General features: G+C 58.0%; 44 protein-coding genes and 1 tRNA gene (1 of these 45 running past the window's edge). 21 read left to right on the top strand and 24 right to left on the bottom strand.

Annotation, left to right across the window (positions count from 1 at the left end; genetic code table 11):
* Nucleotides 1–46, top strand: the 3' end of a protein-coding gene (locus HUU60_05575; protein ID NUL82181.1) for a DUF2142 domain-containing protein. It extends 1,262 nt beyond the left edge of the window; the window shows 46 of its 1,308 coding nt (coding positions 1,263–1,308); the start codon falls outside the window, past its left edge; its stop codon occupies nucleotides 44–46.
* Here the strand turns inward: HUU60_05575 and HUU60_05570 are convergent.
* From HUU60_05570 to HUU60_05560, 3 genes are all read right to left on the bottom strand, one after another.
* The gene (locus tag HUU60_05570; protein NUL82180.1) at nucleotides 43–1,839 is read right to left on the bottom strand and encodes a thioredoxin fold domain-containing protein; all 1,797 of its coding nucleotides are present in this window, start codon (nucleotides 1,837–1,839) and stop codon (nucleotides 43–45) included. The two genes, HUU60_05575 and HUU60_05570, sit on opposite strands and share 4 nt — an antisense overlap.
* 83 nt (nucleotides 1,840–1,922) lie before the next feature.
* Nucleotides 1,923–2,510: a PEP-CTERM sorting domain-containing protein gene (locus tag HUU60_05565; protein NUL82179.1), complete on the bottom strand. Its 588-nt coding sequence runs from the start codon at nucleotides 2,508–2,510 to the stop codon at nucleotides 1,923–1,925.
* Nucleotides 2,507–3,115 carry a PEP-CTERM sorting domain-containing protein gene (locus HUU60_05560; GenBank protein NUL82178.1) on the bottom strand — a complete coding sequence of 203 codons (609 nt, stop codon included), beginning with the start codon at nucleotides 3,113–3,115 and terminating at the stop codon, nucleotides 2,507–2,509. Before HUU60_05560 ends, HUU60_05565 begins: the two co-directional genes overlap by 4 nt.
* Before the next feature lie 126 nt (nucleotides 3,116–3,241).
* On the opposite strand from HUU60_05560, the gene HUU60_05555 reads away from it, so the two are divergent.
* The 5 genes from HUU60_05555 (at nucleotide 3,242) to HUU60_05535 (ending at nucleotide 8,536) form a co-directional block, all read left to right on the top strand.
* Complete coding sequence (locus HUU60_05555; protein ID NUL82177.1) at nucleotides 3,242–5,020, top strand: glutamate mutase L; 1,779 nt, start codon at nucleotides 3,242–3,244, stop codon at nucleotides 5,018–5,020.
* A 214-nt stretch (nucleotides 5,021–5,234) separates the two neighbouring features.
* Nucleotides 5,235–5,804, top strand: a complete 570-nt coding sequence (locus HUU60_05550) for a hypothetical protein (GenBank protein NUL82176.1) — start codon at nucleotides 5,235–5,237, stop codon at nucleotides 5,802–5,804.
* Nucleotides 5,801–6,028, top strand: a complete 228-nt coding sequence (locus HUU60_05545; protein ID NUL82175.1) for a hypothetical protein — start codon at nucleotides 5,801–5,803, stop codon at nucleotides 6,026–6,028. Before HUU60_05550 ends, HUU60_05545 begins: the two co-directional genes overlap by 4 nt.
* Before the next feature lie 40 nt (nucleotides 6,029–6,068).
* On the top strand, nucleotides 6,069–6,767 hold the full coding sequence (locus tag HUU60_05540; protein NUL82174.1) for a hypothetical protein: 699 nt from the start codon (nucleotides 6,069–6,071) through the stop codon (nucleotides 6,765–6,767).
* A 47-nt stretch (nucleotides 6,768–6,814) separates the two neighbouring features.
* Nucleotides 6,815–8,536 carry a hypothetical protein gene (locus tag HUU60_05535; protein NUL82173.1) on the top strand — a complete coding sequence of 574 codons (1,722 nt, stop codon included), beginning with the start codon at nucleotides 6,815–6,817 and terminating at the stop codon, nucleotides 8,534–8,536.
* 130 nt (nucleotides 8,537–8,666) lie between these two features.
* Here HUU60_05535 and HUU60_05530 read toward each other — a convergent pair whose 3' ends face one another.
* Genes HUU60_05530 through HUU60_05520 form a run of 3 tightly spaced genes read right to left on the bottom strand, consistent with a single transcriptional unit; the run spans nucleotide 8,667 to nucleotide 14,011 of the window.
* Nucleotides 8,667–10,805: a hypothetical protein gene (locus HUU60_05530; protein ID NUL82172.1), complete on the bottom strand. Its 2,139-nt coding sequence runs from the start codon at nucleotides 10,803–10,805 to the stop codon at nucleotides 8,667–8,669.
* 29 nt (nucleotides 10,806–10,834) lie between these two features.
* A complete protein-coding gene (locus HUU60_05525; GenBank protein ID NUL82171.1) occupies nucleotides 10,835–11,896 on the bottom strand; it encodes a hypothetical protein in 1,062 nt (353 codons plus the stop codon).
* Nucleotides 11,897–11,923: 27 nt separating this feature from the next.
* Complete coding sequence (locus HUU60_05520) at nucleotides 11,924–14,011, bottom strand: DPP IV N-terminal domain-containing protein (GenBank protein ID NUL82170.1); 2,088 nt, start codon at nucleotides 14,009–14,011, stop codon at nucleotides 11,924–11,926.
* A gap of 61 nt (nucleotides 14,012–14,072) precedes the next feature.
* On the opposite strand from HUU60_05520, the gene HUU60_05515 reads away from it, so the two are divergent.
* The 11 genes from HUU60_05515 (at nucleotide 14,073) to HUU60_05465 (ending at nucleotide 24,154) form a co-directional block, all read left to right on the top strand.
* A complete protein-coding gene (locus HUU60_05515) occupies nucleotides 14,073–15,095 on the top strand; it encodes a phosphoribosylformylglycinamidine cyclo-ligase (protein ID NUL82169.1) in 1,023 nt (340 codons plus the stop codon).
* Nucleotides 15,092–15,841 carry a glycosyltransferase family 2 protein gene (locus HUU60_05510; protein NUL82168.1) on the top strand — a complete coding sequence of 250 codons (750 nt, stop codon included), beginning with the start codon at nucleotides 15,092–15,094 and terminating at the stop codon, nucleotides 15,839–15,841. Before HUU60_05515 ends, HUU60_05510 begins: the two co-directional genes overlap by 4 nt.
* 91 nt (nucleotides 15,842–15,932) lie before the next feature.
* A complete protein-coding gene (locus tag HUU60_05505; GenBank protein ID NUL82167.1) occupies nucleotides 15,933–16,835 on the top strand; it encodes a hypothetical protein in 903 nt (300 codons plus the stop codon).
* 82 nt (nucleotides 16,836–16,917) lie between these two features.
* A complete protein-coding gene (locus HUU60_05500) occupies nucleotides 16,918–17,298 on the top strand; it encodes a DUF2089 domain-containing protein (GenBank protein ID NUL82166.1) in 381 nt (126 codons plus the stop codon).
* Nucleotides 17,299–17,313: 15 nt separating this feature from the next.
* Nucleotides 17,314–18,540: a DUF4097 family beta strand repeat protein gene (locus HUU60_05495; protein ID NUL82165.1), complete on the top strand. Its 1,227-nt coding sequence runs from the start codon at nucleotides 17,314–17,316 to the stop codon at nucleotides 18,538–18,540.
* Between the two features lie 38 nt (nucleotides 18,541–18,578).
* Complete coding sequence (locus HUU60_05490) at nucleotides 18,579–19,244, top strand: HD domain-containing protein (protein NUL82164.1); 666 nt, start codon at nucleotides 18,579–18,581, stop codon at nucleotides 19,242–19,244.
* A 102-nt stretch (nucleotides 19,245–19,346) separates the two neighbouring features.
* Nucleotides 19,347–20,627 carry a TolC family protein gene (locus HUU60_05485; GenBank protein NUL82163.1) on the top strand — a complete coding sequence of 427 codons (1,281 nt, stop codon included), beginning with the start codon at nucleotides 19,347–19,349 and terminating at the stop codon, nucleotides 20,625–20,627.
* Complete coding sequence (locus HUU60_05480; GenBank protein NUL82162.1) at nucleotides 20,624–22,309, top strand: efflux RND transporter periplasmic adaptor subunit; 1,686 nt, start codon at nucleotides 20,624–20,626, stop codon at nucleotides 22,307–22,309. The genes HUU60_05485 and HUU60_05480 overlap by 4 nt, the downstream gene beginning before the upstream one ends.
* Before the next feature lies 1 nt (nucleotide 22,310).
* The gene (locus HUU60_05475) at nucleotides 22,311–23,444 is read left to right on the top strand and encodes an exo-alpha-sialidase (GenBank protein NUL82161.1); all 1,134 of its coding nucleotides are present in this window, start codon (nucleotides 22,311–22,313) and stop codon (nucleotides 23,442–23,444) included.
* 103 nt (nucleotides 23,445–23,547) lie between these two features.
* Nucleotides 23,548–23,955 (top strand): response regulator, encoded by a 408-nt coding sequence (locus HUU60_05470; GenBank protein ID NUL82160.1) that lies wholly within the window; start codon nucleotides 23,548–23,550, stop codon nucleotides 23,953–23,955.
* Complete coding sequence (locus HUU60_05465; GenBank protein ID NUL82159.1) at nucleotides 23,930–24,154, top strand: hypothetical protein; 225 nt, start codon at nucleotides 23,930–23,932, stop codon at nucleotides 24,152–24,154. The genes HUU60_05470 and HUU60_05465 overlap by 26 nt, the downstream gene beginning before the upstream one ends.
* 65 nt (nucleotides 24,155–24,219) lie before the next feature.
* Here the strand turns inward: HUU60_05465 and HUU60_05460 are convergent, their stop codons facing one another.
* From HUU60_05460 to nagA, 17 genes are all read right to left on the bottom strand, one after another.
* On the bottom strand, nucleotides 24,220–26,535 hold the full coding sequence (locus HUU60_05460) for a prolyl oligopeptidase family serine peptidase (GenBank protein NUL82158.1): 2,316 nt from the start codon (nucleotides 26,533–26,535) through the stop codon (nucleotides 24,220–24,222).
* The gene (locus HUU60_05455; GenBank protein ID NUL82157.1) at nucleotides 26,535–27,509 is read right to left on the bottom strand and encodes a Gfo/Idh/MocA family oxidoreductase; all 975 of its coding nucleotides are present in this window, start codon (nucleotides 27,507–27,509) and stop codon (nucleotides 26,535–26,537) included. Before HUU60_05455 ends, HUU60_05460 begins: the two co-directional genes overlap by 1 nt.
* The gene (locus HUU60_05450; GenBank protein ID NUL82156.1) at nucleotides 27,506–28,453 is read right to left on the bottom strand and encodes a Gfo/Idh/MocA family oxidoreductase; all 948 of its coding nucleotides are present in this window, start codon (nucleotides 28,451–28,453) and stop codon (nucleotides 27,506–27,508) included. The genes HUU60_05455 and HUU60_05450 overlap by 4 nt, the downstream gene beginning before the upstream one ends.
* 66 nt (nucleotides 28,454–28,519) lie before the next feature.
* Entirely contained in the window at nucleotides 28,520–30,580 is a 2,061-nt protein-coding gene (locus HUU60_05445; GenBank protein ID NUL82155.1) for a S9 family peptidase, read from the bottom strand.
* A gap of 35 nt (nucleotides 30,581–30,615) precedes the next feature.
* Nucleotides 30,616–31,071, bottom strand: a complete 456-nt coding sequence (locus HUU60_05440) for a TlpA family protein disulfide reductase (GenBank protein ID NUL82154.1) — start codon at nucleotides 31,069–31,071, stop codon at nucleotides 30,616–30,618.
* A 19-nt stretch (nucleotides 31,072–31,090) separates the two neighbouring features.
* Entirely contained in the window at nucleotides 31,091–31,999 is a 909-nt protein-coding gene (locus HUU60_05435; protein NUL82153.1) for a CapA family protein, read from the bottom strand.
* The gene (locus tag HUU60_05430) at nucleotides 31,996–32,340 is read right to left on the bottom strand and encodes a hypothetical protein (protein ID NUL82152.1); all 345 of its coding nucleotides are present in this window, start codon (nucleotides 32,338–32,340) and stop codon (nucleotides 31,996–31,998) included. Before HUU60_05430 ends, HUU60_05435 begins: the two co-directional genes overlap by 4 nt.
* Nucleotides 32,341–32,354: 14 nt before the next feature.
* On the bottom strand, nucleotides 32,355–34,307 hold the full coding sequence (locus HUU60_05425) for a hypothetical protein (GenBank protein ID NUL82151.1): 1,953 nt from the start codon (nucleotides 34,305–34,307) through the stop codon (nucleotides 32,355–32,357).
* Nucleotides 34,308–34,320: 13 nt separating this feature from the next.
* The gene (locus HUU60_05420; protein NUL82150.1) at nucleotides 34,321–35,010 is read right to left on the bottom strand and encodes a hypothetical protein; all 690 of its coding nucleotides are present in this window, start codon (nucleotides 35,008–35,010) and stop codon (nucleotides 34,321–34,323) included.
* Nucleotides 35,011–35,099: 89 nt separating this feature from the next.
* Nucleotides 35,100–37,793, bottom strand: a complete 2,694-nt coding sequence (locus tag HUU60_05415; GenBank protein NUL82149.1) for a hypothetical protein — start codon at nucleotides 37,791–37,793, stop codon at nucleotides 35,100–35,102.
* A 28-nt stretch (nucleotides 37,794–37,821) separates the two neighbouring features.
* Nucleotides 37,822–40,758: a S8 family serine peptidase gene (locus HUU60_05410; protein NUL82148.1), complete on the bottom strand. Its 2,937-nt coding sequence runs from the start codon at nucleotides 40,756–40,758 to the stop codon at nucleotides 37,822–37,824.
* 48 nt (nucleotides 40,759–40,806) lie between these two features.
* A complete protein-coding gene (locus tag HUU60_05405) occupies nucleotides 40,807–42,594 on the bottom strand; it encodes a hypothetical protein (GenBank protein NUL82147.1) in 1,788 nt (595 codons plus the stop codon).
* Nucleotides 42,595–42,638: 44 nt separating this feature from the next.
* Nucleotides 42,639–47,978: a carboxypeptidase regulatory-like domain-containing protein gene (locus tag HUU60_05400; protein NUL82146.1), complete on the bottom strand. Its 5,340-nt coding sequence runs from the start codon at nucleotides 47,976–47,978 to the stop codon at nucleotides 42,639–42,641.
* 111 nt (nucleotides 47,979–48,089) lie between these two features.
* Entirely contained in the window at nucleotides 48,090–48,686 is a 597-nt protein-coding gene (locus tag HUU60_05395; GenBank protein NUL82145.1) for a dephospho-CoA kinase, read from the bottom strand.
* Nucleotides 48,658–50,244: a S1 RNA-binding domain-containing protein gene (locus tag HUU60_05390; GenBank protein NUL82144.1), complete on the bottom strand. Its 1,587-nt coding sequence runs from the start codon at nucleotides 50,242–50,244 to the stop codon at nucleotides 48,658–48,660. Before HUU60_05390 ends, HUU60_05395 begins: the two co-directional genes overlap by 29 nt.
* Nucleotides 50,245–50,376: 132 nt before the next feature.
* Nucleotides 50,377–51,921: a PQQ-like beta-propeller repeat protein gene (locus HUU60_05385; protein NUL82143.1), complete on the bottom strand. Its 1,545-nt coding sequence runs from the start codon at nucleotides 51,919–51,921 to the stop codon at nucleotides 50,377–50,379.
* A 60-nt stretch (nucleotides 51,922–51,981) separates the two neighbouring features.
* Nucleotides 51,982–53,139, bottom strand: coding sequence for an N-acetylglucosamine-6-phosphate deacetylase (gene nagA, locus HUU60_05380; protein ID NUL82142.1), 1,158 nt, complete (start codon nucleotides 53,137–53,139; stop codon nucleotides 51,982–51,984).
* 45 nt (nucleotides 53,140–53,184) lie between these two features.
* Here nagA and pheA point away from each other — a divergent pair, with 45 nt between their 5' ends.
* The 3 genes from pheA (at nucleotide 53,185) to HUU60_05365 (ending at nucleotide 55,691) form a co-directional block, all read left to right on the top strand.
* A complete protein-coding gene (gene pheA / locus HUU60_05375) occupies nucleotides 53,185–54,258 on the top strand; it encodes a prephenate dehydratase (GenBank protein NUL82141.1) in 1,074 nt (357 codons plus the stop codon).
* 11 nt (nucleotides 54,259–54,269) lie between these two features.
* Nucleotides 54,270–54,364: transfer RNA gene (locus HUU60_05370), tRNA-Ser, on the top strand.
* Nucleotides 54,365–54,386: 22 nt separating this feature from the next.
* A complete protein-coding gene (locus tag HUU60_05365) occupies nucleotides 54,387–55,691 on the top strand; it encodes a CPBP family intramembrane metalloprotease (protein NUL82140.1) in 1,305 nt (434 codons plus the stop codon).
* Here the strand turns inward: HUU60_05365 and ychF are convergent, their stop codons facing one another.
* The gene (ychF, locus tag HUU60_05360; protein NUL82139.1) at nucleotides 55,692–56,750 is read right to left on the bottom strand and encodes a redox-regulated ATPase YchF; all 1,059 of its coding nucleotides are present in this window, start codon (nucleotides 56,748–56,750) and stop codon (nucleotides 55,692–55,694) included. It abuts the gene before it with no gap.
* Between the two features lie 235 nt (nucleotides 56,751–56,985).
* Here ychF and HUU60_05355 point away from each other — a divergent pair.
* Nucleotides 56,986–57,671: hypothetical protein (locus HUU60_05355; GenBank protein ID NUL82138.1), on the top strand; the 686-nt coding region annotated here is incomplete at its 3' end.

Here is a 57,671-nt window from a genome sequence, read left to right as displayed (position 1 = left end):
GGCTTGGGCGTTCTTTCATGCGCCGCGGTTCTATTTTGGGGTTTAAGAATTAGGCACTTGTCTTAGCCGCTCTAGGAACGCGCTGGCCGGCTCGTAGCCGGTCAGCCTTAACTGTTCGAGCTCTTTTCCGTCCGGGCCGATGAAGATGACTGTGGGCAACCCTTGCACCTTGAATCTCTCTGCCGCTTCGGTGTATTCGGGCGTGGTAACGCTACCATCCATTTTGAGTTTGACGAAGCGGCTTGCTTCAGTCATGACTTGATTGTCGGTGTAGGTGAACTTTTCCAACTCTCTGCAGGCCAAGCACCAGCTGGCGTCAAAGTCGATCAAGACCGGCTTTCCCTCTTGCATCGCTTTTTCGATCTTGGCCGAGTCGTATTTGTCCCACACGATGCCGGGCGCCTCGCTCATTGCCGAATAGCCGACGTAGACGGCGAAGGCCGCCAAAATCATTGATAAACTTTGCTTCGCCCGCAAGACTCCTCGGTTTCGATGCTCGCTGCGATCGGCGACCAAGAAGTAGACGGCAAACGCTGCTGCAAACGCGAACCAGGTCCAGGTTACGAAATCGGCTCCAAACTTCACCCTTAACAAGCCTTGCAGAAAGAAGATCGCGACGCCGATCATCATGACGCCAAAGATGCGCTCGATCACCAGCATCCAGCCGCCCGACTTGGGCAGTTTGCCTTGAAGCTTCTCAAAGTACAGCCCCATGATGAAGAACGGCAGGCCCAGACCCAGGCCCAACGCCAAGAAAGTAAAGAAACTGAAAACCGCGTTGTTCGACGCGGCAATGATCGCCAAGAGCGCGACGACGACCGGGCCGACGCAAGGCGCCGCCGCGATCCCGGCCACGCTGCCCATGGCGACCGCGCCGAACAAGCCGGACTTGGCGCCCACTTTCTGCATTAGAAACTGGGGCGGCTGAAATCGATAGAGACCAAACATTGAAAGCGCCAGCGCGACGATAATCGCGCAGAGCACGATGGTTACGATCGGGTTTTGAAGCTGGAATCCGAACGCTTTGCCGGCCAATCCTGCAACGGCGCCCAACACGGCATAAACCATGGCCATGGTCAAGGCATAGGTCGCCGCCAGCCCGAACCGCAAGGACCGACTGCCGTGCGATTGCGAACTGAAGAAGCCGACCGTGATTGGGATGAGCGGAAACACGCAGGGCGTGAGGTTGAGGCCGAGCCCCATGAGCAAAATCACACCAAAGTAGAGCGGCCATTGACCCGACTCGTACAGCTCTTGGACGGTGCGGACCAAACCCGCCTCTTTCTGCTTGCCGGTCGGTTCGGACATGGGCGCCTTTTGTACGGGCACGGCAAAGACGGGGTCTTTAGACATGACCGCGCCTTTAGGATCGGCCACCAGCTTCAGTTTTGCCGTAACGGTTTCGTTGTTAGGCGGAAAGCAGACGGAGTCGTTGCAAGCCTGAAAGCCCAACTTGCCGGAGACCTTTAGATCCCCCAACTTGGCCTTTGGATCCAAGACCACTTGAAAGCGAACTGCAACCTTGCCCTCGTAGACGTTGATCTGTTCGCCCGAAGTGAACGAAAACGACATCAGTTTGCCGGGCGGGAAAGTGATTTTGTCGAACTTATAGGCGTTCGACTTTTCGGCTTCCCAAGTAGTGGGGATTAAGTCCTCGCTAGAGGGCGGCACAGCGTTGATGTGCAACGGGTGTTTGATGTCTAACAGCAGTGCCGCTTCGACGGTCGAGCCCGGCTTCGCACGATCGACTTGGAGCAGGAGCTTCGGGCTTAGATCGATTTTGGGCGGTTGGGCAAACGCGACTGCGCCGCACAGAAGTACAAGCAGTATCCCCTTCATGATGTCTCAGGATACCATACGAACGAGGGAGAAAAAGGTTTGCGCCTAGCGGACTAGTTTCCGCCAGGCGCAAGGTTTATAGACTACCGTCGGCGTCGGATGAGCGCCGCGGCGCCCAGAGCCAGACCGATGATCGAGGCGGGCTCGGGCACGACTTGGAAGGTGTGGTCCGTCAGCGTCAGCGCGGCTATGTCCAGTCCGCTCGGATCGGTCTGATCGGGCGCAGACAGCGTGATCGCATGAGTAATTCGGATCACGGTGGTCGGCGCTATGGCAACGTGTCGAGTACTGGGCAGCTCCGAATGGTCCAGAACCGAGAAATCGAACGCTCCGATCTGGATCGGATTGTTCGAGTCGGTAAAGTCCTCAATGGTGCCCCGCATGTGGAACGAGCCAAGCCCTTCTAACGCGCCCATCCATGTCAGCGAGACCATCGTGATGCCCGAAGGGTCGGACGCGACGAACTTCACGTCGATGTCGCCCTGACGGGTCGGAGAGAGGTCGCCCGCAAACGCCTCGGGGTAGAAGAGCGTCAGATCGATGGGCGAAAAGACCAGCGACCATCCATCGGCCAATTGCCCGTCGACGGACAACTGGCTGTAGGTTACAGCCGAGGCACTCATGGTTAGGGCGCAAGCGCCCGCCAATGCCAGCAGAGATTTGCGAATCATCGCTTGACCCCCTTTCGTAGTCGTCGAGCCATCAGTGCGCCGCCCATCAGGAGCGCCGCAATGCTGGTTGGCTCAGGAACCTGTTCGAACCGACCGTTCAACTGGCCAAAACCGGAGTAGTCGTCCTCGGGCGTATCGGGCGCGGCCAAGACAAACGACTTGCGCACCTTGATGGCCGTCGAAGGCTGGCTGAACGTCAGCAGATGAGAAAACGGCAGCGTGTTGGCCGAAGTCAGCACCGCGCTGAAGCTCGCGATCTCGACCGGGTTAAACGGGTCTGAAATATCAACGACCGTCTGGTTGAAGTAGAGAATGCCGCTGCCCCGCAGTTGGCCGGTCGAAAAGAGCGTGATCTCCTCGCTCATCAGCGCAACGTCCGAGTAGGCGTTGAAGCCCAATACGAGATTCCCGATTCGCGTCGGAAGCGGCGGATCGCCCACCTGGGCGTTCTGCAAGAAAAAGTCGATATCGAATGCGCCTGAACTGATCGAAGCGCCCGCAGCCAGCGAACCAGTAGCAAACGGCTGATCAAAAAAGACATCGGCCTTTGCACCGCTAAAGATCGCTAACGCGGCGGCCGCAATAGGCAAGATGCGCCGGGTCATATCTAGACCTCCTTTACCATCCAAACTGGGATGTCCACAGATTGTACCGCAGTTTTTGGCAATTTGGGAGCCAAAAGGGTGCTAAAATTACAGGACATCTCGCGATCATGCACGGAGGCTCTCCCTATGTCCGATAACGTTCGATCCATCTTGGCTACCGATTGCGGCAGCACCACCACAAAAGCCATCTTAATCGAGAAGTTGGGCGATGAGTATCGCCTGAGGTTTCGAGGAGAAGCGCCGACCACCGTCGAGGCGCCCTTTGACGATGTGACGATAGGCGTGCTGAACGCCGTCAGCGAAGTCGAGGAGCTGTCGGGCCGGACTCTGGTCGATAGCGGACGCATCATCGTTCCACAGCAGGACGAGAAGACAGGCGTAGACCTCTATCTTTCGACATCCAGCGCGGGCGGCGGGCTACAGATGATGGTGATGGGCGTGGTGCGCCAAATGTCTGCCGAAAGCGGCCAGCGCGCGGCGCTGGGCGCGGGCGCGATCATTATGGACACGATCGCCATCGACGACGGACGCAAAGATTATCAAAAGATCGAGCGATTGCGAGCGCTTCGACCCGACATTGTGCTGATGTCGGGCGGTACGGACGGCGGCACGGTAACGCACTTGGTCGATCTGGCCGAGCTTTTGCTGTCGGCCGACCCTCGGCCGAGGTTCGGCACGATGAACCTTCCCGTGATCTATGCAGGCAACAAGGACGCAGTGGAGCCCGTTACGGAGATCTCCGAGAAGCGATTTGACGTGCGCGTGGTCAACAATCTTCGACCGACGCTGGACAAAGAGGACCTTGGGCCGGCCAGAGAGGCCGTGCACGAACTCTTTTTGGAGCACGTGATGCAGCAGGCGCCGGGCTATGGCAAGCTGATGACTTGGACTTCTGCGGATATTATGTCCACCCCCAATGCCGTCGGCAAGATCATGGTGACCATCGCCGAACAGCGCGGGATCAACATCTTGGGCGTCGATATCGGAGGCGCGACGACCGACGTGTTCTCCGTTTTCCACGGCAACTATACGCGAACGGTGAGCGCCAACCTTGGCATGAGCTACTCGATATGCAACGTGATGCTAGAAACCGGCATCGAGAATATCCGAAGGTGGCTGCCGTTCGACATCGACCCGATGGAAGTGCGCAATCGCCTGCGCAACAAGATGATTCGCCCCACTACCATCCCTCAAACGTACCACGACCTATTGCTGGAACAGGCTGCCGCTCGCGAGGCGCTGCGCCTCGCTTTCATCCACCATAAGGACTTGGCGCGCGGACTGAAAGGCATTCAACAACAGCGCACTATTGGCGATGCCCTGGACCAAAAGGATACGGGCGAGACGCTGGTTAACCTAATGGAACTGGACATGATCGTCGGCAGCGGCGGCGTGCTGAGCCATGCGCCCGAGCGCGCCCAATCGGCCCTGATGGTGCTCGATGCTTATCAGCCCGAAGGCGTTACGATGCTTGCGGTCGATTCGATCTTTATGATGCCTCAGTTGGGCGTGCTTTCGACCGTGCATCCGGTCGCGGCGGCGCAAGTGTTCGATCGCGACTGCCTAATCCGCCTGGGCCACTCCGTCTGTCCGGTCGGGCAAGGCAAAGAGGGCGAACTCTGCATGACGGTCGATCTGGCTGGGCAATCCGTTTCGGTCTCGGTCGGCGAGATCAAAGTCGTGCCGCTAGGCGTGGGCGAAAAGGTTAAGGCCGTGATCAAGCCGAACAAGAACTTTGATGTTGGCGAAGGCAAAGGACGAACGCGGGAGATGGAGTTAGAAGGCGGCGTGGTGGGGCTGGTGTTCGACGGTCGCGGTCGCCCGATGGTTCTGCCTACAGAGAACGACCAGCGCACCAAGAAGCTGAAAGAGTGGCTGGCCGCCTTCAACCTGCCGATGCCGTAGTCGAAATAAGTCTGTGAAACTTCTCAACAGACAAATTTGATACATTTGTCTACGTTGACATTGTAGCCCGAAAAGTGGTACTCTGCGCCATTACGGCCTGGCGGAGGGAGTAGCCATGGGGAGGATTCTCGCATGCGCTTTAGTAGCCGTGACGGTCGCTTTTGGGCAAGCGGATTCGAAGGTCTTAAAGGAGCTGTCCTGGGTCGCGTCTTCTATGAAGATGCTGGACGAACTCCATGCAGAGTTTGACATCGAAGTCTACAATGCGGCAACGTCTCGTATAGAACTAGACCGATTTGGCATCTGGTTGAATCGCTCGGAACGGACCGTCACCCAGTTGGCCATCTCTTCGGCGCACTACGGGTCGACCTACATCGTCGGCCCTGCTGAGGCGCTCTGGTGGGACGACGAAGGCCCAACAAGCCTAAGGAATCCGCCAAACCCGTTGGACATTCGCGCCGATTGGATGGGGCCTTTTGGAGACTCCTTCGTCGGACAAGCGATGTTCTCCTCAACATTCTCCCCCGCTTCGTTGTGGAAAAACGAGCAGGTTCTTTCGGTTAGTGAAACCGATGACTGCCTGTCGTTCGCCGTCGATACAGGGAACGACCAGGTGCGCCAAGTAACGATCCCGCTAACCCGATACGTCGTAAAGACGCCCAATCGAACCGTTACGATCGAAGCCGGCCACTCGCCGCGCATGATCCTCTCTGTTATCGTCTCAAAGCAGGGTCGACCAACCTATCGAGAGTCTTGGCTGCCCATTTCTTGGAGGTTTCAATGAAAACCGCCATTGTCGCATTGGCATGCCTGATTACTGCCGCAAGTTGGGCCGGGCCGGGGCATGATTTTTGGGAATGCTTCAACGATTCGGTCAGCGGCGGCGTGGCCTGCGGCATCGCATGCAATCAGTGCAAAAGTTCGACAGGCTCTAAAGTGCTTTGCAAACGAGTTTGCGAATTGAACAGGCCGCCCGTTTCGGCCTATCGCGGCTCGGTGCGCAGGTGAGGTTTATACCGACAAATGGCCAAAATGGAAGAATGAGGCCATGGGACTGAAGATTCTTCTAGCTGGCGCCGTACTGTTTTCGACCGCTTTTTTTACACAAGGCAGATTGATCGAAGGCACCCATCTGCCCAGTTTGGGGGCATCGAACGAGAAAGTCGTAACGGAAGCTGTGCAGGGCGGGCAAACCATTTCAGCGCTTCTGACAAACTTGGAGCGGGACTTAAAGACCGGCAACGCGGAAGCCCTCATGGCGGCCCGAGCGCTCAATCTAACGCTGATCTTTCTTAACAACGATCTCAGCCAAATACTCTATGCGAAGAAAGAAGAATTGGACGAATCTCAAATTCAGGAGATCGTTGTCGACCTGAAGCGAACGCTGGAAGCTCAAGCGCTCGCTCTAAAACTGGAAGAACTCTTGTTAGGTTCCATCCAACGTCAAGACAAAAGCGTTTCGGAATGGCGAGCGTTCTTAACCAAGCAAAGAGACCGACTATTGAAGCCAGGGTATCGATCGGGTTTAGCAATGCCCGCAATTGGCGACCTTCATGTGAATCCTACGGCGCTGACCTACAACGGCAGGATCGAACTAGTCCGAGAAATTGCTCGACGTTTTAAGAACCTGGAATATCGATCGAGACGGTTCAAGAACGTCGAATCGGACGAGCCTCCCGAGTCTCCCAGCAAGATACGTTTGTCGTCCGGCGCTCAATGGCAATGGCCAGAGCCAGACCGTCGCTAAACCTGTAGCCCAGCGCCCTAACCCGGTGTATACTCTTCATATAGGCCATGGCATCGTGTCGCGTAGGGCCGGTTGAGAGCCTTGATCGCCGCATCCATCCGCTTTCGGACAGTGCGGTACGCTCCATCTTTGCCCATGCCGCGACGCCATCGACCCTAACCCCTAGCCAGTTCCTCGCCTATTTTAAGCGGTTTGGCGTTCCCAATCTTGCATCCAAGGCGCGCCGCATGACCGAGCAGGCCGCCCGCGCCAATGCCGATCCCCGCTACTTGGTCGTTTGGTTTTTGGAAGGCGGGTGGCTCAGCTACGATATGTTCAGCCCGGTCAACACGCCCAACCATGTGCTCAACCGCCTCAGCAACGTCAGCGAAGAGCGGTATCGCGTGCTGAAGTGGGACCAGGACGATTTCTATCGCATCAAGACGCACGGTCCGATCCGCTACGGCTACCTGGCCGAGGACGGCAAGGAGCTTTTCAAAGATATGTCGATCGTCGCCTCCATGAGCACGGGCACGTTCCATTCGGGCGAGCGGCTGAAGTCGCACATGGGCGAGTATCGGCTGGAGTTGAGCAAAGAGCGCGAGCCGGACGAGCGCTCGATCAACCAAGCCTTTGCCGAGGCGGTCGGACAGAGCTGCCTATTGCCAAACATCGCCTGGCACTGGTGGCTGTCGGACGGCGAACTGAACGAAGCGCAATACACGGGGCGAAGGGGCTTCTACCACGCGCTCGGTCCGGTCTGGGCGCATACGATCTATGGCGGCACGCCTGCCAATCTGCGCCGATTCCTCTCGCGCATGCGCGAAGAAGCCGCCAGTCCTGCCTTTAGAGCCGTACAGAATTTCTTGGACGAATCGCATCGCGCCGTACTGAAGGACGACCACGTAGCAACGGTCAAAAGCTACGTCGCCGCGCTCGACGCCTACAAGAGCCTCTCGAACATGGGCGGACGGCTGGACGGCGCTCAGATAGCCAACCTGTTCCGCGACGACGCCCTGCGAGAGCGGTTCAAGATCGCGCCCGAAGACGAGCTGATGACTTACAGCAGCGTCAACGGCAACAAGGCGCGCACCAAATATGCCCCCATGACCAACGTCCAAGCCATGATGGCCTACGAGCTGATGCGAGAGAACCTCTCCTGCACGTTCTGGATCGAATCGCGCGATATTCGCCTGTTCGACAGCCATCGGAATCGCGGGCATCTTTGGAACAAGGAGGGCAAGCCGCAAGGCCAGACCGACCAAACCCAGATGATGCGACGGCACCTGTGGGATCCGCTCAAGAGTTTTGTCGAACTTCTTAAGAACACGCCCGCCAAAGGGACAAACAAGAGCCTTTGGGACTGCACGACGATTCTCGTTACTTCGGAGTTTGGCCGCAGCATCCACGGCGATGTAAAGGACATTGTGAAGATGAATCTGCCAGAAGAGCAGAAGCAACAGATGATCAACGATCAAGACATCTGCCAGCACTGGCCGGTTACCAGTTGCTTCTTTATGGGCGGCACTGTGGCGGGCAACAAGCAGTTCGGCGGCGCGGGCGAAAAGACGCTGAACCCAATACCGCTTTTGCCGGACGGATCGATGGATCCGGCATTCGACCCCTTGACCGGCGAATTGAAGGAAGGCGCGAAGGCCAACCCGCGCTCGTTTGTGCCCAACCACGGCCATGCCTACTCGACCGCGCTGTCGCTCTCGGGCATCGACCCGAAAGGCAAGGGACGAAACCGGGCGCCCGCGTTGGGGTTTATCGCGCGAACGGGATTGTAACGATTTGTAGCACAAAATCAGGTACGAATCTCGCCTTGTGGACGGTCGCCCGCCCAGCGTGAGTCTTTGGCTCGCGGGGACGCTCGCCCTCCCGGACGTGCTAATCGGGCGGGCGAGCCCCAATTGCCGGCTAGTCCCCGATCAGGCCGAAGTTGAACAAGACAACGGCCAGGTCCGAATCGTCAACGAGGCCGTCGCCGGTCAGGTCGTCGGTTACGAGACCATAGGTCGACAGAATGATCGCAAGATCCGAGTCTGTAATCGCGTTGTCCCGGTCGATATCCCCGTTGTGCAACGCAAACACATTGCCGTGCGATCCATCGTCGGTGATGACGATCGGCACCGTCAGCCGTTGTCTCAGCCAATGCGACGACTGCGCCAGTAGGAAGTAGGTTCCCCTTGCGGGCGTGGTGAAGGCAAAGGCTCCGAACGGTCCCAGTTCGATGTCGTTGATGGCAATATCGGAACCCCCTTCGACGGGGCGGAGGATAAAGTTCGCGTTCGGGAACTGCAGAGACAGCCAGTTGCCCAAGCCCACCGTACCGCTCACCGTGCCCTTTGCATAGCGGATCGTCAGGCTTTGAAGAGCCGGCGTCAGATCCTGGGGCGTGCCGAGTTCGCGCGATAGCCGCACTCTGATCTCGACATAACGGCCCGCGACAGCGCCCTCTGGATCGTCCCCGCTCTGCTGATACTGGTAGAAGGTGGCTTGGTTCAGCCCCAATCGGGTGTTGGCCGCACGGGCGTAGACCTGAAGCGATGTCTGCGCGGGCACATCAGCGAGCCAAGTGATCACGCCCCACTTCAGATTGGGGCGGAACGAATCGTAGACCACCCGCCACTCGCCCTCGCGAGCGATCTGCGAGGTTGTGGCGCCCGTACCGTCGCTGTAGTTGTACGAGCCGGTGCCCAGCCCCACATAGCCGATAATGGCGCCCATGCCGTCATTAGCCTCAGGGTCAATGACCGTAGCCCAGTTGCCATTGCTCAAGTTGCCGGGGTTGCCTACATGCGTAACCCAAATCAAACCGTTCGAATCTCGTCCAAGCCCGCAGGGTCGGTCGCCCGTATAAAACTGGTTGATGAGCAGGCCGCCCGGCGTGTACTTGTACACGCGAAAGTCGCCGCCTGACCAAAGCCCGCGGGAGGTAACCCACACATTGCCCGATTGATCGACCGTAACGCCTCGAATGTCGGTGCTTCCAGGCGTCGTCGTTCGGCTGATCACAGAAGCGGTCGCCGCATCGACCATCATCCACTCGGCCGGGGAATGGTTTTGGGCTCCGGCGGTGATCAGTTTGTTGTCGTCATAAGGAGTAACGGTCGACAAATCGCCCACATTCGTGCCTGAAACCGCAACAACGGCACCGGTAGTAACATCCACTCTACGTACGCCTTCAGCCGTTTGCGACACCCATAGAAAACCGCCTTGATAGAACATTGAGTAGACGTAGGATCCGCCAACCGTAATTGCCTGGAGCCGACGGCCGTCATCACCGTCTAACTTCCATACCTGAAAGGCTCCGCCAGGGTCGTTACCGACCCAAATGTCGTCGTTCTCATCGATCGCGACGGCCCGGGTTCTGTTTCCACCGGTGGATAGCCGCTTAAACACCGTTATCAATTCGTCCGCTGCTTGGCGCACCGTTCCGACCGCATCGGGCGGCACGCTTGAATCGAGGTCGTTGCCTGCCGTCCCGACCCAAGGCAGCAGATTGCCCAAACCGGCTGAAGTTCTTATGTATCCGTCGCCGTCTCGATCGACTCCGGTTGTATAAAGCGGCTCCCTCACGTACTCGCCCAATGGATGGGGGATGTAGACGCCGGGGAGAGGGCGGTAGTAGCGCGTACCGCCCACGATGACGCCGATCTTTGTAACCGAATGCGTGCCGCTGGCCTCGTATCGGTTTGTAACCCAAACGTTGCCTTGGCTGTCCACCACGGCTCGCGACGGCGCCGAGCTAAGCGCTTCGGGCGTGAGGCGATACTCGCCCGCCACGACGCCCGTATCGGTGTTGACCCGAACGATGCGACCGGGAGACGGATTCCAACCCCGAGCTGCCAGTTCGGGCCCGCCCACAGGAATGTTGATAAACGGCACCGGCGCCGTGCCCAGACGATTGAGACGAATCTCGCCCGGGACTGCCGTGCTGTTGGTGTTAAAGTAGAGACCCTCGTTGAAGTCTTGAGTGGTCGTCCAGGTTTTGACCTGGGCTAACGTCCAGCCGGCACAAAGCCAGCAAAGGGTCATGCAAACGGCGTTTTTCACTTTGTAATTTCCTTTTCTTTCGCCGCCCGTTAGCCCTCTGCCCCAAACATCATCAAAACAATCGTTACGTCGGCGTCGTCCACGACGCCGTCCAAATTAATGTCCGCTGGATTGCCTCCCCCCAGCAACGCATAAGCCTCTAACACCATCGCGAGGTCCTTGTCATCGACGATGCCGTCCAAGTTCACATCGCCCAACAGAACAAACGTCCCGTTTGCGTTCATTTGCGTCGAGCCGTCGAACCCGGCAACGATGCGGTCGAGCGTCAGGTCGAACAACAGGTGCGCCGTGCTGCCGGGCGGCAGGATCGTTGGTATGTCCAACGGTAACTGGGGCAGCGCTTGGCCGATCTCGATCTCCTGGCCAAAGGTTATGGGCTGCTGCGATTGCATCGTCGCCGTCGAACCATTTGGAGCAAGCTTGCCGACTAACGGCACGGCGAACGGCACGCCGGGCAACGACAATGGATTGCCCAGGAAGGTCATTTCGGCGGTCAAAGCGGTCGGCACGATCACGGCAACGTCGTAGCCTCCAAGACCGTCTGGAGTTACCGTGCCGAAGGCCAACGGTTGATTCTGCGCCGCCTCCATTACCGTAACGTCCACGCTGCCAAACGGGATTGGGATGGGAAACCCGCCGACAAAGATGGAAGAGGGCTGGCGCGTTCGGAAAGAATCATAGCGAATAGTCAGCGTAGCTGGAATGGAGAGCGTTTGGCCGCCCAGATAGTCTGCCCGAAAGCCCATCACGATCGCAACGCCCGAATCGAGATCGACCAGCATTCTGAATCGGCCCGTCGCGTCGGTGTCCACATCGTCGTTCAGCCCCAACGTGAGCCAAGCGTTGACTGGAAGGTTTTCTGTCTCGCCGAAAGAACCCGACAAGCCCGGCTTGGTCCGAGTGCCGGTCGCATTGGCGTCGGGATCCCAGTTCCCTATCAATGTGCCGGAAGTATCGGCAGAGAAGTTCAGTTCGCCCGTCAATCCGCTGGAAGAAGAATTGATTGTGAAGTCGTAACCCAGCAGTTGGGCCGACGCGGCGGCAAACAGCAACGAAGAGGCGGCGACAAGCGATAGCAGTCTCAAGAACATCCATGCCCTCCTTAGATGGGTACCAAGTTATTGTACACCCGTTTTCGCGCCGCTGAACGGGTCGTTAAAGGCTTCGATGAAGAACTCCATCATGCGCATTTGATTGAGGCCCGTATGGCCCCTATCCGGCCCGACTTGCACGTCGAAGCTCTTGTTCTCCCTCATTAGCGCCGCGATCAGGCCGAGCGAATGGCAAGGATGCACGTTGTTGTCCGCGGTGCCGTAGTAGATCATTAGGCGGCCTTTGAGGTTTTTGGCGTGTTGGATGGCATTGCCCTGCAGGTAGCCGTTCTGATTGTCGTCCGGCAATCCCATGTAGCGCTCGGTATAGATGGTGTCGTACATTTTCCAATCGGTCGTCGGGGACGAGCCGCAAGCGGCGGTGAAAAGATCGGGATGGCGCAACAGGCACATGATCGCCGCATACCCGCCGTAAGACGTGCCGTAAATGCCGATCTTGCGGGAATCGACGTAAGGAAGCTTGATCAGCGCTTTGACCCCTTCGGCCATGTCGTCGATCTCTGCCACGCCCAGATTGCGATAGAGTTGGTTGAGCGCGTCCAATCCGCGCGCGTTCGAGGCGCGGGTGTCGAGCCGAACATAGATAAGCCCGAACTCGGTGAGCGCATCGGGGAAGGCAAAGTCCTCGTTCACATCCCGGCTTTCCGGTCCGCCATAGACGCCGATGACCACAGGATATTTGCGGTTCGGATCGAAGTTTGAGGGACGAGAGGCATAGCCGTACAGTTGGGTCTTTCCGTCGGCCGCCATGTACTCAAATCGCACAGCACGCTGCAACAGTCTGCGCTCAAAAAGGGTTGTTTCGCTAACCGCCAATACGTCGATCAGTTTGCCATCAAAGCCGACCAATCGGGCTTCGGGCGGGTCTCGATGCGTCTGCGCGATGTCGACAAAGCAGCTCTGATCGGGCGCGATGTGCACGCGATGATTGAATTTCGGATCGGTCAGCCGCCTATCGGCCTTGCCGTCCAGGGTGGCCCGATGCAATTGGAGATAGTAGGGATTTTCGCCGCTCCGGGCCATGTAGTAGAGCCATCCTGACTTCTCCTCGATTCGTATGATCTGATCGGCATTGAAGTTGTTGGACGTGATCGAGTTCAGCCGTCCCTTGTCCAGATCGTACAGGTCGAAGTTGCGCCAGCCGTTTCGCCGGGTCGAGAAGATGAAGCGCTGGTCGTCCAGCCATCGAATAGTCGGCGTGGTATCGACCCAACCTCCGGGGTTCTCTTCCCTAACAACGACGCGCGCTTTGCCGGTGTTCGCATCCGCCGCGACCAACTCCCAGACGTTTTGCAGACGGTTCATCCGCTGAATCAGCAGTTCTGAGCCGTTGGCGCGCCATCTTGGAGCGTAGGCATAGTGCCCTACCACGTCGTCGGCGAAGGGCTTGCCGTCGCGGATGTCCACCGTGATCGTCGATTTGGTCTCCAAATCATAGATCAGGATGTCTGCCACGGGGTTCGCCGTGCCGGGTTTAGGAAAAGGCTCGATGTCCAAGCGGCTCTGGCGCTCCGTCAAGCCCAACGTTAGGAAGTAGTCTTCCACCTTGCTTTCATCAAAGCGATAGAAAGCGACCTTCTTGCTGTCGGGCGACCACCAGATGGCCGTGCGTTGAAAGAGCTCCTCCCCATAGACCCAACTGGCCGAGCCGTTCTTGATGCGCTTTTCGGCGCTTCCGTCATGCGTAACCTGGATCGTCTCGTCGCCCTGGCGTTTGGATAGAAACAGATTGCGATCGCGATAGCGAGCCGTCCATTGCCCGTTTGGCGAATTGGCCGATTCGGCTTGCCGGCCCCTTGCCTGCGCTGGGCCGAATGATGGGACAAAATCGTCTTCTATCGACGCTTCTTCGACCGCAGCGCCAATCTCGGTGCGTTTGCGCTGCTCCACGTCATATCGATACCGCTTGCCCATGAAGTCGAACTGTAGCGCTTTGCCCTCATCGATCCAAGTCGGCGTAAAAGCGGCTAGGTGAATGGAGCCGCGAATCTGGCCGCGCATTTCCATATACCGCTCGTATCCGGGCATGGACTTTACGCGCTCTTGAGCATTGGCTACGAGGAAAACGAGGAGCAAGATAACGAATGGTCGCATAATGCTGGCGATTCGCCGTCGGAGGGTCAACTTCCTGCTCCAAAGGTATACTCCGCTTGGAATGAGCGAGTCTCTGACCTATCGGGGAGCCGGGGTGGACATCGATGCCGCTACGGACGCTTTGGAGCGGGCGAAGGCGACCATCCGAAGCACTTTCACAGACGGCGTCGTCTCCGATGTGGGTGCGTTTGGTGGACTTTTCTCCGGCTCGTTTCCTACTTATCGGGAGCCTGTGCTTGCGGCAACGATCGACGGAGTCGGCACCAAGACGAGAATCGCGCGGATGATGGGCCAGTTCGAGGGTTTGGGTTTCGATATTGTTCACCATTCGGCGAACGATTTATTGGCGATGGGGGCGCGAGGACTGTTCTTTCTCGATTACTTTGCCACGGCTCGATTGGAGCCGAAATGCTTGACGGAGGTCATCGAGGGCGCGGCGAAGGCGTGTCGAACGCACGGTATCGCACTGTTGGGCGGGGAGACGGCGGAGATGCCCGACATATACGTGCCGGGCGAGATCGACATCGCGGGATGCTTAGTGGGCATTGCGGAAAAGAGCCATGTGCCGAGGCCCGAGCAGGTTCAAGCGGGGGATGCGGCGATCGGCCTAGCGTCGAACGGCCTGCACACTAATGGCTACACGTTGGCCAGGCGAGCGCTCTTTGACGCTGCCGGTTTGTCCGTGGACCATAGCGTTGACGGAATCAGTCTGGGGGAATGGCTCCTAAGGCCCCATACAAGCTACTTCGACGCCGTCTGGCCGCATATCGGTCAAGAGTATCTGCACGGGATGGCGCACATAACGGGCGGAGGGTTGTACGAGAACATTCCGCGGGCTCTGCCGACAGAGCTGCGCGCCATGATCGATCGACGACAATGGACGCCTCTCCCCATTTTTGATCTTGTTCAACGCTCCGGCAACGTGCCGGACAACGAGATGTATCGCACGTTCAATATGGGCGTCGGCTTTGTGCTGATCGTCGACCGCGGCGCTGCACAGTCGGTTTTAGACCGCTTGACCGGACACGATGCATGGATAATCGGAGAAATAGTCCGAGGCTCGAAGGAAGTCCAGATCGTATGATCGAGGTCGGCCTGTCCGTTGTCATCCCGGCCTACAATGAAGAGGCGAGGATTGCCCGAACGCTCGACCGAGTCTTAGAGTACTTCGATGGGCGAGGCGATTCCTACGAAGTTCTTGTCGTTTCGGACGGCAGCACGGACGCGACTAATAGTATTTGCGAGCGTTTTGCCCAGGCGCATCCGTCGGTCAAATTGCTGGCCTACGAGCCAAACAGGGGCAAGGGCTACGCCGTGCGATATGGCATTTTGAGGGCTGGCGGAGCGCGGATTCTGTTCTGCGACGCGGACCTGGCAACCCCGATCGAAGAGATCGAGAAGTTAGAACCGTATTTGAACGAGGGCTGGTCGATCGCGATCGGCTCTCGGCCGCTTAAAGATTCAGAATTAGTCGTTCGTCAGCCGTTTCTGCGCGAGATGCTGGGCCGGATGTTCAATAAGGCCGTTCAGATGCTGGCGGTCAAGGGCATCCACGACACGCAATGCGGCTTTAAGCTCTTTGAATCCGCGGCGGCCAAAGAGGTCTTTAGTCGATGCCGGTTGAACGGCTTTAGCTTCGACTTCGAAGCGCTGTACACGGCCCGACTGCTTGGATTCAAGATCGCCGAGGTTCCTATCCGCTGGATGCATCAGCCCGGTTCAAAAGTCGTGCCCATCCGCGATGGACCGAAGATGATCCGAGATTTGATCTGGCTTCGTGCGACTGCCTGGCAAAGGCGCCAGAAGTTGGCCTCGAAAAAGTCCGGCTAACGAAGGATTCTGGCTCATTTGCGGCGTATATTCTTTTGAACGGCGCTATTGCTTGCCGCGGACATTGCGCACAGTGGCACAAAAGACTCAGATGAAACTTGGACTTTCAATATCGCTTGCCTTGATAATCGCTGCAGGCTTCTCGCAGCCGCTCGCGAGCCTGTCTAAACAGGCGCAATTCGCTATCGTCAATTGGACTGCCGGGATAGCCAGAGCAAAGGGCGTCGGCTACATTTCTGACGCCGAAACCAATCGAGCAAAGGCGTATGCGGACGCGAAGAATTACGCCCTGGTGGATGCCAGAGTCAATCTGATCGCTCTCGTCGATCAGATTCAGGTCGACGCCAAATTCACCAGCGAACAGTTGACTCTTAAGAACCCAGAGGTCAGGACAAAGCTGCTGGCCGCCCTGAGGACAGCTCTCATCATCGGCGAGCGCGAGATCGTTCTAAAAGGGCATCCTGCGGTCGAAGTCGAAGTTTCCGTCCCGCTCTATGGGGCTAAGGGTCTAATGGCGCTGATCTTTCCCTCCGGCTCGCTCTCGACCATTGTCCGGGCTGCCAACGAGCCGCGAATCGACCTGCGCGACCCTGATGTGCCTGCGCCGGAAAGAATAGAAATCCAAGGCAACTACACCGGCCTAGTCGTCGACGCCAGCGGGCTCAAGATATCCCCAAGCATGCTGCCCAAAGTCATGACGCCGGACAAAGCGGTCATCTATGGTTCTGGCAATATCGATCCTGACCGAGTGATCGAGTACGGGATGGCAGTTTACACCGTAACCCTCGAGGACGGCATCAAACACTCGAGATCGGGCGCCAACCCTCTCGTCGTCAAGGCTATCGGCGCGCAGCGCCGAGACGCGGCCAGCACCGAAGTCATCATCTCTAGCGCCGATGCCGCGATGATCCTGGCCGAAGAGGCAAAGACCGGCTTTCTAAAGAAGCTCAACGTGGTCATCGTAACCGAAGAGGCTCGCAAGAATCCTCAGTAGACATTAGCAATCCTAAAGATTTTTGGCCCAGGGGTTGACAATCTTCATTTGGATGTGCTAAACTCTCAATGTTGAGGTGAAGATGGAACGCCAAGCGCCTAATCAATGCCCGGTCTGCGGCGGCGCCACTCATGTGAAGGTGGTCGCCTGCTCTTCTTGCGGCAGCGAGATTCACGGTGTCTTTAGCCAAAGTCCGATCAGCGGCTTAGACGCAGACCAGATGAAGTTTCTCGAGACCTTTCTACGCTGCCGAGGCGTGCTCAGCAGCATGGAGCGCGAATTGGGCATCAGTTATCCTACTGTCCGGTCGAGGCTCGATGCCCTGCTCAATGCTCTCGGCTATGGGGGCGCTCCCGACCGCCGAGAAGAGATTGCCGAGAAGCAGCGAAGAGTTTTAGAAAGGCTGGAAGCCGGCGAGATTACCGCAGACGAGGCTCGCCAGGAACTGCAAGGCGCTCGATAGGAGAAGCACCGAACAATGAGAGAGGAAAAGATCAGGATCCTTCGATTGGTCGAACAAGGGCGATTGCGCCCAGAAGAAGCGGCCAGTTTGCTGGAGGCGCTCGAGTATCCGGAAAGCGCCTTTCAAGGCGAAGCGGCCGAGGAGCGCACGACCGAACAGGCGACTGCCGATGGGCCCAAGGCTGAAGAAGGCGACGAGAACGTGTTCGACCGCGTGAGCAAGTCGCTCGGCGAAGCGTTCAAGGGGATCGATTGGCAAGGTCTTCAAGAGACCATCAAGGGCCATACGCAACGAGTTTCGCAAGAAGTCAAGCGAGCATTGGACGAGATTGAAAAGGGCGATTGGCCAAAGGGCTTTCGGTGGGGACCGCATGCCTCGGCCAAGCGCGAGATCTCTTTCCAAGTTTCGCCTGGCCAGACCATGAGGGTTGAGATTCCTGCTGGCGACGTGGAAATCACGGGCGGTTTCGACGGGGGACGGGTCGAAGCTGAGGCGACCTTGCGCGCGCCGACAGACAAAATCGCGCAAGAAATGGCCCAGGGCTGGACTCTCATGGTCGAACAATCTGAGGAGGCGGTCGTGATCCGGCCGCCGAGCTCCGATCCGCACACCTCGGCCACGATCGACCTAAAGATCGAGGTTCCGACCGGCGTGAGCGTTGAAGCGAAGACCGGCAAAGGCGATGTCAAGATCGTCAAGACTGGGGCTTCGACCAGAGTCAACGCCGGCAGCGGCGACATCCAGGTCGAAGGCGCGCGCGGTTCGTTGGCTTTGAACACCGCCCATGGCGACATCTCGATGAACGACTTTGAAGGAAGCGAGGCGGCGCTCGATTCGCAGAACGGCGACATCTCGGTCAAGTTGGTTCGCGCTCAACGTTTGACGGCGCGTTCGGCCAAGGGCGACATCGATTTAGACAAGGCAGCCAGCCAGGACGTTACCGTCGAGACGATCAGCGGAGACGTATCGATCGACTTGAGCGAATCGTTGCACGGTTCGCTAGTCGGGAGTTCGGTTTCGGGCGATGTGGCTTTTCAGATGCCCGACGGCGGCGATTGCCAGGTCAGCCTGACGACGGTGATGGGCGATTTGGAATGCGGCCTGCCCGTGCGCGAAGCCGACCGACAGCGTCAGCGATTCACGGCTATCTGCGGCAACGGCACAGGCTCCTTGAGGCTCTCCACGGTTCATGGCGACGTCTCGGCCTCTCTCCGAGCGACCGACTCAGAACCTCAAGGCTGATCTCGCCAGGCATCGCGGTTGAGTAAACTCTACGCGAGATGTCGACCATTTCGCTCGCGGATGTTCGCCATAACCCCGATGTTCGGGCCTACATAGAGAGCGCGAACCGCTTTCTAGACCGGATGGGCTATACGGAGCACGGGCTGCGCCATGCCGGGATTGTGGCCAACGTCGCACGGATGATCTGCTTGAAGCTCGACTACTCTCCCCGCGAGAGCGAACTGGCTGCCATTGCAGGCTTTATGCACGACATGGGCAATGTGGTCAACCGGCACGGGCATGGTCAGAGCGGCGCTCTGATGGCCTTTCGCATTTTGACGGAGATGGGCATGGATGCGGAAGAGATTGCTTTGATTTTGGGCGCGATCGGCAATCACGAGGAAGTGAGCGGCACGCCGGTCAGCTATGCCTCTGCAGCCGTCATTTTGGCCGACAAGTCGGATGTGCACTACAGTCGCGTTCGCAATCCCGATCCGGAGGCATACGACATTCACGATCGGGTCAACAGCGCTGTGCGCCGCGCCCAGCTCCGATGCCTGCCCAAAGAGGAGTGTATAAACCTGACCTTGACCATCGACACTAGCGTGGCGACTGTGATGCACTACTTCGAGATCTTTCTCTCTCGAATGGTGATGTGCCGCAACGCTGCCGAACTGCTTGGATGCCAGTTTCGGCTGACCATCAACGGCGTTCGGATAGGCTGAGCATTGGAACCGAGGGCTGGGCATCTCGTAGTTCAATTGGCACGCAAAATGGCTGATTTAGCGGATTGCGCGCCCTTTTTTCACGGAAGATCGAGGAGGAGCATGAGCTATCGCTGGATTGCGACCATCGCCCTAGCGCTGTTGGCAGGGCAAATAATCAGTCAGGAACAACTCACATTGAACCAAGCGGTTAGGCTGGCGCTGGAACATAACGGCGATCTGATCGCCTCGCGGTTGAACACAGAAGCCGCGCGCGCAAGAACCGATGGCGCAAAGTCGCAGTACTTTCCAACGGTCTCGCCCAACTATCGATATCAGACCTTTGCCACCCGCGCAAACGGTCAGACGACTTCGGGCGATTCTCGCGTTTTCGACGTATCGGCCGATTGGCTTGCGCTTGACACGGGTCAGAGAAACCTGAGCTATCAGCAGGCGAGAACGTCGCTTAGTTCGAGCATTGAAGCTCAACGCTTCGCCACCAAGCAACTGATCTTCCTCACTATTCGCGCCTACTACGACGTTACCCGTCGCAAGGAATTGCTGAGGGTTGCGCAGGCCTCGGTCGAGCGATCTCAACGGTTGTACGACTTGGCCAAGTTTCAAGCGGATCCGGCCATCGGCACCGCGCCTCAAAAAGACGTGCTGCAAGCTGAAGCCGATCTGGCGAACAGCCAAGTCCAGCTGATCAGCGCCCAAAACAGCTTCGAGACCTCGACTACCGAGTTGAAGAGGCTGATCGGTTGGGACTTGAGAAAACCGTTGCCCGAATTGGAGCCGACTCCCGAGATTCAGCCCGTTGCCGATAAGCCTTCTTTGGAGCAGCTTTGGCAAGTGGCGCTGAGGGACCGGCCGGACATCCGGCAAGAGGCGCTGTCTCTTCAGCTTCAGCGCTTAGGGTTGCAATCGGCCAAGTTGCGCCTGTTGCCCAGCCTTCAGGTGGTCGCATCGGGCGTCAGCCGCATCGATCCGAATCGTTCCGATACGGGCCAAATTAGCGTTGTTGCAAGTTATCCTCTGTTTGACGCCGGCCTGACCCGTGCCAACCATCGAGAAGCGCAGGCGTCTTACGACGCAGCCAGGTATCGATACGAGCAATCGGAGCGCGACGCTCAAGCAGAGGTCGAACAAACTCTGTTAAACTACACGGAGAGCGAGCGGCGCGCCGAGGCGAGCAAAAAGGCGGTCGCCGCGGCTCAAAAGAACTATGAGGCCGCTCGCGATTCGTTGGCAGAGGGAGCGGGCACGGTGATCGAAGTGTTGACTGCGCAAGTCTCGCTGGTAACGGCAGAGACGAGTTTTATCCAAGCCGTCTATGATTTTTACGTCGCCGAGCTGCAACTTCGGCTCGCGATTGGGGCAGACCTGCCCGAGGAAAAACAATGAAGCCAAATCGATACGTTCTTCTCGCCATTGTCCTCTTTGCCGGATTCGGCGGCTATTGGTGGATCGCCAAGGTGCGCGCCAAGGAGACCAACGAAGTTTCTTATCGCACGGCGGAGGTCGAACGCGGATCGGTCGTCAGTTCGATTTCGGCCACAGGCGTACTGCAGGCCGATCTGATCGTAGACGTTAAATCAAAGGCGGGCGGTCGCATCGACAGCCTCTTGGTCGATGTGGGGTCGGAGGTCGAAGTTGGGCAATTGATCGCCAAGATCGATCCCTCTGACACCGAATCGAGCTACAACCAGGCTCGAGCGGACCTTGATGCGTCTCATGCACGAGTTTTGCAAGCCAAGGAAAACTTAGAGATTCAGAAGGAACAGAGCGAGATCGCTGTTAAGCAGGCCGAAGCCGGATTGGAAGCGGCCCGAGCCCGTTTGCGACAAGCCGAAGAAAGGAACAAAGTGCAACCCAAACTCTCCGAAGCTCAATTGCAGCAAGCCGAGGCCGCCGTACAAACAGCAAGGTACAACGTCGAGCAACTCGAAAAAGTAACGATCCCCCAATCGCGAAAGAGCGCTCAAACAACGTTCGATTCGGCCAGAACTCAATACGAAACGTCTCAGCGCAACTACGATCGCGCGCAGGAGCTGCTGAAAAAGGGCTACGTCTCTCAGCAAGCGGTGGACAACGCCGAAGCGCAGTTCGAGTCGGCTCGAAGCGCCTACCTGACCGCAGAGCAACGGCTAAAGACGATCGAGGACGACCTTCGCGTGCAGTCGTCCAACGCCAAAGTGAGGCTGAAAGAAGCCGAGTCGGGCTTGGATTCTGCTAAGGCGAACCAGATACAGATTCAACTGACCGAGCAGTCCTTGAAAGAGTCGCAAGCGGCGCTGACCCAAGCCGAAGCGACCCTGCGCCAAGCAAAGGCCAACTTGCGGCAGATTCAGATTCGCGCCGCCGACATCACATCGGCCAAGGCTCAGGTGGCTCGCTCGGAGGCAGGCGTTTACAATGCCAAGGTTCAGTTGGACAGTACGACCATAACGGCGCCGCGTTCCGGCGTCGTCATCAAGAAGTTTGTAGAGGAAGGCACGATCATTCCTCCCGGCACCTCGGTCTTTGCGCAAGGCACCAGCATCGTACAGATCGCGGACACTTCTCGCATGTTCGTCAACGTTTCGGTAGACGAGGCCGATATTGCCGCGGTCGAAGAGGAGCAGATCGTAGACGTTACGGTCGATGCCTATCCGGATGAGATTTTCGAAGGAAAGGTAACTCGCATCGAGCCACAAGCGATCGTCGAACAAAACGTTACGGTCGTCTACGTTCGAGTGGAAGTGATCAACAGCGATGCGCGACTGAAGCCCGGCATGAACGCCAGTTGCGAGTTCATTATCAAGCGCAAAGACGATGTGATCAAGGCGCCCAACGAGGCCATAAAGAACTCGAACGAGGGCAAGTACGTAGAAGTGTTAGTCAACGGCAAACCCGAGCGCAAGACGGTCAAGACAGGCATCAGCGGCAACGATTCGACCGAGATTACGGAAGGCGTATCTGAAGGCGAAGTCGTTGTAACGGGCGTCAACCAGCCGGTGCAGGCGACTAGTCAACGGCAGGGTCAGTCATCGCCGCTCGGCGGCGGAGGGTTTGGCGGCGGGGGCAGGCCGCGCGGATTCCGTTGATATGCTCTTTCTGGCCAGCCTCTGTCTGACAATGATCGATGGCCCGTTTGTATTTCCACCCGAAAAGAAGCATAATCACGGCTCTTGCATCGTCGAACTGAAGAGCGGCGACCTGTTCGCTTGCTGGTACAGCGGTTCGGGAGAGCGAAAGGCCGACGACGTGAGAATCGAAGGCGCCGTCCTGCGCAAGGGATCGGACGACTGGAGCGAACGGTTTGTTCTTGTCGACACGCCCGGAATGCCCGACTGCAACCCCTGTATGATGGTTGCTCCGGACGGCCGTCTATGGCTGTGGTGGATCACGGTTCAGGACAACGAGTGGGAATCGTCGCTGCTCAAGTATCGCACAGCCTCGAAGTTCGATGAGTCTGGCCGACCTGTTTGGGACGGCGGAGACGTATTGCACGCGATCCCGAAGTCGGATTTTCAGAGCCGAGTGGACGCAGATTGCGATATCGAAGAGAAGAAAGCGCAAACCGAACTGGATTATTACAAAGAACGGCGCAGGAAGGCTTCGATCAAGCTGAACCAGCGTCTCGGCTGGATGACGCGCGCTCGACCGACGGTTGCTTCCAAGGGTCGTTGGATATTGCCTCTCTATTCGGACGGATTTGACTTCTCGATCATGCTCTTGAGCGACGACGAGGGTAAGAGTTGGAGCCCATCCGATCCTCTGATCAGTCGCGGCGGCGTCCAGCCCAGCGTTATCGAGCGCAAAGACGGAACGCTGGTCGCGATTATGCGAGACAATGGTCCGCCGCCGCAACGGGCCATGATCAGCGAATCGAGCGATGGAGGCGAGACCTGGTCGCCCGTTAGGGACAGCGAGATTCCCAACCCTGGGTCGGGGCTTGAGTGGATTCGGCTGCATTCGGGTCGATGGGCGCTGGTCCACAACGATACAGAAGAGGGACGGCAGCGGTTATCGTTGTGGCTGTCGGACGACGAGGGCAAGACTTGGCGATGGAAAACGGCCATTGAGCAAGACGAAAGCGGCTCGTTTTCGTATCCTTCGATCATCGAAACGAGCGGCGGCGAGCTCATTGTCTCGTACAGTTGGTCGAAGGGCGGCCTTGAATCGATAAAAGTTGCGCGTTTGAGCGAAAATGAGATTGTCAAAGAAAATAGGCGCTGAGGAACAATTTTGAACTCGCCGACAATCTAAGGTAGGCGGTTAGAACTGCCCTCCTGAGGCCGTCGTTGGGTACAATAGGCGAGAAAACGACGGAGGAGATTGAATGTCCCGTAAGGTACTGGTTGTTGACGACGAGCGCCACATAGTTCGGCTGATTCAGGTTAATCTGGAGAGGCAGGGCTACAACGTGGTTACTGCGCACGACGGCAAAGAGGCTCTGGAGAAGGTGGCAGCCGAGAATCCGGACCTGGTCGTGCTCGACGTGATGATGCCGTACATGGATGGTTTCGAGGTGTTGCGCACCCTTCGGAAGGAACCGGAGACGCGCGAACTGCCCGTGATCATGTTGACGGCAAAGGCACAGGATCAGGATGTGTTCAGAGGGTGGCAGGAAGGGGTCGATATGTACCTGACCAAGCCTTTCAACCCGCAAGAACTCATCACCTTTGTCAAAAGAATATTCAGAGCGAAGGAAACGGGTGAAGATGGTGAAAGTCGATTTGAACTGTGAGAGTCGCGGCTCATTAGCGAAGTGGTTGTTTGGCGGCGCGATCGTCGCCGGAGCGGTTACCGCGATGTTGGTTTACAAGCGTTTTCAGCAGCGTCATTTGGAGCCCGAGTATCTGGCTGACAAGGCATACGAGCGCGGCTTGCGCCAGGTGCAGTCGGTCGGCTCGCGCATACCTCGATGGTTGGCTGAGCGCGGCTAAGTTTAGGTTCTCCGTCGTTTTGTCATCAAGGTGCCCAGAGCCAGGCTCCTGGGCACCTCGATTTTCTAATCGAGTTTCCAATCGTTGTTGTAGAAGCCTGCCTTGAGCGTTTCCCAGCCTTCGTCGCCCAGACGCAAGATCGCATAGTCCGGGTATCCCGTGCCCGATACAAAGTAAGGCAAGCGGTCGGTCGCTTTCATCCCTTGCAGGCTTGCGCCGCCAATGACCGCGATCAAGGCCGTATTAGAATCGGCTCTCGGCCGTATGAAGAGCGCCGAAGCGTTTGGCAAGTCTTCATAGCTCGGCGCTTTGCCGCCGACCATAGCCGTATAGACAGAGTTAGTGGTTCGATTTCCGTAGATGATCACATTCCGATCCTTGTATTCAGTAGGACGGAAGTCTCTGTCGGCGACTAAATCGAACGAGCCATTGCCGCGCACATAGAACTGCTCTGCGTCGTATCGGGCCTTAGCAAACGACCAGGCGTTCTCCTCTAATGTTCCCATCGTGCCATAGACCAGTACGGCTCGATTGCGAAACGCATCCTTGAACGGGCCGGATCGCGATGGGTTCTTCTTTTCGGGCGGAGGACGCGACACGACCCGCCACTGGTCGGTCTTTTCGAGGTAGAGGCGATTGTCGCTTGGCCATGACACGTTTTCCAGCTTCTGTCCGTCAAGGCTGATCGTAACGCTCGGGCCTCTGATAAGGGCGTCTAAAGCGAAACTGACGACATGCGCGTTCTCGGTCGTGCCTTCTATCGACCGCAGATGCGGCGAGGCCTTGATGGCAACGCGCGTCGTCTCAAACGGCTTCACTTGGCTCTCAATCGTTAGCCAGTGCATTCGCGAAGAAACGGAAGGCGCTGCTGTCCGAAAGTCGATCTCCAGCACGCTTCGGTCGTCTGGAATTGTTCGCCTGGCAAAGAGCTCGAATATCGGCGCCCAATCGACGCAGTTGGCGCCCGGCTCTGGATCGGTGTCGTACCAATGACCTTGGCCTTCTTCTTCGTGGTAGGCAACATCGGTATGAAAAGCCTTGAGCGCTTCGAACATCTGTCGCGCCTCTCGCGGCGGGACAGTAGAATCGGCGCCGCCGTGCAAGATGTAAACGCCCCTCGGTCTAAGATTGTGCAGTAACGCCATCGTGTCGCTGGCCGATGCCGCACGGTCGAACGGTGTGAGTTCGTCCGGCCGACGCGCTCCGCCGTAGGAGAAGAAACTGATCCATCCTGCACATGGAGCGATCGCCGCAAAGCGGTCCGGAAAAGTAACGCCCAGATGCCAGGTTCCGTGCCCGCCCATGCTGTGGCCGGTCAGATAGACCCTTTTCGGGTCTGTGCGATAGAGGCGCTCTGCATGTTCCAGCGCTTCGATCGCATCGAGGCGGCCCCAATCCTCCCAATCGAATCCGTATGGCCGGCGATTGGTCGGCGCTATGAGCGTCGCCCAGGACTTGGAGGAGTAGGCATTCGCCTGCCCCAACGCTTCGACGCCAGCGCCATGGAGCGACAAGACGAGCGCAGGCGGCCGGTAATCGCCCGGATCGTTTTGTATAGGATTAGCCGCGTAATATTGCACAGATTCGTCGATATCGCTGATGAATGTGCGGCGATGATTGTCCGTCCTATTTACGCATCGCACTTTGACTTCTTGGGTCGAAACGATCTTGCGATTGACTGCCAATTCGATCTTCAGAATCCGCTCGCCCAGTTCGTTCGATGATGAGGCGAAATTGAACTGTAGTTTTCTGATCGACAACGGCTGAAGTTCGGTTGCTCTACTGACCGTTCGCCGGAAGCCCCTGCCCGAAGCGATCAGTTCTATTCCCTTGACAGCCCGGTCGGTTGCATTGATGGCGACGATCGCGCCGCTGAGAGCATGGCGTTCGCCCGAGACGATGTCTGGAAATGTCAGATCGTCCCCAAGCAGATAGACATCGCCGAGAGGTTCTGTAAACCGCGCTTGGAGCCTTCCGCGCGCACAAGCGAAAAGCAGGTGATTTTGGCCGACGCGGAGTTTGATCGGGAGTTTAACAAAACCCCATCCGTATGGATCGCCCATGCGCGGCTCGCCGTTCACATAGACCATGTTGTGATGCTGGGCCTCGAGAATCACGGCTCGGGCGCGATCGCTCGTTACGACGGCATAGGCATATCCGTTTCGCAGCGCGTTGTCCGTAAAGGTTCCATCGCCTTGAACTTGCTTCCAGTCAGACGGCAAAGTCCAGACGCCGCGCGCCATCTGGGTCTGAACTTGATCGAAAGTAAGAGCCTGCCGACCGCCTCGGCCTTGGCTCGTTCCTACCCAGACTTCTTTGATCTCGATGGGCTGCCCAAAGGCGACCGTGGCCGCCACGACGAAGCCTGTAACCCAGCGCACTAGTCGATCCTGACCGGCTGGCCGATCTCAGCAGAGCGATAGCCGGTTATCGCCATTTCTGCAGCTTTCAGCCCGTCCTTTCCAGTCGCCAAAGTCGGCGCTGGATTGCCCTGGATCGCGCCGACAAATTCATGGATCATGGCGTAATCCACGTCGTCTCCCCAGAATCGTTCGCGGACTCGGCCCGTACCGTCGTCAAAGTATAAGATTCGTTGCGCAAACATGTCCATTGACGAGACGCCTTGATCCCCAATCGCCTTCAGGGTTACGTCGCCCCAAGTGGTAAAAGTTTGCGGCCGCGACCAGCTGGCGTCAATTGTAGCGAACGCGCCATTCGAGAACTTGATCGAAAGCATGGCGCAGTCGTCCGTTATGCCGTTGCGCATGTTGTTATTCGTTTCTGCGTATACTTCTACGGCCTCTGCGCCCAAAGTCCAACGAATGAGGTCGGCCACATGCACCGTATGGTCCATCATCGCGCCGCCGCCCGAAAGCGACTTGTCTACAAACCACCCGAGAGGATTGATGCCTCGATTAGTCCCCATCATGGCGAAAAGTTTGCCGAGTTTGCCGGTCGATGCGCGCATTTTCTGCATTACGGGCGAGAATCGACAGGGGAACGCGGTGAAGAGACGGACGCCTGCCTCTTCGCACGCATTGATCATGGCTTGGCCGTCCTCGATCGTGGTAGCCAACGGCTTCTCGCAAAGGACGTGCTTGCCTGCGCTCGCAGCCATAAGGGCAAGCTCCCGGTGCCGGATGTTTTCTGAAGCGATGATGACCGCGTCCGCGTCCGTCAGCAGGTTTTCGTGCGAAAGAGCCTGCGTTCTAAAGCGAGCCGCCGTCTCCGCAGCAAGGTCGGGGTCGTGATCCGACACGCCGACCAACTCTGCGCCAGGATGGCGCGTTACGCTAGAAGCGTAGCTGGCAGCGTGTAGATGCGCGACGCCCATTAGACCAATTCGCACGCTCATAGATACACCGCCCTGCCCGTTTTGACCGATTCGATAGCTGCCAACGAAATCCTGACTGCTTCCAAGCCATCCTGCGCCGATACGTCTGGCGAGGCGCCTGATTGAACGCAGTCAATGAAGTGGCGAAGCTCGTCGAAATAGGGATCGGTGTTCGACGGGCTTTCCGGAATCGACACGCCCGCTATCGACCCGGCCTCCTCTCTAACCGCCGTGATCAAGGGCGCCGACTTGCCGCTGTCGTACTCTAGCATTCCGCGGTCTCCGCAGATCTCAAATGCAACGCGAAAGCCGGTCGGCTCGCACCAGATGCCCTCTGTATGCACGATCGCGCCCGACTTGGTTTTCATCATGACCAGCGCGTAGTCCAGATGGTCGTATCCGTCAAAGGTGATCGCGCGGGCAAAGACCCTTTGAATCGGGCCGAACGTCCACCGTATCCAATCGAAGTCGTGGATGATCAGGTCCAACATCGCGCCACCGCTCTTATCGAAATCGGCGTACCAATCGGCGGCAGCGCGAGGAAAGTCTCCGCCTCTTCGAGTTCTCACCGTTGCGACGTTGCCAACCGAGCCAGAGGCGACCATCTCTTGGGCTTTTTTGAACTCCGGGAAAAAGCGCAGCACCTGTGCGGGCATAAAGGTCGTTCCTTTACGAGCCGCGGCCTCGCAGATCGTTTCGCATTCGGCGACAGTTCGGGCCATCGGCTTTTCGCAAACGACGGCCTTTCCCGCTTCGATCGCGCGGAGAGCGTACTCGGCATGACGGTGGGTCGGCACGCAGACATCGACAACGTCTACCGAAGCTAAGAGCGAATCCATACTGGGACTGGCTTCTGCGCCGAACTCTTGCGAGAAGGCTGCGAGCCGTTCGGAGTGGCTGTCAAAACCGCCGACCAGTTGCACGTCCGGCATCTTGGAATAGGCTCGGGCGTGCACTTTGCCCATGTTTCCTACGCCTACGATCCCAACTCGAACCATGGCTTTAGGTTCGGCGCGGGCTGCTTTGATCCTTCACTCGGCCAAGGTCGCAATTAGGAACGCATAGACTTCGGCGCGCTCCTTTAGATAGTCGTATCGACCGGCCGAACCGCCGTGCCCAGCGTCCATGTTGGTTATCAGTAGGACGATGCCGTCGTCCTTGCGCATCGCACGCATCTTGGCCACATATTTTGCCGGCTCCCAATACATCACTTGGCTGTCGTTAAAGCTGGTGCGAACCATCAGATCGGCGTACTTTCGCGCTTGGATATTGGTATAAGGGCAGTACTGCTTGATGTAGTCGTACTGCTCCTTAATCTTCGGGTTCCCCCATTCCAGAAACTCGCCCACGGTCAAGGGCAATGTCTCGTCCAGCATCGTGTTGATCACATCCACGAAAGGCACCTCGAGCACGGCGGCTCGGGACAGGTTGGGCCTTAGGTTGACGACCGCGCCGATCAAGAGGCCGCCTGCGCTACCGCCCTGAATGCCCAAATGATCGGGCGACGCGATTTTCTCTTCGAACAGTTTTTCGGCGCAGGCGACGAAGTCGGTGAATGTGTTCATCTTCTGCATCATCTTGCCCTGATCGTGCCACTGCTCGCCCATCTCGCCGCCGCCTCGAATTTGTGCTACAGCGAACACGAATCCCCGATCGAGCAGGCTGATAACATTGGACGAAAAGCCAAAGTCCATTGAGGCGCCGTAGCTTCCGTAGCCATACAGCAGCGTCGGCGTCTTGCGGTTGGGCTTGATGTCCTTTCGATGCACAAGGCCGATGGGCACCTTCGTTCCATCCGACGCTGTCGCCAACAGCCGCTTAGCGACATACTTGGAAGGCACGAAGCCTTTGACCTCGACCTGTTTCACGATCTTTTGGGCGCCCGTCTTCAGGTTGTAGTCGATGTGCGTCTGCGGGGTTGTAAAAGAGTCGTATGTGAACCTGAAGGTGTCCGTGTCATAGTCGTCGTTCGTACCGGCATTGAGAGCGTAGATCGGCTCGGCGGGCGGAATGCGAGTCGATTGACCTGTGGCGAAGTCGAAAACCCTCAGATGCGGCAGACCGTCTTGCCACTCCGACACGACCATGTGATTCTTGAATATCGTCGTCTCTTCGCGCTTGATGGCCGGATCGTGCTCTAGCAGAATCGTCCACTTTGCAGGGCTTGGATCATCGATCGGCGCGGAGGCGATCTTGAAGTTTTTCGCATCGCGATTCGAGCGCACGATCCAAGCATCGTCGTGCCGGTCGAAGTGATCTTCGACGCCTTCTTCTCTCTTTAGCAGCAATCGCGGCTTGCTGGTCGGGTCGGCCATGGGCACAACGCTGGTCTCCGTGGTTTCCGAACTGACCGAGAGCAGCATTAGGGCTTTGCGATCGGAGGATCGATAGGGGTAAAGCCAGTAGAGTTGGTCCGGTTCTTCTTTGATCAATGTGCCGGACTTGGCACCCAATTTTCGCCGATAGACGCGGTAGCTTCGCTTAGCCTTGTCCTCGGTTGCGTAAAAGAAGGTCTTGTTATCTGGCGCCCAGAAAGCCGTAGTTACCTTGGGGACACGATCGACCAGATCTCGCCCCGTTGTCAAGTCCTTGAAATAGAGCGAATATTCACGAAATCCGGTAAAGTCGAGCGAGTACATCAGTATATTGCCGTCGTCGCTGGGTTCGAACACGCCCAGCGATATGTATTTGTGCCCCTTGATCAACTCGTTCAGGTCGAGCAGCGTTTCTTCTTTACCGTTCGGGCGCTTTCGGCAGTAGATCCGGAACTGTTTGCCTTTCTTTGTACGGTAGTAGTAGAGCCATCCATCGCGCGGGTTGGGGGCGGACACGTCGGTCTCTTTCATTCGGCCCACCATCTCGGCGTACAGCGTTTTCTTGAGATCGGCCAACGGCGCCATGACCGACTGCGCATATTTGTTCTCGGCCTGAAGGTAGGCGGCTACGGCAGGGTTCTTCTTGTCGCGAAGCCAAAAGTAGTCGTCGATGAGCGTTTCGCCGTGAATCTGGGTCGTGTGCGGCTTTTTAGCGGCAACGGGCGGCTTTGCGGCGCTTGGGTTGAGCCTTGAGGGCATTGGTTCGACCTCCTCCATGAGAGTATTCGATTCTACATGAAGGAGCGACCGATTTACAACCTTAGGCCCGCCTTCTTCAGCGCATCGACCAGTCGTTTGTGGTCGTACCCGATCATGCGCGAAAGTATTTTGCCTTTTGCATCGACGATGTAGTTGGTCGGATAGGCGTATGCTTGATATGCGTCATGGACTTTGTTTTCGGCCATGATGGCGGCAAACGAGTACTTTTGCTTTCGCCAGTAGGTTTGGATGTCGGCGGCCTTGTCGCCTCGGTTGATCGGGAGGATGCCAAGCGATTTGGCACCGACCTTTGCATAGATCTTCTGCAGTTCTGGCAGTTCTTCCATGCATCCGCCGCAGCCTAAGAACCAGAAATTGACGATGCTGATACGGCTCGGCCTGATGAGATCCAACACCTTGGTTCGTCGGCCGCCGACAATCTGCACATCGGAATTGGGCACGACGGAACCGATCTTTAGCAAGTCCTTCTCTAAATCTTCTAACTGCATCGCTGCCTCCCGCGTCTCCCTATATTACGACTGCCTTGCCTCGGGGTTCCGGCATCCCTGCGACGATACGAACGGGATGCCAAAGCGCCCTTATAGCGCCATTGTCCTGAAATTCTAGAGCCAGAATCGCTGTATCGCCAAGCGCGCCCTGACACCTTGCGGCGACGAAGTTGCCCAGGCTATAGGCGATCGGTCGGCCTTTATAACGCTCTGTCGGCTGAAGCACATGGGGATGGTGGCCGATCACAGCCGCGGCGCCCCGATCTATTGCGGCTTTGGCCAGTTGCGTTTGATAGGGGTGCGGCTTTGTGGCGCCTTCGTCGCCCCAATGAAAGGCGACGATGACGCGCTCCGTGCCTGCGCTCTCAATGTCTTCCTTCAGCCATTGCAATGCCTTTGGGTTAACTCCCTTTGGCGTAAGCGGCGGCATATAGGCGATTCCGGGTTTGCTATCGCTGGCTGGGCCGCAGGCTTGAATGGCGGGCCAAGATCGATAGGCCAGATACGAAAGGATCGCGACTTCGCCATCGATAACTGTTCCCTGCCGAGCCTTTGAGATCGTCTGGCCCGCTCCCGACCAGCGCAGATTGAGTCGTTGCATCGTCGCCAGGGAGTCGTTGAGACCTTCCCAGCCATGGTCCATTGAGTGATTGTTGCCGAGGGTGAGCGTATAGATGTTCGCTTCGGCCAACCTTCTAAGGCCAATTGGAGGTCCTCTCAAGATGTACTGCTTCTTAGCTTTGACATCCTCCGCAGACTTTAGCTTTGTCGGAGAGTGGGCGGATGTGAGGGGGCCTTCTAAGTTGCCGATCGCGGAATCGAAGGTTTTGAGCAGTTTAGCGCATTTCTCGAACGGGTCCCAACCCTTAGCGAGCCGCCGAGAGAGCGATCCAACGAGCATCAGGTCGCCGACGAATCCAAGCCTCACCGGTTTGCAGCCTCTGCCATTTCGACGATTTTGGGGAACGCGGCTGTCAACTCGTCTTGTTCGATTTCAACGTTCGCATATCCGGCTTTGGCCAGCAATTCTGGCAATTGGGTTTCGATCTGCTTTAGGCTCCAGCCTAAAGGATCGGGGTCGGCGATGTCCAGTATTCTCTCATGGCCATACGGGTCGAGATGGTAGTGCGGATGGCGCAAGAAGCAATCGAATCGGATCGCCTCGCGCCACGTTCCGTTCTGCTGGACATGGATTTGCAGGTCGACTCCTTCGTCCCCGCCAAAACGTCGCCATTGGGCGGTCAATCGGACATTTCCTACTTGTATCATGCATTGCTCCTCCTTTAGAACGAAGCGGCCAAAATGTCGATGCTGAGCCGCTGCGTAGCCCTCGACCAGGATAGCGCCAGTTCTCTTAGACCGATTCGATACCCAAGAGTCAAGTAGTAGTCGTTGAATCTGGAGTTTGAATATTCCGTCCAAGTAATGCCGACGCCTATGCGCCAGAGGTCGGCCAATCGGTAGCTTGCATCGCCTATGAGCGTAGTGGCCGGCACGTCTAAACCCCGCGCCAAGTAGCCGCTCATGTAGATGCGCCCTGAATAGTTTGAGTAGAGGTTAGCCGTCAATCGATGCTTGCCCAATACGGTGCTGCTCAGCGGGTCTTGGCTAAAGTCGTAACCGAGCATGATTGTGCCTAAACCTCCCAAGTAGCCCGAATAGGTGGCGGTGAAAAGAGTTTCCCAAGATTGGATGCCCGTATTGCCAAAGTAGCGGCCAAAGGAAAGGGCCGACGAGAGGCTGCCGCCGTTGCCTATTCGCCACGGGATGGATTGGAGGCGGCTTCTTACGCCAATGCCGTCGCGTCGGATGCGCGGCGCTCCGGTCGTCTGCGTTACGCTTGTGCCGGCATTGATCGACATAGAGAAGCGAAGCGGCAGATCGGCCACGGGGCGAGGCATGGTGGCGATGTATATCTCGGCGCGCTGAGAGCTAGAGCGCGACCCGCTCCACTGACGTCCGCCAGACAGACTGAGGCCCGTCGAGAGCGCGGTCCACTGCTTGTTCCAATTGACCGACCCAAAGAGGCCGGTGTGGGACGGCGAATCGAGGTAGAGGTAGAGTTGGGAGTCGGTTCCGATCGGTTGGTAGTGCCTCCAGTTGGCGCCCCAATCCGACCGAAGCAATCCCGCCGTGGTGAACTGTCCGCTGCTGCGATTCTTGCCGCGATAGGCGTGCTCTAGGTCCATGAAGAGCCCCGAGGATGCGCCAATGCCCCGGCCATATCTGCGTTGCGTTCTAAGTTTCAGCGCGCCTTCGGTCTCTGGGGTTAGCGTATAGTAGTAGGGCACATCGACATAGAATTTGCCGTCGCGTATTCCAAACAGATTGTCGCTGAGAGAAGCGGCCGACCCGAAGACTGCATGAGAATAGAGCGGGAGCGTGAAAGCGCGTTCGCCCTCTACGTAGAAGTTGGCTCTGCGAAACTGAATACGTTCGCCGGGATAGAACCAAGCGCTTGACGCCACAATGACCAGTTGACTGGCCGAGAGATCGGCAAATTGGAACGTGCTGGGCGAAACAGGGCGATCTATCGAGGTTTCCTCGCCACGCTTGAACTGCATGGCGACTAGCTCGCCCTCGCGGCGCGCCATCGCAACTCCTTCCCCGCTGCGGATATTGATTTGCGCTTGCACGTACTCGAAGCTTGTCGAGCCGTATGAGACGATCGCGTTTCGAGCGACCACGACCAATGTCGAGCAGTCGACCTGCAGGTCGTCTGCGACTATCGTGCAGAACCGGTACCTTACCGAGGCGCCGCCCCGCACGCCCGAGGCGGCCATGATGTTCGTTTCGACGGCGTAGCCCAGATATTCGCTGCCCGCGACTTCTACGAACTCGGAAATGTTCAGCAGTTCCTTCTGATCGCCGACGAAGAGTACTTGGATCTCTCCCGTGCCGACGCCGCCTTCGACAGTCGCCGTTATTTTTGAAACGCCAGGTACCGAGCCTGCGATCAGAGTCGCTCTTGCCGCACCGCCCTCGGTCTTGACGATCTGCTCTCGGAACTGTCCGAGCGTTGCATTGAAGAAGACGGTGGTACCATCGGGAACGGGTTTCCCATCCCTTCGGTAGCACTCCGCCGTCAGTAGGATGATGCTGCGACCGTCTGCGACGGCAGCTTCGGGATAGGCGGTCAGCCGCACCGATCCAGCCTGACCGAATGCCGGCATGCCGGCCACAAACAGCATCAAGGCCCACCAGCCGAGCAGATGGAGGGCCTTGAGACTTCCCACAGTGGCCGTTAGACTATCGCTGCGTGAGCAAGCGCAATCCGATTAGGAACGACACGCCAAACAGCGCGGCTACGCCCAGTTCGCCTTGGCGTTTGTTGCGCTTTTGTGCTTCCGGCGATTGTTCGGTAACGCCGACGGCCTCGAGCACGCCTGCTTTGATTTTTGACGCCGCATCGTTGAGCGCGCTGATATATGCTTGATTGCCGACGGGCTGATCGTCGCTGATTCGGCCAACGCCCGACTCGGCCGACGAAAGCACCAATCGATTGGTCTTGACTTCGAGCAGATCGATGTTGAGGGTAACTCGGGCCGACTTGCCGCCATCGGCCGAAGAGAACTCCTCGACGGTACCGACGATAACGTAGTCTGCGCTGAGTTCTCTCCCCAAGCGGACGCCGACCCATGTTCCGTCCACCTCTCTGCCTGTGTAGGGCGGGTCGAGCCTTTCGCGTCGAAGCCGACCTTCTGCAACGGCGCGGCTAAGGGACGGATGATTGGCCCTCGCACGGTAGACCATGACGCCCGACGCCTTTTGCAAAGCGCTGTACAGGGCGCCCGTAGCCTCGGTGGAGGCATTGAACTTTTCGGGGCTTGACACGCCGCTGCCCAAATTTAGGGGCAAGATTGCCAAGCTTCTGTTCTGGCCGAAAGCGCTCGCCGTCAGCAGGCCGATCAGGATTAGGATCAGACTTCCGTATCTCAAGGTTACCCTCCTCAGACTCCTATTATGCGCGATGCCGCGAAAGGTTTTGACGCCTTTCGCGGCTCGCAATTTACCATTCTATCCGACGACTATCGCGTTACGACGATCGGCCTGACGGCACGAGCTCGCTCGCCGCCTTCGGTGGTGGCAATCACCTCGACCATGTAGGCGCCCGATGGAACGGCCCTGCCGCCGCCATCTCTTAGGTTCCAATTGATGGTGTTGACGCCCCGGGTTGCCGATCGGCCTCTATCCAAGGTTGCGATAGCCTTACCGTTAGTGCTCGTTATTCGCACCTCGGCATTGGCGTCGGCGGACAGCGAGTAGTTGATCGCCACGCTGTTAACGCCTCGACCGGCTGGGCTCACATTCATCGCTGTGATGACTGCCGTGCCCTTCGAGCGACGGTCGATCGACACCTTGAACCAATCCGTTCCGCTCGCTCTGAACCGATGCTCGGCTACGTTGCCCATGCTGATTGCGCGACCTGTTTGCTGATCGATCAGGCGGATGTTGTAATCCTTGCCGATCGTTCGCGCATTCGGCCAAGTCAGCGCTACTTCTTCGCCCGGCGTCGCGCGCACCACAAAGTCGTACTCCCAGCGCGCGTCGCTGGCCGACCGCAGGTCTTGCATGTAGCCCTGCCCCGATTCTAGCGAGGGCATGAGCGAAAGGTTGAGGTCGTTGAAGCCTGCCGGCGGCTCTTCGACATCGAGCGAATCGACACCCGATTGCGCGTTTGGCGAGATGCCGATAAAGTTTTGCGAATCGATCAGGTCGCCCATGTTGGCCACAACTTGCAGTTTCCAGTTGTTCTTGGTCATCGGTTCTGGCAAGGCCGATCTCGGCGTGCCGGATTGGCCAGAGCCAGGGATGAAGATGGGCGGAAAGCTGAGATCGATGTTCGAGTTGAGTTTGATCCAATATCCCCGGTGCGGATTCAGCAAGGCGGTCAGGTCTGACGAGAACTTGTACTCGCGCGAGAACTCGTCCCAGTAGTAGAGGACGCCGCGAATGATCCCGCGGTTGACGGCCTCGGCGAGGGTTAGCGTTCTTGTCGGGTCTTCTCCGGCCACCATGACTAACTGTCCCCAGGGCAGACTATAGACCCAAGGATTGCCGATCTGGTTCCAGCCTTTGGTCAGGCGAATGGTATAGGTGTCGTTGAATGTGCCCTGCACCTGCTGGATGCTGGACAGCGTTGTATCGAACGCCGTATCGGGCATGAAGAGCCACATGCCATGACCTGGAACGATGCTGGTTATGGCCTCGTAGCGATTCCGTTCGGGCACCCAAGTACGCGCCGAGAACTGTTCTGTGCTCAGCCCAAGAACTTGTGCCAGGTTGTCTTGTAGATTGAACGGGAACGAGATCATCTGGAATCCGGGTTCGTACCGTTTTCTGTTTGTGCCCGCAATCACCATAGTACGGGATACAGATTTTGATGGTGCGGGGGGCGCAGAGACAGAGACTCTGTAGGTGAGCGGGCCTGTAACCTGGCCTGAGGCTCTGACGCGCCACGACACAGAGACTGTTTGATCGGCTCTCAATAGGGGTATCGTCTTTGTTCTGAGTTCTCCAGGCTCTAACGCCAAACCGGGCGGGAGGGAGATGTCGACGCTTACGTCCTTTAGTTCAAGCTCTTGGCCAATGTCAAAGTATTGGTTAGAGACGTGAGCATAGATGGTGGTCGGGTTGTTTCGCAATCCGTTGGTTCCTGCCGGATCAAAGTCGAGCACCGGCTCTGCCTCGGTGCCCAAGGCCACCGGTCGACCGGTGTTAACGGTTGCGGGGACCATCGAGACGTACCAGACAAACTCGATCTGTTGTCCGGGGCCGATTCGGCGCGGGTTGTGGAAGATCAGCAGCGCCGGATCGTTGATGAGGTTGTCCTCGAAGAGCACGGGTTCCCAGTTGGAAGTGCCCATGACGAAGAACCACTTTCCGAGGACGATTCGGTCTGCCCGAGTCGCATCTTCAAATCCGGCTTGGGGCGCTAGTATGTAGCGGGATGCTGCGACCAGGTCGGATCGAGTGTTGTAGAATTCGACCGTTTGGGGCACGTTTGCGCCGACGATGTTGGTATCGACTCGTATCGGTCGGCCTTGGCCCGTGTACAAGAATTGAGGTCGAGATTCTTCTCCCGCTTCGACGTCGGACGCGAAGCGCGCTCCAAGATCGATGCTGTCCGTTGCGCTTCCGTTGCGGATCTGCAATCGGAACCGCACGACGTTTTGGATGATCTCCATGCGCATGTCGGTGATCAAGTTGCCTTTGTACCACTGTTCGCGCACGTAGGGGCCGCTCGCGCCGTTGTAAACGCGCTGGAAGTCGGCGCCTTCGTCGCCCCAGATCTCCGTCGTTACGGCGTCTTCGCCCACAACCTGATGCTGAAGGGTGATAAAGATACCGCCCGGCCGAGTGGGCCAAGGATAGGTAGAGGTCATTGCATAGTTTCGGTCGGCGGCGCCCAACAGAGCAGAGCCTTGGGCTCCCGTACCGATGGCGATCGCGCCAGGCGCCTGCAGCGTAACGCAGTTTCCGCCCGCGATGGGGAAGCAGCCTGTAGCCCACTGCACGGACCCGCTCGACGCCAAAAGGGCCGTGATGAAGCCGTTGGTAACCCCGTTCGCGCCATAGTCGTCGCTGACGCCGGTATCGCCCGGCTGCAGGTCTGGGCACGAACAAAGGCTTCCGCCCGCGTTCGGGTTGTAGATGCTTTGCCCAATGGCCCCCAGAGCCAAGCTAGCCAAACCAACCAACGCAAAATAACGATACTTCATTGCAACTCCTCCTCTAACCTAATCCTCATTATCGCGAAATCACAACCGGCGCTACTCGTCTCACCGTCTCGCCTTCTTCTGTTACTGCGGTTACGTTAACCAGATAGGCGCCCGATGGAAGCGCGATGCCTGCCTCGTTTCGACCGTTCCATGTAACCGAGTTCGATCCGGCCGAGCGCGATCCAGAGTTTAGACGCGCCACGGCTTGGCCCGATACGGTGGTTACTTGGACGTTGACCAAGGCCGACCCGGTAAGGTTATATCGAACATCGTACGACCCTCTTGCTCGAGACGGGGCGACGGACAGATCGCTGATCATCACTCTTGAGCGAACCATGCTTTCGGCCGTAACCTTAAACGTCCGAGAGGTTTGGCCGTTCATTCGGAAGCGATAGCCGCTCTCTTGGGTCATGCTGACTTTGCGGCCTGTCAACATGTCTTCGATAACGAGACGCGCGCCGTTGGGCAGCGCCAGTTCTTGGCTCCAGTTCATCGAGACGTCCGCGTCTGGCTGATCGCAACTGACTTCGACGATCCAAGTCTTGCGACGGCTATCCATCTTACGGATGTCTTGCGCCAGCCAGTCGCGCGAATCTTCGGATCGCACGGCTACTCTCAAGTAGCTTCGCCACACGGGCGGTTTCTCCACGTCTTCTCTGCCGATCGAGTCGTTCGCTTGCCTTGATGCGCCGATGAACACGTTTGCGCTGGATCGGTCGGCCGTCGATGCGGTCAATCGCATTGCCCAGCCTTCGGAGAGGCTTGGGGCGGCGCGTCCTGCGACCGACCGAGAGCGCGATGCCAAAGGCGGCACGACGAGCGTACAGGCTTTGAGCGCGCGGACCCAGTGTCCGGACCAGCGAAGCATCTCGCCTAAAGGCGCAGTTTTCCAGGTGTAATCGCCTTCGAATGGCAGGTAGCGATAGATTTGTAGCCGGACGTAGCCTTGGTCGGCGGCTTGGATCAGCGACAGCCGTTGCGGTATGGCGCCGTCGCCGATGATTTCCACTTCGCAGCCGTTCCAATCGACGTCGAACGGGAACGGATTGCCGATCATGTTCCAGCCCGGCGTCAGGGGTATTCGATAAGCCTGCGTCAGTTCGATCGGGTCCATAGCTTGGATGACGATGTCGTTGTTGAGGCTAAGGAAATAGCCAAGGCCTCTCGGCGGCGTTGGTATGGTTTCGCCGTCTGGCCGAACATCGGTGCCCGGAGGCGCAAAGCTTGCTCGGGCGTCCTTCTCTCCATCGCCGAAGTAGCGGGCGTAGAAGCCGCCATTGGGATGCTGCGGATCAGTAATCCAGCGCGCCATGGCAAAATCGACGCCAAGCGTCTCTTCGGGCGCTGCCGGAACGCCGTAAGGCGTGGCGAAGATGTCGAGGCCGGCGATCACTTTGTGAGGCGAAACGAAGAATACCGTCGACGCACTGGCCGTAACCGTCGGATCGACCGTGCTGACTACTCGCGCGCTCAATTCTTGCCGTCCGGTACTGAACTGCTTGACGTACGACAGGTCGAATCTGCCTGGATCCTGTTGATCGGGCACCAACAACGGCTGCCACTCGGAGGTTGGCAGGTTGTTGCCGTTCAGCGTAATGGTGATAAGATCGGGGGCCGTGCCGCCAAAGTGCATAGTAACCCGATTTCGAAGAGTGTCGAACGTTCTGCCGTTGATCGGGGCGTCTATGACGCAGAACGCGCCAGCGCCTTTGATGCCAGCGAACATGTCGATCAGTCCGCTGCCAAATTCAGGGTCGGGCACTCGCCGACCAAGGCTATTAGCCGTCTCCATAAGGACGACGGCGGCTTCGGGGAAGTCGCGTCCGTTAGGCGCTCTTCGAACCGTGCGAGGCACCCCGGCGGATCGTAGCAGGCCCACTGCAGCCGCCACATAGGGCGATGCGAACGAGGTGCCTTGGGTGAACTCGTAGTCGCCTTGCGGGGTGGCCACCAATACGCCCTGATTGAGCGCGTTTTGCATATCTCCGCCAGGGGCAGCCAGGTCGATCTTTCCGTAGTTCGAATAGCTTGCTTTGTTCATCGTCGGGCCTACTGCCGCGACTGTGATGACTCGATCTGAGCCTGCGGGTTGGAAGCTTCGAGAGTCGGTGTTGTCGTTGCCTGCTGCGGCGACCGGCACACAGCCGTTCTGAATCCAGTTTTGGAAGAAGCCTTCCTCTTGCTGGTCGGGCGGTCGAAAGCCGCCGTAGCTCATGTTAACGGCGTCGATGACGGCGACGTTGTCGTTGACGTGCTGGTATGCCTGTAAAATGTTGGAGAAGGGCAGCCCGCCGTCGTTGTTGTTCGTCTTCATGGCGACGACTTGGACGTTTTCCCAGCATAAGCCCGCCATCCCGATCCCGTTGTTCGCATTGGCCACGATGACGCTTGCGACGCCGGTACCGTGCGATGATCCGCCGCCGCCCGGATCGATGTTATTGTCGGGCGGCTCGGCCACGAAGTTGCGGCTGAGGGTGGTGTCGTATCGGCCCACCATGTCGGGATGGGTAGACCGAAAGTTGGTATCGATGACGCCAACCTTGACGGCCGCGTCGCCCAGTTCTATGTCCCATGCTTGGGGCGCATTGATCATGGGCAGGGCCCACTGATCGGGGTATCGCGGATCGTTGGGGACGGTATCAAGAGGACGATCGAGGTAATTGGGCCGTACTAGCCAGACCTGCTGATGCGCCCTTAGGCTCTCGACGGCGGTCAGCGTCCGCTGTCTCATAGCGGCCGCATCGCTCCCGCCCGCAGGCAGAGTCAGCAGATAGGTATCCTGGCACAGAATCGGTTTGGCCTCGGCGCCGACCGTGGACGCAATTTGGCGCACCGTGGTCAACAGAACGCCGGGCTTTGCCGTCAACACGATTTGGCCGGGCACAAATTCGATCTGGCGAGGCTGACTGTTGGCGAATCCCAACAGTCCGGTCGCCACTACCGCGATCCACATTGATTTCATCATCTTGATACCCTCATTGGAGTGCATGGGATGTATTCGCCTGTCGTCTCTCTATTGATTGGGAGGAGGCGGCAGTTCCTGCGTATCGAACTCGAACGGATCGCTGAAAACGAAGCGCGAGCCGTTTCCGGCCGGATCGGGTCGGGGGCCGGGACGGTCGAAAGCGCTGCGCGCTCCAACCCTCCAGAACAATCGGACCCGTTGGCCGCGGTTTATGTTCAGCGGCGCGCCCTCGATATTGAGTCGCTCGGTGCTCAGACTGATTCCGCCGCCGCCTGTCGATGAGATGATCGGCGACACGAACGTCTGAGCGCGATTGATGAAGGTCTTGTCGTACGATACTTCCACCACGTATTCGTTAGCGCCTGCGCTGGTCGTCCAGGTGAACTGAACGTCGCGCGGATCCACATCTTGGCTTCGGTTGAGCGGCGTAACGATGGTAGGAGGCGCTATCACTGTTGCGGATGCGTTGCCCGTAGCGCGGCTAGTCCTGAACACCGTCTGGGACTGGCCACCCGTAACTTGCAGTTGCGAGTAGGTCAGCGCAACCTCGTAGGTGTAGTTGACTCCGGGAGTGATCGCGACGCCCGTACCGTCAGTGTAGTTCGGGTCTTCGGCAGCCTGCTCGTGATGAGGCAAACTCGCATAGACGAAAGTGGCCGGAATAAGGGTGTCGATGAAGGTCGTTTGGTTGCCCTGCAACACTCCAACGGGAACGCGCGCGCCGTTGCCATCGGTGGTCTGCACGTCGCTTCGATAGATCTGCCATTGGATGCGATTAACGTCGCTCTTGGCAAAGATGCTGGGGCTCCAAGTAACCTGCATGATCGGCAGACCGTTGCGGTCGCGTCCGGGCTCGGCAACGACTTTGCCCGCGGCTTCGTTGTTGCCGCTGGCCATCTTGGTGACGGCATAGATGACGCCAACGGCGAGCAAAACGCTGCCGATAGCGCCAAGACCTTTGGATCGGGAGCGAGAAGTGGAATGCTCGATAACGCGGCCACTGGCTCGATCGACGCTGACTTCTGGGATACGGAAGATCGCTCGGGCTTTGTCTTCGGGTCGCACGCCGCGGGTTTCGGCGATGATGATCGCTTCGGCGTCATGATCGGAGACGCGGCGCACACGAACGCGCGCGACTTCTTCACCGCGCCGAATGATGATCATCTCCATGCCTTCCTTGATGCCGCTTCGGAGACCGGAGTTGAGGATGACCTCTCTGGCCGCACGGGTGTTGAGGACTGTCGATTCGGGGATCGTATAGGTCAGCACTTCTCGAACGGCTTCGAACGCGGCGTTCCCGATCGCTTCGTTAAGAAGCGTGTCGTCCTCGCCGCTGTAGCCTGGCCGAGGGTTGCTCATACCCGCTTTGACGGAACCGTTCACAGTTTCGCCCGACGCCGTATCGACAAACCGAACCTCAAGGATCACGCGGCATTGGCGCGGCGTGCCGGAGAAGGTGACCGAGCGGACATCGCCCGTGATAAAGGTGTCGGTGCGGAGGGCTTGCCCCAATCGCAAGTAGCCCACGCGATTGAGAGGCGTTGCGAGCCCGAGATCGCTGAGCTGTCGGTCGACCGCGCTCTGTTGCATAAGAGCGAACCGATTGGACTTTCGAATCTCAAGGCCAACGGCATCGGCAGCGGCGCGAGCCAAGCCGGCGCCTCCATAGCCGCTGGTGTTGTTGAAGTCCAAAACGGCCGCTGTCGGCGCCGTTTCGAACCCGGGCTGCGCATAGGCAGCCGAAGCAAAGGGCAACAGGCATGGCATGATTGCCAGGTTCGCCACTGCCGCCCACGTTAACATCTTGACCGAGACCGCTTTAGTCCAGTTATTCACTACGGTCGCTCCTCCTTGGTGTACCGAGTTCGTCTCATTGTTTGCTATCTCGTCAGGACCAGCGGCGCAACGCTTCGGGCGGCTTGGCCGTCCGTGGTTGAGGCTCTGATCTCGACCGTGTACTGACCGGGCGGCAGGGCGATGCCGCTTTGGTTGCGGCCGTCCCATACTGCCTGGTTGGCGCCCGCGCTGCGTCCCGCCCTGTTCTCCAGGGTGCGCACAACCTTGCCGCCGGACAAGATTCGGACTTCTACCTGCGCATCGCGCGTGATGGAGTACGAAACCGTGTGCGCGCCGTTCGTCGCTCGACCGCCTGTGACCTGCGTGTTATTGATCCGCAACAGGCCGCTGCTGGGCGCCATTTCGATCCTAAACCGATGCTGGCCGCCGCTGGCGGATGCGCGGAATGTGTAAGCGCCGGTCGTCCTCATGTAGCGCCGTTCGTTGGTTTCAAGATCGACGAGCACTGGATTGACCGTCCTGGGCGCTCGCGTGATCTCTGGCCAACGGAGCGTTATTTCGGCTCCGGCCACGTTTGTGTCGACCATAAAGTCCCAGCTGGCGGCTCGACCCTTGTTTCGGATATCGACGCCATAGGGACCGCTGTGCCCGCCCCAATCGTTGCGCGGCATGACGAGATAGAGATATTCGTCGCCCACCGGAGGCGGTTTCAACAGATCGTGCACGTTGTCAAATCCGTCCGTCGCAGAGCTGGCCGCACCGACCAGGATGGTGTCCGCATAGTCGCTCGTGTTGGCCACAATCGCCATGCGCCATTCCGATGCCGTTCTTGGAACGGCGCGCCCGGCCGCCGACGAAACCTGAGCCCCAGGCGGGATGATAAGCGTCAGATCGCGATAGGCGAATATCCAGTATCCGCGCCAAGGATCGATCTGGGTTTGCGCCGCTTGATATTGTCCGGATTGGAAGCCCCAGAGGCTGTTCGCAATCAAGCCCTTCGCAACGGCTTGCTGGTTTGTGATCTGCTGGCCGTTATCGGGATCGACCACTCGGGTCGCCGACCAGCTGATCGCGAATCGGAACGGATCGCCGATCAGGTTCCAGCCTTGCTTGAGCGCGATCGGCTGATCCTGCGTTTCGTTGGCCAACGTGCCTTCGATCGTCAGACTGAGGTTGTTGGCGGTTTGGATCCAGTAGCCTCGGCCATGCTTGAAGGTGGTTGCCGGCGCGATCGGGTGGAAGATGTATTTGCCGTTTGCCGCGTCCCAGCCGTAGAACAGGAAGTTGGCCGTGCCGCGATCGCCTTGAGACACTCCGAGCAAGTCGGCGATATCTTGTGCGTAATCGTACGGCGACGAAACCAGAGACAGACCTTTGGGGAAGGTGCGCAACGGCTCGCCGATAAAGTCGGCCACATTCGTCTGGGCGCCGGAGTTGACCGTGATGTTGCGGGTCATCGGCGTAAAGGTGAAGCCGGTTTTCGAAGGTCTGATGACGTAGTCGGCAGCATCGACGCTTGGGAAGGTGTACTGGCCGTTTGCGTTTGTCGTCGCGGTGTACTTGACCGCTCCGGCGAATACCAGTTCCATTAGAACGTTGGGCTCTCCGGCATTGTCGATCTTGCGTCGCACGGTACCGATCACCGAACCGGGCGGCAGGTTCAACAGCCGGAAGGTGAGCGTAACGGTCTGACCTGCTTGCAACACGGCGCCGAGGGAGCCAGGCTGGAAGCCGGGCGCAACGGCTGTAACTTCGTAAGTGCCCGCTGGGACTACCATGCTGAAGGCGCCGTTCGCATCAGAAACTGCGCTGCCGCGCTCGATGGTGCCAGCCAACACTCTAAGCTGGGCGCCCGCAATCGGCAGTCCGGTCGCATCTGCGATGACCGTTCCGTCGATTGTCCCAGGCAATGGTTCGACCACGAAGTCTTGCGGCAATGTTAGGACTGCTCCGGGCGTAACGGCCGCGTCTTGGAACGGTGGCGTGCTGCCTGGCTGGAAGCCAAGCGCCGCAGCGTCCGCGGTTACGCGCCAGTCGCCCACCGGCACGCGGTTCAGTTCGACAACGCCATCGGGGCCAGTTATGCTTGTTATCGCGGGTTCGGCCACATCGTCAAGGCTGGTAGCGGTCGCTATGGCGCCTTGGACGGGCGTGCCGTTGATGTCGACGACGCGCGCGCGGATCGTTCCCGGCGGCACCTTGAGCATCATTAGGTTCATTGTGTACAAGCCGGGATCGCACCAACTGATCGTCTCAGGGTGTTGGGTCCTAAAGCCGACTCGCTCGGCATCGACCAAGTAAAGGCCGGCTTCGAGACCTTGGATGAGATAGCGGCCTTCGCTGTCTGTGATGCCGTATCCCATGATTTGACCGGCTATCGTTGCCGGCGCCAGCGCCGTTACTCTGACAAGCGCTCTGGGCAAAGGCTTCACTTCGTTCGTTTCGGGATCGAACTGCTGGACGATGCCGGTAAGTTCGGAAGTGAAGTAGGCCGCGACCATGTTGTGGATGATCTTGTTTCGATAAGAGCGATTCCACACGCCGCCGGTCATCTGGTTGTAGTGAGAATGGACGCCTTCGATTCCAAACGCGAATGCCGACAGCCTTGCGCCCGTTGCCGCGTCGGTGTAGTAGAAGCCGGCTCGGTCGCTGGCGCCTGTGGTGCCAGGAGTACCGTATCGATACTGCGACCGATCGGTCGGGTTGACCGTAACGGTATCGATCCAGACTTGATTCCAGGCGGCGTCCATAAAGAAGGGGCCGAGCGGCATGGACTGCATTGCGGCAAACGTGAACGTGATCAGGTTGCCCTGATCGTCTATCTGGAACACGCCGGGGTTGGCCAGCCTCAGGTCGGCAGGAGCGTCGCATTCGACGGTTCCGCCGACAATGCGTATCCAGCAACAACCCGCCCCAACGTTCTGCCCGACGAAGTTCGCTTCGCCAGCAGCGGGAACGATGGCCAGTAATCGGTGGCGCAGACCGTCATAAGGCGTCAAGAAGACATCTTCTGCCGTGTCAGAATCGTAGGTCATCCTTAGAACTGTCTGGAGGAAGTCGTTGGACAGGCCTCCGTTCAAACTTAGGGCCCACGCAATGTCCTGACCAGTAACTGCAAGGCGACCGCCCGACTGCATATAAGTTCTCAATGCCTGTTGAACGTTGACATCCAGCAGATGTCCAGGGCCGGCCCACACGTCGCCGGTGTAAGGGCTGGAGAACAAGACCATTCTCTTGACGACCGACTTGAGTCGAGTTCCGCCGACCAGATCGATCGGTTCCGGCTCCATACGCGGCAGGTAGCCCGCGAGCAATCCGGCATTGAGGGGCAAACGGCACTGGACTCGATAGAGATCGTAGGTGTCGTCATTGGTGGTGTTGATTCCCAAGGTATCCGAGCGCATGCTCATCAAGGGGTTGCGCGGGCTAGGGAACGGTCCGTCGCCAAATATTGGCAACTGCTGATTGCCGACGGTCGCGAGGTCGAACGGGAACTTGCCGGTCGGGTTGTCCGTCAGGTAGCTCTCGGTCGGGATCCACGTGGGGCGCGCGACGGAAGCGCCGATCGGGGCGCCGCGCGTTTGGACGAACTGTTGTCCCGCGCTGTGATCGGCGATCAGCAGAATCTTGTTGCGGGCGGCAAAGTTCAGCGTTGTAAAGCCGGCAATGTTGTCGTAGACGAAGAAGTTGTTGGCGTTGTCTCGCACGATCAGATCGACGTAGAAGTCGCTGGCCGTCAAGGGTGTGATCCAAGTTGTCGTGAACCAGCCGTCCCCCGCGACCTCGCCTTCAGGCTCGTTGCCGCCTAGGGACACTGGGCCGTCGTCGAACAATCGAATGGCCGATGGCAGTGGATCTTGGCTCGGGATCGGGAAGCCGAGGATCGGGTAGACGGCGTATGAATCGACAAACTCGCCAGTAACAGGATCGATCGCTTGCTGGCCGATCTCGACAAAAGTAGGCACTGTGATCGACGTATCGACCAGAATGCTCGCCAGCAGGTATATCTTGTGCTCCAAGCCCTCGAAATCTTGTTCGGCGCTATCCGGGTCTTTGAACTGAGCGTAGACCGAGCGGATGCCGCTCTGAAAATCGGTTACACGAGCTTTGACGGTGATCGGAGTGCCTGGCAACGACTCTTTCGGAGTGACTACGGGCAGCTCTTCGAGAGTTGGGGGCGTCAGGTCTTCGACCAACGATTCCCAGATGTCGTGCGCGCCCTGGGTGTTGGTCGCGTTCGGTCGCGCCGATTGATAGGCAAATCGATTGAACTGGATCGCGGAGGTTGGATACTCCGCGCCAGGACTGCTCGGATCGAGGGTCAATGCGAGCGGTCGGTTGATGTTGTTAGCATCGTCTTCGGGCAATGGATTGGCCGACATGCGCCAGATGTCGAACGTCGTGCCGACCGAGGTTGTTCGCTGAGCAAGCGCGGTGGCCTTTCTGGTGGACGCAAATAAGAGCGTTCCCGAATCGGCCGACCATGCGGGCTGGCGATCCTTTGCCTGAGGGAAGTTGGTCCATCGGAACTCGAACGCCGAGGGATAGTCCATCAGGTAGATGCTGCTCGAGCCGTCTCCAGCCACCCTTGTAAAGGCGATTTGATCGCCATTGGGGGCCCAAGCAGGTTCCATGTCGTGGAATCCGGCAGGCGGATTGGAAAGTCGCCTGTACATCGTCCCATCGTCAAACGGGAAGCCGTCGGTTCGCGCAAGGAAGATCTTGAACTGGCCGCCTTCTCGGTTCGACGAGAATGCCACGAGGTTGCCGTTGGGCGCCAGAGTGGGCCGCCGATTTTCGAACAAGTCGTTTGTGATGGCGATCCGCGTGCCAGGCTGTACGGTGCGAAAGATAATGTTGTAGTTAGCGTTGGCAGCGGCGGGTCTGTTGGCGTAAGCCATCAGGATTGCGTTCGCCGAGACCGATGGTTCAATTTGATCGCCGCTGGCCTCTTCGGGCACATTTCCCGTAAGCCGAACCGCGCTACCGCCTTCGTTGTCCATCCTCCAGATGTGGTAGGCGCCGCCGACGCCTGTCAGACGGCCTGCCGCGTTGGTGCCGGTCGCATTGGACGCGACGAATAAGTTCCTAAAGTCGGCGTTGTATACGGGATGGATCTCGTCGCTCAGCGCATTGGTAACGTCTCGATCCTGCAGAGGACCTCTTCCATTAGCCCGCTGGCGCGCTGGCGGCGTAAAGCTTCTTGTATTGTTGAGGGTTCTGTTTTCCTTCTGAGCGTTGAGCCGGCCTGTAACCGGGTTCATGTTGGGCGCAACGCGATAGTTCTTTTGAGGAATGACGTAAGGGTTGTTTCGGTCGTACTTGGGCCTGGGCGCTCCCGGAACGGTTCCGCCCCCGTCTTGACCCCAGCTCCATCCGACCAACGATACCGTTACTAAGAGTGCGATGTTTCGTAAGGACATGATTGATCCTCCAGTTTCGGCCTGCTTACTCATTCTCCTGCCCGCCTTGCAAAATCGGAATGCCCAAAAAACGAAGGGGGTACTGCCCTTCGCACGATAGACGAGCAACCGCTAAGAAAGTAACGCCCAAATCTTATCCACCTGTCCATAGGTATTTTCGACAGTTTTGCCGGTATCAATCACCCAATCGGCAAAGTTCCTGCGCTCGTCGTCCGACAATTGAGACCTTAGAATCCCTTCTGCGACCTCGTTTGCAACTCCCCGAGCCTCCAGGCGCTTCCTTTGTGCCGCTGCACCGGCCTCCGTCGCAACGATCTGATCGAACTCTCCTTGAAGCGATGTTTCGACCAAAAGAGGGACTTCCACGACCGTGCGATCGTCGGCAAGCGAGCGAATTCGACGCAAGACTATCGGATGGGTGATCGCATTCAGCGAGCGTCGAGCCTCCGGATTGTCAAAGACGATGCGCCCAAGCGCTTGGGCGTCGAACTTTCCGTCGCTATCGAAGGCTTCTTTGCCGAAGATCGCTCTCACTTGCGCCAACCAGTCGGGATCGGCTCGCAGGTCTCGCACGAGCGCATCCGAGTCGAGGGCGGCGGCGCCGAGCGATTTGAATCGGCTTAGAACCGTGCTCTTGCCGCTGGCCGCTCCGCCTGTTATCGCTATCTTCATGGTCGAATTAGTCATCAGACGGCTTTTCTTCGGCATTGGGTTCCGCCTCGACTTCGCCTTGAGGTTCCTCGGCTGCTTCGGCCACGGCCGGCTCAGCAGCCGCATCAGAGACCGCAACTTCTTCTGCGGCATCGGCCGCCGGCTCTGGCATTGGCGCATCAGAGACAGGCGCCGATGGTTCGGCAGGCGTTTCCTCGCCCAATTCTTTGGCGATCAAGCCTTGTAGTTTTTCTTGCAGGCGGTCGCCAATGGTGAATCCTGCGCTCGGTGTCGCTCGATTCTTTTGCTGAAATCGCTCCGCCTCGCGTCGGTCGGCTTCCTCTTGTTGATTCTTGAGGCTAACGACCATTCGCCGTCCATTGGGGTTGAGCTCGATGATGGTTCCTTCGATGATTTGTCCCAGCCGCACCACGTCCTCGGCGTTTTTGGGTCTTCGAGCCGCCATCTCGGAAAGGGGGATGAACGCTTCGACCTGTTCGGGAAGCCTCACGAACGCGCCGCTCTTTACGACTCGGCTAATGGGCGCCGTAACGGTCGCGCCGACTTGGTAGTGATCGGGTATTTCGGACCATGGGTCGGGCGTGGCCTGTCTTAAGCTGAGCGACACTTTGCCGCGCTCCCGCTCTAACTTGACCACTTTGACCTGAATCTGCTGGCCCTCGCTCAGCACATCTTTGGGTTCTTCCACTCGGCTCCACGACATCTCGCTGATGTGGAGCAGGCCCTCGTACCCGCCGATATCGACGAATGCGCCGTAGGCTGCAAAACGCCTGACCGTGCCGTCCAAAATGTCCCCTTCCTGGAGCTTTGCAAAGATGGCCGACTGCCGTTCTTGGCGGTCCTTGCGCTTCTGATCGAACATCTGTTCTTCGGCCAATCGATTGGAAACGACGACCTTTCGCCTCTCGCGGTCGATCTCCAAGACCTTGACAGGCAGGCTCTGGCCGACAAATCGGTCCAGATTCTTCAGGCCGCCGTGGGCGCCCACATGGCTGCCCGGGATGAAGCCTCGCACGCCTAAATCAACGACCAAGCCGCCCTTGACACGCTCGATCACCATGGCTTGCAGGGTTTTCTTGTCGCGCATGGCCTCTTCGATCTCTTCCCACTTGTCCTCAAATTGCGCTTGACGATGGCTGAGCTGCAAGCCTTCTTTTTCTCGGGCCGTCCCCGTTACAATGGCGTTGATCTTGTCATCGGGACTAAATACGCCTTCCGCAGTGGTCAGATTGCCATCGGCCAACTCGTTCAAAGGGATCCTAATTTCATGCTTGAGACCGACGTCTACGAGCACGCCTTCGCGATCGGCTTGGACGACCTTTCCCTCTACCATCTCTCCCCGCTTGAGCGATCGGCCGCCCACGTCGGAGTCTTCTACTTGACGCATGACGTCTTCCATCGTGAGGTCTGAGGCTCCAGGAACGGCAGGCGGAGCTATTGGCTCCTCGATGGGCTGTTGGGCCGCCACTGGGGTTATGGGCTCAACGGAGACTTCAGTCTGTTCAGATTGCTGGTCGCTGATCAGGTCGATAGGCTCGGGCTGCTCGTTTGGCTGAGCGCCCTCTGCCTGCTGTTGCTCGTCGTCTAAACGCATGGTCGAAAGATCCTCCTAACGAAACGGCTATCTATTTTGACACATTCATCGCGTCTCCTTCCAAACCCAAAGAAGCGAAACCCCGCCAGGCTTCAGCGGGGATCGCCAAACGCTAACTTCGTCAGTCTACCGCTACTTGCCGCCTGCGTTCCCTTGTCGAATTCCCACGATATACCGATTCGATACCGAAACGTGCAATACGCCGTCGGCATCTAAGATCGGAGTAACGGAGATGGGGTAGCGAAAAGCCAGCACCCATCGCTGCGTGCCGTTGGGATCGAACGAAAACAGGTTGCCCCGATCGTCGCCGACGTAGACGTTGCCGTCGCGGTCGATGAGCGGAGTGCAACGGCTTGGGCCGGAAAGCTGACGCTCCCATCGAACCGTGCCGTCCTGAGTGTTGATGTTGAACAGGCGCGCGTTCGGCTTGCCTGCAGTAACGTAAGCTGTGTTGTTAATGCTGATCGACGGGCCGGTCGAAATGGCGTGCCCAAGTTGAGTTTGCCAAACGACGGGGTTCTGCTGAGCGGGATTTAGGCGAAACAGTCGGCCCGACATGGTCGCCGCCACAATGGTCCAGCCTTCGGGCGTGATCGCCGAGTTGGTGTTGAACGAGTCGCTCATGACTTCGTCGCCAGTCAGCGATCGGATCGTCATGTTCCTTGACGGCGCAAGAATCGTGCCCACTTGCGGATTGCTGATGACGTCGTGCACTTGCACCGAGCCGTTCCGCAACCCAGAGACGATCCGATTGTTCGTCGCGTCGAAAGCGGACGACCCGACGGCCTGGTGCGGCATTCCTGTGAGAAAAGCGTCCGCGGGACCAAAGAAGCCGGCCAAAGCCGTTTCAAAGTTCGGGTAAAGATTGTAGCCTTGAAACGTGTAGGTAACCGGGTTGCCTGCTGCGGTATAGCGCACATACCACATCCAACCGACATACCACTGAACGCCGCCGGTGTCTACAAAGGTTACAAATGGAAATCCGCCGTTGGGACTGCTAACGACGGGCGGAGTCTGCACGAAGCCTGTGGTCGTAAACTGGTGCGAACCACCCAGCACGGCAAAAAAGCTGCCCGTAAACACGCTGAACTGATTCGCCCTGTACGAAAACTGATCGCCCATGAAGACGTTGTTTCCGATCCGAACCTGTCGCATCGGAATGCCGACTCCGGCGCCCGTCACTGGGTTGACCGTCTGCATCAAAATGTCGTTCTTTCCGCCCGAGACGTACCAGAGCGGCACATACATATCGGGATCAGGGAAGCCGTCGCCGTCTAAGTCGACCGGTTGATTGTTCTGGTCGCGCAAACATACGGCTGCCAAGGTCATGCAGGTCGTGGTCGGCGATCCGTAGAGCGGCCCGTATGTGCCCTCCAGGACTCCAGTCTCCCCATTCAGGAACAAATAGCCTCTGTATAGCGGCTTGCTAAACGCTTGCGGCACCCATAGGAGTTCGCCATCGTGAGTGATTTCATCGGAGGCTCCACCGAATGGGAAAGAGTAGGAAATGACCGGTATGGACGGCCCCGCGGCGGCCGCTTGGCGATGAGTGATGGCCAAATCCTTGCCCCATTGCGGCCAGACGCTGTCCTCGGTGAACGGATACTCCAGCGGCCTTTGGGCGATCCCCAAGGCGACCAATCCAGACATCAGCATAAGCGCAAACGATGACTTCATCTTATTCCCTCCTGCGCGAACTTATCGATAGCCGCGCGCGAATTATACTCACATAGTCGATCAGGCCGGTGCGCGCCTTCCCGCTATGTAAGTTTCGACGATCGAACGACTTTTCCTGCTCCAACCAAAAAAATCGGCCTCTGCGCCGACAGCCAGAGTTCCAAGCTTTCCCTGCAATCCCAACGATTCGGCTGGATTTGCGCAACACAACAGCGTTGCGGCTTCTAATCCCAATGCCGATTCTGCGTTTCTCAGGCATGCGTCCATGCCGATCGCGCTGCCCGCCAGCGTCGTTTCGTCCTCCTCCAATCGGGCTGCGCCGTTCTTGACTATGGCGCCATGGCCCCAAAGTTCGAAGCGATAGCCTTCCGGCATTCCAGCGCCCGTCGTGCCGTCCGAGACGCAGATCACATGCGAAGCGCCTTTGATTTGACAAAGAATCTTCGCAATAGGTTCCACCACGTGCACATTGTCCCAGATCAGTTCGGCCTTTAGTTCGGCACGAGCCAGCACGGCGCCGACCGTGCCCGGATCGCGATGATGCATGGGCCGCATAGCGCAAAAGCAGTGCGTAGCGTGCCGAGCGCCCATGTCGATCGCTCGACTGACTTCATCGAACGTCGCGTTCGTATGTCCGACGGATGCGATGATGCCCTGGTTACTCAGAAACTTCACCAAATCGAAGCCGCCTTCTACTTCCGGCGCCAAGGTAACCACTTTTATAAGGTCCATCCATCGATCAAACGTCGCTTCGAACTCGCTGGCATCCGGGGTCCGAATGAACTCGGGCGGCTGAGCGCCTTTGTACTTTAAGTTGATATAGGGGCCTTCCAAGTGAAGCCCCACTAACCGGGCGCCGGGCAAATCGCCTTTCATCGCATCTTCGGCGGCAGCGCAACAGGTCGCTATCGCATCTAGCGGGGCTGTCAGTGGCGTCGATAGAAAGGCCGTAACTCCACAGTTCGCCAGCCTTCTGGACATAAACTCAATGACCTCGACCGTGCCTTCCATCAAGTCGCGACCGCCGCCGCCGTGGACATGAATGTCGATCATGCCGGGCAATACGGCATGACTTGTTAGATCGATATCGGGGGAATCGACCCGAACGCCTGGCGAATACTCTTCGTGCGAGACGATCTTGCCGTCGTCTATTAGGAGAGATTTAGGGCCAAAGTTAACCCCGTCCGTAATCAGTTCGCCGCAAAAAACTCGATGCATCGGCCCGATTCTACCTATGGCGCTCGTTCGAGGTAACCTGAAGCGGTGAACGAGAAGATTGAGAAACTCCGAAAGCGCATCGATGCGCTGGACGATCAACTGCTTTCGATGTTGAACGAGCGCGCGGAACTGTCCAAGCTGATCGGACAGTTGAAAGGCGCAGCGCAGGAAACGTTTTTCACGCCCGAACGAGAGAGCGAGATTCATCGTCGTCTGGCCTCGAAGAACCCAGGCCCTTTGTCGAAGGAGCAGTTGCAGACCCTCTTTCGAGAGATTATTTCTGCGTCGCGCTCGCTGGCCAAACCGCCCCGCGCGGTCTATTGGGGGCCGCCAGGAAGCTACTCCGAACAGGCCGCGAAGCTCGCCTTTGGGGCCTGGTCCGAACTGAGCGCGGTGGACGACTTGGACGAGGCCTTCGCCAAGGTCGAAACGCGCCAGGCCGACTACGCCGTGCTGCCGATTGAAAACTCGATCGCCGGAGTCGTGGTCGAATCGCTCGACCGTCTGTTGCGCACGACGGCCAAGCTGTGCGGCGAGATCTATCTTCCGATCTCTCATGCACTGGTCAGCAAAGAAACAAACCTTGCCAAAGTCAAAGCGGTCTATGTCGGCCCTCAGCCTAAGGCGCAGTGCCGGCGATGGCTCGAAGCCAATCTGCCGAGCGCAGAGTTGATCGACTGCTCGCCTTCGTCTCGCGCCGCCCAAATGGCCGCGGAGAAGAACGGCGCCGCAGCCATTGCCAGCGCGGAGGCGGCCAAACTCTATGGTCTCAACGTTTTGGCCATTGGAATCGAAAGCCAGGAGAGCAACACCACGCGCTTTCTGATCCTTGGCTTCAATCAGCCCCGACCGACCGGCAAGGATAAAACCGCCTTGCTGTTTGCGGTCAAGGACCGGCCTGGTCAGCTTTACCGCGCATTGGGAGCCTTCAACAAAAGAAAACTCAATTTAACGATGATCGAGTCGCGCCCGCACCCTCGAAAACCCTTCTCCTACATGTTTTACGTCGAGATTCAGGGACACCGGGACGACGCCGCTTTAGCCGAGGCAATCGAGGCTCTCGAGCGCTATGCGGCGGACGTTCAGCCCCTCGGTTCCTTCCCTGAGGCTATGGTATAATCGCCTTAGACGGAGAGTTGCCTGAGTGGTCGAAAGGGGCCGCCTGCTAAGCGGTTGTAGCAGCGTAGAGCTGTTACCCAGGGTTCGAATCCCTGACTCTCCGCCATTCTGTCAGAATCCCCTGTGCTATGGACCCGCCGATCAAGCCGATGCCGGGCGCTTGGTTCTTTACCCTCTTCGTGATTGGCGCGATGGTGGCGCTCAACGTCTACGAATTTAGTCGCAACTCCAGAAACCAACCGACTTCCCGCCAGGCTACGGCCATATCGAGCATCGAGTTCCGGCTCAAACAAGATTTCGTCGAAGGCGGGCCGGCGCTTGGGCAAAAGTTCGATCCTTGGAAGAGTTTAGAGGAACTCAACGCTTTGACCGGTCCGGCTCGACCGCTGGCTTCTCGACTCGGCCTCGTAATTGAGCACGAATACAAACTCTATGGCCCTAGCGCCGCCTACTGGCAATTGACCCAGGAGAAAGGCAAGAACGCCGAAGCTTGGCGAAAACTCTATTCCAAGTCCGCCCTGACATCGGTGGACGAAGCAGAAATCAAGAAGGAGATCGCACGGACCGATCTGGGCTGGTCGCGGGTTTTAGCCCGAGCGCACCTTGACGAGCGGCTCGGCAAGGACCCTGATAGAGACCGAATCAAAAACAAAGCTTTGGCCGGGCTGTCGATCAGCGCCCTGGTCATCTTGACGATGCTCTTAGCCGCACTTCTCGGCCTTGTGTTTTGGCTGCTTCGACTGAAGCGCGGCGCGGCGGCGGCTATCGACCCAAGGCCTGCCCTGAATCTGCCGCCTTGGGCGTACGACGGGCTTGCGGCCGCGGCGGGCATCTACATCCTCGCAATCGCCCTTATTCCTTCTCCGCGAGACTCAGGGTCAGGATGGCATATGCCGACAAACCTTTTGATCGGCGTCTGGTTGGCGCTGGCATGGATGCACCGAGTTATCCAGCGAGCGGGCGGAGAATCGCCGCTTCGATTCCATAGCGATCGCGCTTGGCACGAAGCCCTTTCAGGCTACTGCCGCTTTGCTGCGCTGCTCTTCCCCTTATTCGCCTTGTCGATCTGGATAACCCTGGATCTGCCGCAGCCCAAATCGGCGATAAGCGATGTCGATCTGCTCTCTATGCCATGGGCCAGCGCGACCGCCTTGTTCCTCACGGCTTCCATTATCGCTCCGATTACTGAGGAGATCGTCTTTCGCGCCGGGCTGTTCGTCGCCCTATGGCAACGCACCGGTCGGCCTTATCTTTCTGCTTGGATCACGGCGTTTGCGTTCGCAATCATTCACCCGCAGTTCATTGGCGGGCTGCTGGGGGTAACCGCTTTAGCCGTCATCATGGCGCTGGCCTATGCGAGAACCCGTTCGTTAGCGGCTCCAATCCTTATCCATGCGATCAACAACGGTCTGATTACCCTTTTGGCCGCTTAGTCAGACTTTGAAGCGAATGTTGATCACGTCGCCGTCTTTCAAGCGATACTCGCGGCCTTCCAGCTTTGTGCGTCCGGCATGGTGCGCCGGTTGCCAGCCGCCGCACTCGACAAAGTCCTCATAGTGGCAGACCTCGGCACGGATGAAGCCCCTGGCCAAATCCGAGTGGATTATGCCTGCCGCCTCCAACGCAGACCCGCCGATCGGCAACGGCCAAGAGCGCGTATCGTCGCCGACCGTATAGAACAGTTGCTTGCCAAATCGCCCGAAAACCGCTTGCTGCAACGATTCCAGACGGGCTTCGCTCAAACCCACCAGTTCCAAATACTCAGCCTTCTCGTGTTCTTCCGCCATGGCGTGTTCATGCTCGAACGTTGCAGAGAGGGCGACCAAAGGCAAATTTAATCCTGTGCAAAGTTCTGCCAAGCGAGCATATCCCTGATCGCTCGTTTCTCTTCCGAGAATTCCCTCTGGCACGTTGGCCGCCACGACGACTGGTTTTTGCGTAAGGAACGAGAAGCTGGCCAGGCGCTGCCGGTCCTCGTTAGAAGCCTCAACGTCCGCGACCGACTTGCCGGAGTTCAGCGCCTTCATGATCCTCTCGAGCGAGAGCATCTCAGTCTTGTCCGACGGCGCTTCGCGATGGGTTCCGATCTGTTTGTGCAACCGCTCGATTCGATTCTCGACGGCCTGCAGATCGCTAAGAGCGAACTCGTCCAAGAAGAACCTGAGATCGCGCGAGGGATCGATCGCCGAATGAAAGGGCGCAAACGGCGTATCGAACAATCGCAAAACGACCACCAGAGCCTCCATCTCTCGCGCGGCCGTCAAGGTCGCCTTTGCGCTGGGCTTGTCTTCGGTCTGCGGATCGGGCAGATCGTCGTGCCACTCGATGTGCACGGAGACGACCTTCTTGGGCTTTACAATGTCAACGATGCGATTCAGTCGGTCGTCGGGCGCAGGCACGCTGGCCACCCCGTCGCGCGCAGAACCGCGCGAAATTGCGCTGAACAGCGTGCTCTTGCCAGAAGCGGCAAATCCGATCAGACCGACTTTCAACGACTAAACTCCACAATCGGCGCCTTCGACGGGCGTTGCGAGGGCAGATACCAGATGAAGTACAAGGTTAGAAACAGAACCAGACAGGCAGCCAGTCCTGAAATCCATCGAGCCAGTGAACCTTTCCGCGTCTTCATCCATCATGTATAATAGCAAATCGACGCGCGGAGTCTTGAAGGAATCGGCGGAACTGCGCCGAATCTAGGTCGGACATCGCATCAGGAGGCTTATGACAATGAAAACAATGCGCACCGGATTGATGGCTTTGGCCGCGTTTGGAGCGATCGCCAGCGCCATGGCCCAGGGCCAGCCCGAATCGCAGTTTCTTGGCGTCCGACTGTTGGACGACGTGCGGAAAGTCATGCGCATGTTTGGGAACCCGATCGAGGTGAACTTCCAGCAATCGACGGTTGGCGGCCCGGCTCAAAACGCGCCCGGCGGAATGGGCGGCGCCGCTCGAGAGGACGGAATGGGCGGTGGCGGCGGACTGTCCGGACCGGCAGGAGGGCCTCCTGGCATGAGCGGCGGAATGGGCGGATTCGGCGGTGGAGCCCCTGCGGCGGCCGACCAGTCGACCGCGCGGCTGCTCAACATGACCAGCTACACCTATCGAGTCAAGGGCGGCTACACCTATGTGTTTCTGGTAGGACAGGGCGGCAAGGTCATTCAGATTTCCGCCTACGGCCTCAAGCATTCCCCCTCCATTCGAACTCAGCGCGGAATTGGCCTTGGTTCGACCTACAAGCAAGTGATCGACGCCTACGGCTATCCCACCGACCACGAGTTTGCAGGCGATACGTACACCGTTCGATACTATCGCACCAATGTTGCCTTCACCTTCGATCCTAAGACGCAGAAGGTGATTTCGATCACTATGGCGCTGGGCATGAGACGTTCAATGCCGGGCCAGGGCGGAATGGC

It is taken from the genome of Armatimonadota bacterium (assembly GCA_013359125.1).
In the GTDB taxonomy this organism is placed as follows: Bacteria; Armatimonadota; Fimbriimonadia; order Fimbriimonadales; family GBS-DC; genus JABWCR01.
Note: the sequence above shows the minus strand (reverse complement) of the source record. Positions and strands in the feature narration are given on the sequence as shown.

Coding starts and splice junctions, on each gene's coding strand:
- HUU60_05570 (NUL82180.1), bottom strand. CDS start 1,839: ATGAAGGGGATACTGCTTGTACTTCTGTGCGGCGCAGTCGCGTTTGCC.
- HUU60_05565 (NUL82179.1), bottom strand. CDS start 2,510: ATGATTCGCAAATCTCTGCTGGCATTGGCGGGCGCTTGCGCCCTAACC.
- HUU60_05560 (NUL82178.1), bottom strand. CDS start 3,115: ATGACCCGGCGCATCTTGCCTATTGCGGCCGCCGCGTTAGCGATCTTT.
- HUU60_05555 (NUL82177.1), top strand. CDS start 3,242: ATGTCCGATAACGTTCGATCCATCTTGGCTACCGATTGCGGCAGCACC.
- HUU60_05550 (NUL82176.1), top strand. CDS start 5,235: ATGAAGATGCTGGACGAACTCCATGCAGAGTTTGACATCGAAGTCTAC.
- HUU60_05545 (NUL82175.1), top strand. CDS start 5,801: ATGAAAACCGCCATTGTCGCATTGGCATGCCTGATTACTGCCGCAAGT.
- HUU60_05540 (NUL82174.1), top strand. CDS start 6,069: ATGGGACTGAAGATTCTTCTAGCTGGCGCCGTACTGTTTTCGACCGCT.
- HUU60_05535 (NUL82173.1), top strand. CDS start 6,815: ATGGCATCGTGTCGCGTAGGGCCGGTTGAGAGCCTTGATCGCCGCATC.
- HUU60_05525 (NUL82171.1), bottom strand. CDS start 11,896: ATGTTCTTGAGACTGCTATCGCTTGTCGCCGCCTCTTCGTTGCTGTTT.
- HUU60_05520 (NUL82170.1), bottom strand. CDS start 14,011: ATGCGACCATTCGTTATCTTGCTCCTCGTTTTCCTCGTAGCCAATGCT.
- HUU60_05515 (NUL82169.1), top strand. CDS start 14,073: ATGAGCGAGTCTCTGACCTATCGGGGAGCCGGGGTGGACATCGATGCC.
- HUU60_05510 (NUL82168.1), top strand. CDS start 15,092: ATGATCGAGGTCGGCCTGTCCGTTGTCATCCCGGCCTACAATGAAGAG.
- HUU60_05505 (NUL82167.1), top strand. CDS start 15,933: ATGAAACTTGGACTTTCAATATCGCTTGCCTTGATAATCGCTGCAGGC.
- HUU60_05500 (NUL82166.1), top strand. CDS start 16,918: ATGGAACGCCAAGCGCCTAATCAATGCCCGGTCTGCGGCGGCGCCACT.
- HUU60_05495 (NUL82165.1), top strand. CDS start 17,314: ATGAGAGAGGAAAAGATCAGGATCCTTCGATTGGTCGAACAAGGGCGA.
- HUU60_05490 (NUL82164.1), top strand. CDS start 18,579: ATGTCGACCATTTCGCTCGCGGATGTTCGCCATAACCCCGATGTTCGG.
- HUU60_05485 (NUL82163.1), top strand. CDS start 19,347: ATGAGCTATCGCTGGATTGCGACCATCGCCCTAGCGCTGTTGGCAGGG.
- HUU60_05480 (NUL82162.1), top strand. CDS start 20,624: ATGAAGCCAAATCGATACGTTCTTCTCGCCATTGTCCTCTTTGCCGGA.
- HUU60_05475 (NUL82161.1), top strand. CDS start 22,311: ATGCTCTTTCTGGCCAGCCTCTGTCTGACAATGATCGATGGCCCGTTT.
- HUU60_05470 (NUL82160.1), top strand. CDS start 23,548: ATGTCCCGTAAGGTACTGGTTGTTGACGACGAGCGCCACATAGTTCGG.
- HUU60_05465 (NUL82159.1), top strand. CDS start 23,930: ATGGTGAAAGTCGATTTGAACTGTGAGAGTCGCGGCTCATTAGCGAAG.
- HUU60_05455 (NUL82157.1), bottom strand. CDS start 27,509: ATGAGCGTGCGAATTGGTCTAATGGGCGTCGCGCATCTACACGCTGCC.
- HUU60_05450 (NUL82156.1), bottom strand. CDS start 28,453: ATGGGCAAAGTGCACGCCCGAGCCTATTCCAAGATGCCGGACGTGCAA.
- HUU60_05445 (NUL82155.1), bottom strand. CDS start 30,580: ATGGAGGAGGTCGAACCAATGCCCTCAAGGCTCAACCCAAGCGCCGCA.
- HUU60_05440 (NUL82154.1), bottom strand. CDS start 31,071: ATGCAGTTAGAAGATTTAGAGAAGGACTTGCTAAAGATCGGTTCCGTC.
- HUU60_05430 (NUL82152.1), bottom strand. CDS start 32,340: ATGATACAAGTAGGAAATGTCCGATTGACCGCCCAATGGCGACGTTTT.
- HUU60_05415 (NUL82149.1), bottom strand. CDS start 37,793: ATGAAGTATCGTTATTTTGCGTTGGTTGGTTTGGCTAGCTTGGCTCTG.
- HUU60_05410 (NUL82148.1), bottom strand. CDS start 40,758: ATGATGAAATCAATGTGGATCGCGGTAGTGGCGACCGGACTGTTGGGA.
- HUU60_05400 (NUL82146.1), bottom strand. CDS start 47,978: ATGTCCTTACGAAACATCGCACTCTTAGTAACGGTATCGTTGGTCGGA.
- HUU60_05395 (NUL82145.1), bottom strand. CDS start 48,686: ATGCCGAAGAAAAGCCGTCTGATGACTAATTCGACCATGAAGATAGCG.
- HUU60_05390 (NUL82144.1), bottom strand. CDS start 50,244: ATGCGTTTAGACGACGAGCAACAGCAGGCAGAGGGCGCTCAGCCAAAC.
- HUU60_05385 (NUL82143.1), bottom strand. CDS start 51,921: ATGAAGTCATCGTTTGCGCTTATGCTGATGTCTGGATTGGTCGCCTTG.
- nagA (NUL82142.1), bottom strand. CDS start 53,139: ATGCATCGAGTTTTTTGCGGCGAACTGATTACGGACGGGGTTAACTTT.
- HUU60_05365 (NUL82140.1), top strand. CDS start 54,387: ATGGACCCGCCGATCAAGCCGATGCCGGGCGCTTGGTTCTTTACCCTC.